This is a genomic window from Pseudoalteromonas luteoviolacea H33-S, from assembly GCF_001625695.1.
Lineage (GTDB): Bacteria > Pseudomonadota > Gammaproteobacteria > Enterobacterales > Alteromonadaceae > Pseudoalteromonas > Pseudoalteromonas luteoviolacea_B.
Window position 1 is genome coordinate 1 of record NZ_AUXY01000103.1, and the last position, 50,835, is coordinate 50,835.

Consider the following 50,835-nt stretch of genomic DNA (forward strand, 5'->3'; position numbering starts at 1 on the left):
GTGAGCAATTTTAGCTGGTGCTGATTAATACTTTTACGTAAGGTGAAATGAGCAGTTGTAGCTAGTGCAGGTTATTTATTGTTAGTTGCAAGCTCAGCATGGATCCGGGAGCTAACTCGGGGCGAAGAGTTTTAAAGACATTTATCTCAATGAGTTGAACAATTTATCTATACGAGTAAAATCATATTTGAATCAGATGTTTGCGAATTCTTTCTAAATATCTTTCACAAATAATTTTAAAGCAAATATTTGCAAAAATATCAAAAAACGAAACGGAGTTTATCGATTGTGACCAATTTTTATCAGGACAGCAATTTTAGATTTTTACAAATTCACGATCCGATTTTTTATCAGTTAGCCCATAATGCTGAAGTTGTTTTTGCAACTGATCCAAATACCACATTAATAAAACTACGTCAGTTTGGAGAAGCAATTGCACAAGAAATTGCAGCAGGTGCAGGCATCAGCTTTGATGAACAAACAACACAAAAAGATCTGATTTTTAGAATTTATCGCGACTTAAATTTTGATCCATTGATCAAAGATATTTTTCACCACCTTCGCATTGAAGGTAACAAAGCGGCTCACCGTTTTAAAACAAAACATAAAGAAGCAATGGATGGTTTGCGTGTTGCCCGTCAACTCGCAATTTGGTTCCATAAATCATCAAGTATCTGCTCAGCTAATTTTGAGCCAGGCCCGTTTATTCCTCCTCAAGATCCAAGTAAGCAGCACAGAGCACTACAAAAACAAATTCAGCAACTTCAAGCTGAGCTGACAAATACCCATCAGCAACTTGAGTCAAACCAGCAGCTCACACAATTACTGCAACAAGAAAAAGAAGAATATGCAGTACTCGCTGAGCAAATGGATAAAGAAGCACGACAATATAAATCTTTGTTTGAAAATCAGGACCAAGAGTTAGAAAAGCAGAGAATACAGTTCACAGAAAAACTGACAACCGCTCAAAAACAAGCACACTCTCAAGACGAAGAAGAAAAGAAAGCGACGGCTAAGAAACAAAAAATTTATGCCAAGCAACTTCGTGAAGCGAGTAAAACACTTTATTTAAATGAAGAAGTAACACGCATTGTTATTGACCAACATTTAAATGAAGCTGGGTGGATCACAGATACAGAAACGTTGACCTACAAAAATGGTACTCGCCCAGAAAAAGGCAAAGATATTGCTATAGCAGAATGGCCAACAGAGCATGACGGAAAAAAAGGTTATGCCGACTATGTATTGTTCAGAGGGTTAACTCCTATCGCGGTTGTTGAAGCAAAAAAAGAAAACACCAATGTCGCTGGTAAGCTGCAACAGGCTGAACGCTACGCCAAGGGGTTTAAACAACAGACGTCATTCCTCTTTGCATGGGAACTAGAAGGGAGAACCATAGCATGGCCTGTAGGTGAGCAAGATCATTACCATGTACCTTTTGTTTACTCTTCAAATGGCAGGCCTTTTGTAAAGCAGCTTGCAGAGCAGTCTGGGATCTGGTTTCGCGATGTTAGAGACCACAGTAATATCGCTAGACCACTGGCAAATTTTCATAGCCCTCAAGGCCTTGAAGATAAGCTCACTCGAAGTAAATTAGAGGCACAGCAAAAACTACAAAAAGAGGGCTTTGGTTATTTAAAGCTGCGTGACTATCAAGAAAATGCCATAAAAGGCGTTGAGTCTGCATTGGAGCAAGATGCCAAACAGTGTCTGCTCGCAATGGCAACCGGTACAGGTAAAACCAGAACCATCATTGGTTTGATGTATCGATTTTTAAAAGCAGAACGCTTTAAACGTATTTTATTTTTAGTTGATAGAACATCACTCGGTACGCAAGCAATTGACAGTTTTAATGAAGCGCCATTAGAAGAAAGCAAGCCGCTTTCTAAAATTTACAATATTGCAGAGCTCGGTGATATGGCTTCAGAAGCGGAAACCCGCATTCAAGTGGCAACGGTGCAAGCCATGGTAAAGCGTTTGTTTATGTCTGACACGCCACCACCTATTGATGAGTTCGATTGTATTATTGTTGACGAAGCCCACCGCGGTTATACACTTGACCAAGAAATGACTGAAGGCGAACTAGAAACGCGAGACGCAACCCAATACCTATCAAGTTACCGTCGTGTACTAGATTATTTCGATGCAGTGCGTATTGGCTTAACGGCAACACCAGCCAAACACACAACCGAAATCTTCGGTAAACCGGTTTATACCTATTCGTACAGAGAAGCGGTAGCAGAAGATTGGCTGATAGATCATGAGCCACCAATCCGATATCAAACCAAACTTTCACAAGCTGGTATTAATTTCGCCAAAGGCGAGAAAGTGAGTGCAGTTAACACGGGCACGGGCGAAGTCGAAACAGCAGAGCTAGAAGACGAAGTAAACTTTAAAATCGAAGCATTTAACAAACGCGTGATCAACGAAAACTTTAACCGAGTGATCTGCGAGGAACTGGTAAAAGAGCTAGACCCATTTGGTGAAGAAAAAACCATGATCTTCTGTGTCACCGACAGGCATGCCGATATGGTAAAGCGCTTACTCGATGAATCTTTTAGGGCGATATATAATGGTGATTACAACCAAGCAGCAGTGCTGAAAATTACCGGTCAAACCGATAACGTTGAAAAGGCCATTAGCCGCTTTAAAAACGAAGACTACCCTAATATAGCTATCACTGTAGACTTATTAACCACAGGTATAGACGTACCAAGAATTTGTAATCTCGTGTTTATGCGCCGTGTTCGCTCACGTATTTTGTATGAGCAAATGGTAGGGCGAGCTACGCGTCGCTGCGATGAGATAGGTAAAACTGTATTCCGGATATACGACCCAGTTGATCTATATGCGTCACTTGAAGACGTATCAACCATGAAGCCACTGGTTAAAAACCCAAATATTACGATTGATCAGTTAGTTGAAGAGCTCACCGACGAAGATAAGTTGACCAAAGCACTCGACACACAAGGCGAGAGCAAAGAATCATCCCACGCGGATGATCTACTCGACCAACTGAGTCAAAAGGTGATGCGAATTTTACGTAAAGCCGACAAAAAAGCCCAATCAAGCCAAGATATAAAAGAGAAACTGGAAGAGCTTACTCAATTGTGGGGAACAGAGCCTAAAAAACTGCCGCAACATTTACGTGATTTAGGCCCTAAACAGGCAGTAGAGTTCATTAAAAAAAGCGGCGGCTTATTACCTCAACTTACAGCAGTTAATCATCTGCTTGGTTCTGAGCGTTATCCACTCATCTCAACTCATGAAGATACATTGGAACTTCGTGAGCAAAGCTATGGAAAATATAATCGCCCAGAAGATTACTTAGGTAGTTTCGAGAATTTCATAAAGCATCAAATCAATGAGTCTGCTGCGCTTTCTACAGTGGTTAATAAACCTAAAGACCTAACGCGTGAGCAGCTTAAAGAAGTTCGACTAATGCTAGATGCAGCAGGCTTTGGAGAAAAAACCATTGAAACTGCATGGAAGAACAAAACCAACCAAGATATTGCCGCATCAATAGTCGGTTACATTCGTCAAGCTGCCATTGGCGAAGCATTAATGCCGTTTGAAGAGCGTGTAAAATTGGCAATGCAAAAAATGTTTCAATTACATAACTGGAAACCTGCACAGCGTAAGTGGTTAGAGCGTCTTGGTAAACAGCTTACGCACGAAGTCGTGGTCGATAAACAATTTATCAACCAGCGTTTTGCGTCTCACGGTGGTACAAAAATGTTAAATAAGGTTTTAGATGACCAACTTGATGCCGTGTTAGAAGAAGTGAATGACGCCTTGTGGGTAGAGCAGGCTTAACTAATTTTAACCTGATAAAGCCGGCAAACACCTTATGTTGTCGGCTTTCTAAACAAAAGCATAAATAATGCAGTAAAAACCTCAGTATTTGTAGATCCTCGTTTTTTTTATACATATCATGAGCGCCATACAAGACGAATTAAATCTGGGCTTAACAGCATGGTATACACAGCGAGTGGTCTAAATTGCTGCAAAAAGAAACAAGCCGAGATAAGGGCAATAAATGAATAACAACGACATTGTACAAAAACTCTGGAACTTATGTGACGTATTACGTGACGACGGTATTAATTATTCAGACTATGTTTCTGAGCTGGTATTGCTGCTATTTATTAAAATGGTGCACGAGAATAACGCAGCCGGCATTTTAAACCGTCATCCATTGCCAGAAGGCTGCCGATGGCAAGATTTAAGCAATAAAGATGGACTGGTATTGCTAAACGACTACAAAGCTATATTGTTGGCGCTATCAACGGGTAAACGCACCGTAGCAGATCCTGAAAACCCAGGACAAACCATGGAGGTGATTATTCATGAAGATCCGCTTATTCAAGCCATCTATGCCGATGCACAAACGCGTTTACGCGAGCCGCGCCACTTAAAACAGCTTATTGAAGCCATAGACAAAATCGACTGGTTTAGTGCCACCAAAGACGGCCTAGGCGACTTATACGAAGGATTATTAGAGAAAAACGCGAACGAGACAAAGTCTGGCGCAGGGCAATACTTTACACCCCGTGTACTTATCGACTCTATGGTACGTTGCATTAAACCGCAAGCGGGGGAGGTTATTCAAGACCCAGCCGCAGGTACTGCAGGTTTCTTGATTGCTGCTGATAACTACATTAAAGCGCAAACCGATGACTTGTTTGACTTAAACGAGCAACAGCAACAGTTCCAAAAAACCAAAGCCTATATGGGGGTAGAGTTAGTACCCAATACCCGTCGTTTATCACTTATGAACTGCTTGCTGCACAATATTGAAGGAGACGGCGAAGGCGCGGTGCATTTAGGTAATGCACTTGGCCAAGTGGGGGCTAGTCTAGCAAAATCAGACGTTATTTTAGCAAACCCACCATTTGGTACGTCAAAAGGCGGTGAAGCGTCAATTACCCGTGACGATTTAACCTATCGCACCAGTAACAAACAATTGGCGTTTCTACAGCATATTTACCGTAACTTAAAGCCAGGTGGCCGTGCTGCTGTGGTATTACCTGATAATGTGTTGTTTGAAGCGGGTATAGGCACCGATATTCGCCGTGATTTAATGGAAAAATGTAACCTGCATACTATTTTACGTTTGCCAACAGGCATCTTCTACGCGCAAGGGGTAAAAACCAACGTGCTGTTTTTCACCAAAGGCGCGGCAGACGATCAAACCCAAAAAGAAGGTTGTACCAAAAATGTGTGGGTATATGACCTAAGAACCAATATGCCTTCATTTGGCAAGCGCACTCCGTTTGGCGAAAGCCATCTTCAACCATTTGAAGCTGTCTATGGCGAAGATGCTAACGGCACGTCACCGCGCACAGAAGGTGAGTACAGCTTTGGTGCAGAGGAAATCGCAGTAGATAAAAGCGCCGAAGAAAATAAAGGGATGGATGCAAGCGAGAGAGCGCATGGAAACAAGGAAGCGCAGCAAAAGTTAGCACATTCACGTTGGCGTTGTTTTACTCGAGAATGGATAGCCGATACTAAAGGTGACTCACTCGATATCAGTTGGCTAAAAGACAAAGACAGTGTTGATGCCGCAGATCTTCCAGCACCAGGAGTTTTGGCGAAAGAGGCTAAAGATGGATTGACCAGTGCGCTGGTGGAGTTAGATGAGTTGATTTCTGAGTTGGCCGAGGTCTAATGATGGATAATACCTTGATACCAACTGAATGGGTTATTTGCAAAATATCAGAAATTGCTACTGTTAATCCCAAGAAAATAGAAGCAGATCCTGACGTTACATCTGGTTTTGTTCCTATGTCACATGCCCCAACTGATTATGCCGGACGACTGCAATTTGACGAGAAACCATGGGGTGAAATTAAGAAATCGTATACGAATTTCCAAAATGGAGATGTAATATTTGCAAAAGTTACTCCATGCTTTGAAAATGGAAAAGCTGCTGTTGTAGAGGACTTACCTAACGGTATCGGAGCTGGTAGTTCGGAGTTTTATGTATTGCGAGCAGATGCACCTTATGTTTCTGAGAAATTAATCTATGCACTAATTAAAACGCATGGATTCGCTACCGAAGGTGCTCAAAACATGACTGGAGCCGTAGGTCTTCGCCGAGTACCCAGAAAATTTGTTGAGGACTACGCGTTTCCACTCCCTCCTCTCGCCGAACAAAAAGTCATTGCTGAAAAGCTGGATAAGTTACTAGCGAAAGTCGATAGCATCAAAGCCCGCCTCGACGCTGTCCCCGACACCTTAAAACGCTTCCGCCAATCAGTCCTTGCTGCCGCCGTAAGCGGTAAATTGACAAAGGAGTGGCGTGGTAATTCAAAAAACATTTCTAGTAATTACATTGAGTGGGGGTGGACAGAAATCCCAGATGGTTGGAGAGTTGAAGCATATTGTGAACTTGTCGAGAGTCGCTTAGGTAAAATGCTTGATAAGTCTAAAAATACTGGCTTACCTACTACTTACTTAGGAAACATTAACGTGCGTTGGTTTGAGTTTAATCTAGATAACGTACAAGAAATCTTAGTATCTGAGTCTGAGCGCTCTGAATTGTCATTGCAGCATGATGACGTCCTTATCTGTGAAGGAGGAGAACCTGGACGCTGTGCAATTTGGAAGCAGGAAACAAATGAGCCAATAGTTTTTCAAAAGGCACTTCATAGAGCAAGAGTTGGAGGGAAGATTTCACCTACATGGCTCGTGTATAACTTAAAGAATGATGCTGACAATTTAATGTTATCCCAATTGTTCACTGGGACAACTATCAAACATTTAACAGGTAAGGCGTTAAAAAAATATCCAATCAGAGTTCCTTCTTTGGAAGAACAAACCGAAATCGTCCGCCGCGTAGAAAAGCTCTTCGCTTACGCCGACAAAGTCGAAGCTGAAGTCAACGCCGCCCAAGATCGAGTCAACAAACTCACTCAATCGATCCTCGCCAAAGCTTTCCGTGGTGAGCTCACCGCCAAATGGCGCGAGCTAAACCCTGAGATCATCAGTGGCGAAAACTCAGCAGAAGCCTTGCTCGAAAAGATAAAAGCTGAGCGAGAAAAGCTAAAACCTAAAAAGAAAGCACGAGCAAGGAAAAAAGCATGACAGATATTTTAAGTATATATTTTTAATAAACGTTATAGTTATACAAGCTGAAAGCAGCAGTAAATATTCCAGTATGTAACAGGGAAAATTTGCTCGACCAGACAGAGGCCTTTTTGAACACTGAGAATACAGTGGGGTGATGGGTAAAGCCTTGGGATTGCGCGCCAAACCGACCAAGTGGCGTGTTGTTCCGTACTAAGTTTGCCAGTTTAAATCACAACTCTACAGGGGTTTTAGACGTATTAGCTAACTGTTGGGACACTCCCACCTGTCGTTACCCGCAAAAAACGATACGTGGTTATGGCAGGAGGGAGTGAGTTTTTACAATAGACAGAATACTGGTGATATGAAGACAATGTCAGCAATTGGGTTGTTAAACTTGGGCATAACCTAAACATGGTGCTGCTTCAGACTCAGCATGCAGTGATGTTAGAGGATTCGATACGCGCCTTGTGCCCATGTTGTTTGATTCAGGCATTGGTATATACATAGATTCAAATAAATACAAAACACAAATTGGGCAAAAATAAGCAGCTGTTTTCACTGCTATTTTTATTGTGTTGGTGATCCTTCCTAGCTTGTTGCGCTAGCACTTGGTTCGCCTAGTAGAAGGCCATACGATGTTAACTGACAGTGCGTGTTTATTTTTTGATATGAGCATAAAACAACTACGAGAAAACCTTGCAACTATGTATCTTACCATTGGCACAAAATGGTATGCTTAAAGCCATAAGTTTATCCATATAATCAAATGGTTGAATAGTGAGAAATGTGATGCTCACCCAACAAAACACCTCTATATTGTGCCCGACAAATGATTTGGAGGCACATAGTATTATCGAGCTAGCAAAGTTACATGGCTTTACTATTTTCGAAGGCCCCAGCTTTTGGGGGGCCACGCTTGCAGATGCATTAGCTGAAATCGATTTAAATACGTGTAAGCCTAACTTGTTGGCCATCGAGCTCCCCGATTTAGATGGGGAAGCGCAGCAATATTTGGACCAAACAGGTATTGTGCTGCATACCTTAGATCATCATCAATATCCACAAAGTGATGCGCGGCATACTCTGTCTGCCATTGAGCAGTTTGCCGCTTTGTTTTCATTGCTCTTATCGGATTATGAGCAGTTGGTTGCGGCGAATGACAAAGGGTTTATCCCCGGATTGTTGGCAGCAGGAGCGAGTTACCAACAAATGCGACAAATTCGTGATGATGAAGCGCGTGTAAGAGGCGTTGCGCAAGAAAGAGCGCAGGCTTTTACGTGGCTTAACACTGCTTTGAGCTCTGCAACATCCATTGATGACGTCGTGTATTTAGCGTGTCCAGCAGATTACGTCAGAGTGATGAGTGAAGTTGCACAGTTTCCGACACAAGCCGCTTATGAACAAGCGCTCAGTTCTGGTACTGAGCTCAAATTGCGCCAGGTTGTGATTCAATATCAAAAACAAAACACAACGACGCAAATAGAGGTGCTGGCAAATAAAAACAGAAACGCATTCAGTGAATTAGTCGCCAATTGGCCTTATTCATCGCTGCAAAGCTGGTTCGGCGGCCAGGCCCCAAACTATTTTTTTGGCGCCTCAGCAAAAAAAGACGCTACGGCGTGCTCGCATCAGTTTGATGAACTTTACGATCAAATAAAACACATTTTAAAATAAGAATTATCAAGCGCATGGAAGTAAACTCAATTTTAAATCATAACGAGTACTTTGTAGACCTAGAAGACGTCGCAGTGGTGACGCGTTATAACCCTCTACCAAAAAATCATTCGATTTTGCAACATATTGAAACTCAGTCACAGTTGCAAAATGCACTCTGTCAGAAACCTTTGTTTTGGGCACAGATGAGTGTACATGATGCCGGTTTTACCATTGTAGAAGCTGTTTATTTTTGTCGTGATAAACGTAAAGCTGCTCAACTAACGCAGTTTGTAGAGCAGTATCCTCAATATACCGTTGAAAACGTAGAAGTTGCTGGCCAGATATTTCAGGCATTACTTATGCCCAAAGGCACTGTCACAAAGCAATCTGTCAGTGAATTTTTTAATGTGTTTTTTGAATTTTCGAGACCGCTACATAAATATCGTGCCACTTTTTATTACCCGTTTGATTTGGAAGGGGATACGGTTTTAAAGCACAAGCTTGATGCAAAGCTCAGTGATGATAACAAGCGCAAAGTATCGCTTAGCCGAGGAGATTTAAATATATCAGCGCCTCGGTATACATTTCATAGCATCGGGACAGATCAAGATAAATGGAGTCAGGAAGACAATACAGAGGTTCAAACATTTCTTTATTATAACCCTGAAGCGCAAGCGTGCTTTTTTGGTGAAAAGCCCGACTCAAATAATAGCGTTAATACGTTTGAAGAATACCGACTTAAGCTTGATAACTGTTTTTTGGGCATTGATACGCCAGAAAAAAAACAAGCTAGATTGCAACGCCAACAAAGTAGAGCAAAGCAAAATGCGATGTACGAGCATGACGACGTCGCACCTGAACAGGTACAAGCTTTGACACAGAATGATCACTCACCATGTGCGCGAATATTCGAGCTCGCATTGGTGCGCCACCCAATTTCTCGCGGCAGCTTTTTAATGGCAATTAACGCAGAATATTCGCCGCCTCAAGACGTTTTCAAACATGCTGTGTCAGTTTTGCGCACAATACAAAAACAACAAAAGCAATGCTTATATAAAGGCACGATTACTGATGATATATGGTGGTGGTGTATTTTGCTGGCGCCTTATGATGAGTCGCTAAAAACGAGCTTAAAGCAAATGCAGCTCGGTCGTTGGCTAAACTTTAGTAATAAAGCGCGTATCTTATACCCGACGTTTGTTGAGCAAAAAGAAGAAGAAAAAATAGATTGCTTAGTGTTATTTTTAAACAATGTCGAACATTTAACCTATGATTGCTCAAAACCAAAAGGGCTGACCAGCTTAAATCAACAGCAGGATAATCGACAACCTATTTCACGTTACGTGATGCGCCTTTTGTCTTTGTTTTTTACTCAGCAAAATACCCCAAAAGAGCAAGATAATATCATTAAAAAGCTAGACCCACTGAGTCATAATCAGCATGACTCTCGTCTTTATTTAAATGCGACGTATGGGTTATGTGGTGGTTATCCACAATCTCAGCTTGGCGAAGAGGTACTGGCACAAATCACGAGTTTAGCAACCATGGTCGATGTGCAAAAGAATCGCTTTGATTTTTATCCGACTGGCTACGCGTACAATAAAGAGTTTGTCACAAACTTAATAGACTCACAGGCTTATCGACGCTGGAAAGGCATCGGTTCTGAAACCGGTTTTAATGAGAGTGGGACAGTGACAGTGGGGTTTGGGGCTTATGCGTCAGATCATATTTTTCCGCATTGGCATACAATTTATCGACACTTTTTTAATTACGCACTTTTGACTCGCGAAGCTTTGACGTGTTTTAAACGAGCAATGAATCAGGCAACAGATAAATTAGCAGGCGAAAATACCAGTACCAAGCCGGAGAACAATTATCGTGAGATACGTCGTAACTTTGTTTTATTTATGAATCGGTACTGGTTTAAACATTTAAGCCATGAACAGCAAGGTTTGGAAATCTTTTCAAAACTCTATACGGCAAAATCACTTGATATGCATTTTAATCTTGTCAAAGAGCAAGTCTCTTTTGCTGATGATTATATGGAGAGTTGGCGTAACATATATTTTGTTAATAAAGCAGACCATACAGGTCAAGTGGCGACGTTGTTGGCGCTACTCGCTATTGCATCCGCATGGCCAAGTGACTTGCCTGTATTTAGCTCGGATATTTTCAGCCGCTTTTTGCTGGTCGTTCTGATAGGCTTTTTTATTTTGCTTGGAGTGAAAACCAAATTGTTTTCGGCAATTTATGGCTTGCTCGATTTTGCAAGTTTACCAAGGTCGTTGTATCAGTACGCGTATCATAAAATATCTTCTATGCCTTTCATTCGACACTTTTTTAGCAAAGGCGAAAAAGAATTGGTTCAGCATTATGAAACACATTGGGATGACAGATTAGCGCAAGCCATTAAGCAAACCCATCCGTCCCAAGGCATGTCGACTTTAGCGTCAAAGCCGCTACTCAAATACGCGTTGATCAGAGTTCAAGCTATTCATATGAATGTTCATCAAAATATGACTGCTCGTCATGCAGTTTTGAGTCTTGCATCAAAGCTCAGTGAGTTAGAAGCGCTCTCGCTTGAGCATACACAGGGCATTTACCGCGTTGACAATAACTTGGTGCACGAGCTGGCTGAGCGTATTGAGCGGGCGCTGCAACATGAGTATAAAGGCATTCAATTTGTAGTTAATCACATTGAGGGGGTAACTAATGATAACTTTATTGAGTCAAAGCAGGCCTTGCTCAAGGCGGGGCAGAGTCGGGGGGAGCTGTTAAGTATTGAAATGTGTACCCACTCAAATGAGTCGGTGAATCTCGATGGCACGCGAGGATATTGCCAACAGCAAGCCTTTTATGAGGCCGAATTAAGCGATTATGCGAAACTTGCCAAGCTTAATAACCCTAAGTTTGTTAAGCGTTATTATGCAAATGGCTTTGATCAAATCAGTAATGACCAAGGTTTTGTAAACCTAGATAGCAAACTGGCTTACCTTTACTTTTCTGGCAATCAATTGTCTAAAATTAAGCAGGAATATGTACAAACAGCGGATGATCTGTTGCACTTTGAAAAGCATATTCGTCAACTCAAGGGTGAGTTGTTACATAAGTTGCTGTCGTATTTAGAAAGCAATGAAGACGCTGTTTTTACAGACATGATTAAGGATCATAAGGGAAATAAGGCTATTTTACGTATTAAGCTTGAAACCTTACTGTGGGGCAATGAGCAAACGTTGTTTGTACTTCCGGCCTCTCAAGGTTTTAAAGTGTTGGCTAAATTAATGGCGTGGACTAAAGGCTGGTCTATTAGTAAAAAAAGCACTGAAGCAAATGGCTCGCCGGTGACAACCACTTACCCGCTAACTCAGGTCTTTTCTTTGGTATTCTGTCACCACGATGCACCAGCAAGCTTAATACAGCAACATGCAATCAACCTAACTAAAAGCGTTAATTATGATGGTACAAATAATGGCTATAGAGTGGCTGTGTTAGAGCAAGGTGATTTGGCGTGTTTAGAGGCGCATGACAATATTACTTGTTATTTCGGTGATAAGGCGGCGTATATGAAGAGTATCGTTCCAGCAAGTTTGAAAATGATGGACCTATGTAATTTAGGGAGTGAGTTGCGTCATTTTGTTGTTAAAGACACGATTGAAAATCTTGCTTCTAATCATGAAAGTATGGCTGCTTTACTCGTGGCTGAGCAGCAATTTGCATTTACTGCTGGTATCGATAGCACTCAGTTACACGCATTTATGTCATTGGCCAGTAAGGTGTTGATGGGAGATGAAATCGCTTTTGAATCGAGTTTGTCTCAGCGCCAAAGTATGTGGTTATTGCTCGTTGAATTTTGGGATTACATTAGACTTGAATATCAGCATGAAACACTAAGTTCAGCATCAACAACACAGATTCATAGCGTGAGCCATTAACGTCTGAGTTATTTAACCGTGTTGTGTAATAACAGCACGGTCATTGCGATGTATGGACCTTTGACACACTCTAACAGCAAGATAAAAAAGTAGCGCTCACCATCAAGGGATTAAGGCCTAGTTATTTTTTTTCCCCACCCGATAAACATAAAGGTACTTATAATCATCATACAGACCCAAAGGTACTTTGCTGAATCATGTTGGTGTTCTTTTTTATGCATATAAGATTCAAATCGATATAGAACAGTCCCGTTATTTTCCATGTAAGTAATTTGGTTCCAACCTTGTGTAATTTTTAGGTTCAATCTGTCGCCAACCCGAATGTAATCTTTGAGTTTTGTACAAGTATTTGAAGGTATAACTTCGTGTAGCGAGATCCTGAGCTTACGAGGTGCACCTTGAAGTAATAGGTTGATAGTACCTGCTGAACCATAACGTGAGCTTCCCTTTTTAGGGTTACTGCAGGTAAGTTCTGTGACGGTGCTTGATATACGGTGATATTTTTGTTGAAGAACAGATTTTCTCTCAAAGCTATCAAGCGAAAAGGTAAACTTAAATAAAGCGAACATAAATAAACTGGCTGCAAAGATGAGCTTGGCTCGCCTCACAATAATGTGAGCGTTACCATTAATCTTGTCTTCTAATGATGGTCTTGCCAAAAATGCTTCCAGATTTATTTAATAAAAGGCAGAAAATAAGAACTACGAATTTTTGCATTTATTAATGTAAATGTGAAGATGAAATGAGAAAAGGCAATAAAACAATTTGGTACGACCGAGTGGATTCGAACCACCGACCCCTACCATGTCAAGGTAGTGCTCTAACCAACTGAGCTACGGTCGTACTATAGATATGAGTTACTTAACAAGGTTAAGTTGGTACGACCGAGTGGATTCGAACCACCGACCCCCACCATGTCAAGGTGGTGCTCTAACCAACTGAGCTACGGTCGTACTATAGAGATTGACTTAATTTAGTTAAAGTTGGTACGACCGAGTGGATTCGAACCACCGACCCCTACCATGTCAAGGTAGTGCTCTAACCAACTGAGCTACGGTCGTATCATATAAGTGTTTTAAAACTTAACTAAATTAAGTTGGTACGACCGAGTGGATTCGAACCACCGACCCCCACCATGTCAAGGTGGTGCTCTAACCAACTGAGCTACGGTCGTACAATGTGCCATGTTTCTTGGCAACGGCGGCTAATATATAGTGCTCTGCGAAATGGATCAAGTATCTTTGCTAAATTTTTGTTTGTCTGCGGTTTTTTCGATCACAACGGACTAACTTTGCACACTTTGTAGAAGTTTTGCCACCAAAAAACGTGCTCCTTCGCTGATTGCTTTAACTCAACCAATAAAGGGGTGATGACATTAGGGTAGTCTTGTTGGCCAAATTTATGTGAGAAAGTCTCAAAGTGGGGCTCCACATCATGCAAACGTTTCACCAGTTGTGATTGATACGCTTGAATATCCTGAATGTAGAACTTTTGAAATACATTGTTGAGTACTTGAGCGCGCTTTTTGTTTTTCCCAGCAGGACAGACTTTATTCTCTAAATCTAACGAGTTGAGCCACGTGGTGGTTGCCTGATTCCAAGCAATTTGGGATCGGGTACTGGTGATCAGGCTTTGCACATAATTATTGTTATTCAGCTTCTCTAGGGCGTCTGTCAGCATCTCGCCATCGGCTTTGTTTGGTTCACTTAAGCTATCTATTAAGCTGCTTAGCGTATTTAGCGCTTCCAAGGCATGAATTTCCCCTTGGCTAGTCTCACGCTGCACTTCACTGAAGGTCAGTGTATAAAACTGATTCAATTCTTTTTCATGGGAAAACACGTAAGCCAGCATAGGGTAGAGCTGCCCAAGCTTCTCCTGTCTTGCAAGGTTTAAGGCTTGTTGCACATCTTGTGGTGTTCTGTCGTCGTCAATACATGCTTGCGCATAGCGTATAAAGTTAAGGTTGTATTTGAATTGTTCGCTTGGCTTAGCGAGCTTGCCTAATTGATTGTTATGATTGGCAATGTGTGTAGAAACCCGGCAGTGGCCGAGTCCGGCAAGATCTATAACGGAGATGGAGTAGCTGGCTTTTGGTTTGTCGAAGGCTGAGTATGACAGCACACTCAGCGATCCGATAGATAACCCGTCGGTATTGAACACCTTGCCAAGGCGTTTTGTATACGTTTGGTTTGTGTCACTGGGTGCTGGTGTGCACCCAAACAAAACCGTGCTAAGTGCTAAGAGCAGCAGTTTGCATTTCAACGAGTTTTCTCCTCACAAAATATATCAGTAGCACAGCAGCCACTGTGAGACCAACAATGATACCAACCCAAAAGCCAGTCGGTCCCATGGCTGGTACTATTAGGTCTGTTTTTGCTAATACGTATCCAAGCGTAAAGCCGATTACCCAGTATGAGATAAAGGTTACCCCAGTAATAGGTTTGGTGTATCTTAGGCCACGTAAAACGCCATTTGCAGAGACTTGCAGTGCATCAGGTAACTGATAAACACAGGCGAGTATAATTATACTCGATGCGAGCATGGCAACTTCTTTTTCTTGTGTGTAAAGCCAACTGATGTCATGTCTGATCAGATAGGTGCCTAAAGCGACAATGGCTGCAACACCAACGGCCAGTATAAAGCTGGTGTAGGTTGCGTTGACCAATCGTTCAATGTTGTTTTGTCCGCTGATATTGCCAATCCTAATACCGATAGCCATCGATAAACTAAGCGGCAACATAAACAAGATCATGGTTACACTCGCAGCAACCTGATGCCCAGATACGGCAACGGCACCTAAATCAGCAATAAACAATGGGATACACGCAAATAGTGTCACTTCAAAAAAAGTAGCAAATGAGATAGGCAATCCGAGTTTGGCGATCTGCAATATGGTTTCTTTGTGCGGCTTCATAAAATCACTGATCAGCCATTTGCCTTTTAACTCTTTGCTTTTCAGGCTGTAGCAAATTTGTGCAATGGCCATGGTCCAAATAACAATGCTGGTGGCAACACCACATCCGGCACCGCCTAAGGCAGGCATGCCTAACTTGCCATAAATAAAGATGTAGTTGGCGATAACATTTATCCCCAAACCGAGTAAGCCGATATAAAAAGCAACTTTAGTATTGCCCATACCCTCGGTGACATTTCGGTACACAGAGAAGACTAAAAACGCAACGAGACCATATTTAACATAATCGATATAATCTTGTGCCATTTGGGCAATTTCAGGGCTTGCACCGGTACTGGCAAATAAATAGGGGGTGAAATAACTGGCAATAAACCCTAATGAAGATAGCATCAATGCCAAGTATAAACCTTGTTGAAAATATCGTTTTATACTGTCTTCATCATTGGCGCCGACGCTATGGGCAACCATACTGGTAAGCGCTAATAAAATAGCCTGTAAAGAAAACATCAAGGGGTTGAGTGCGCCAGTTGCAATTGAGAGCGCAGCCAAGTCGTTTGGACTCACTTGTCCTGCCATCATGGTATCGACAACAGACATCATCACGAGAGTCACTTGGGCTAATAGAACGGGTGTGGCAAGTCTAATTAACTTTTTGGCTTCCCAGAGTTCAAACTTCATCTTAAAACTCAGTATTTCTAAAAAAAGGCATTCTATTGAAGTTTGTCATTTTTATCTACGAAATAAGTGTGTAAATATGTTTCGACGGAGCAGGGCATCAGGTAGAATGGCGGCATAATTTTTACCTCGGAAAAAACATGTTTACTGGAATTGTTCAAACTCAAGCGTCTGTGGTTAGCGCATCATTAAATGATGGCGTTATGCGTTTAGTCTTATCTGTTGGCAACGAGCATTTACAGCAACTTACCATTGGTGCCAGTATCGCAGTGAATGGCTGCTGTCTAACCGTCGTGCAATTTGAGGCTAGTCAGTCTGATGTGGTTGGTCAAGTTAGCTTTGACGTCATTGATGAGTCATTAAAGTTAACCAACTTAGGCTTACTTAAATGTGGTGATAAAGTAAATTTTGAACGCTCTGTCACTTTTGGCACAGAGCTAGGTGGGCATATAGTCTCTGGGCATATCCATGATATGGCGATTGTAGATAGCGTGATTAAAACAGCGGACAATGTAAAAATAAAATTGCTGTTAGATGCTAACTGGTCAAAATATGTTTTTTATAAAGGTTTTATATCTGTTAATGGCGCGAGCTTAACTGTCGGCGAAGTGGACGAGCAAGGCTTTTGGTTACATTTAATTCCTGAAACGCTTTCGATCACCAATATCGGCAAGATTCAATCAGGTGATAAGCTCAACATTGAGGTCGATCAGCAAACCTACACTATCGTCAACACGGTTGAGCATTATTTGCGTAAAAACACCTTAAGCCCAATGGGCTAAAAAATTTGCTCGTCGTCACTGTCAATTCGTAATTCCAATTTGTTGATTGCTTCGTCTATGTGCATGTTCAAATGAATTGGATTGCAACATGCGGCGCAATCTTCATAAAAATCTTGGTCGCCCTCACTGATATCTAAATCAACAAAAATATGATGACCACAGTGGGGGCAGCTGATCCTTTGGTTATACAGCTGCTTCATAATATGGCTCCAACAACCGCCTTGAATTCCATTATTAACTATAGCAGTTTTTGCAATTATTACCGCGCGATGACAGCTATTTTAAGATGAGCTCAATTTGCTGTTTGGATTGGGTGAGGTAGTCACCAGCAAAGACATTTGCATGGCAAAGCAAGCTATATAATTGATAAATCGGCTTTCTCTGTTGGTAGCCTTTGTCTATCGGGTATGCTTCTTCATATCCTCTATAAAACGCGTCGGGCAGTTGTGCAAATAGCTCACTATTTGCAATATCTACCTCTCTATCGCCGTAGTAACAGGCTGGGCAATATACGCTTGGTTTATCGTTGGAAAAAGCAATGTTACCGCGCCAGAAAAATCCATGTAACAATGAGGGTTGAACAGGGTGATTTACTAGCGGCTTGATGTACTCGATAAAATAATCTATCTCTACGAGCTCTATGCCTTTTTCATGTAGTAATTGCAATTGCCAAGCGATCCGCTCTTCGGCAAAAAACACAGACCACTTTTTATGCCATTGATTAGGCTGGGCTAAGCCTAAAATATAGTTATCTTGCTCAAAGCCAAACATTTCCTGTTCGTGCCTGCTGTGCATTTTGGCAAGCGTTTGACCGCATAAATACCAGTCCTCTTTATCTGGTTGAGAAGGCAGCCATTCATAAACGCTGAAGCAATATTCAAGGCTTGACCCTATGGTGATGGGATCGGCGACCAAAAAATCACTGTCTCTGGTGAGTAATGCATGATTATCGGCTTCACACTCATAGCGTTCTAACGCACTGATATGGTCCACTTTTACTAAAAAGCGGTGCCTGTCGTTTTCAATTTGGTAGTTTTTCGACTTGTGGTTGCTGGGTAGCTGTGTTTTGCGAGTAAATTCAAAATTGTCGTGAATCGCTTCACTAATGTACTGGTTTACTAGGTTCCACATAGTCAGCCCGGTGGGGTGTGAGCACTTTATCTAACTATGATCGATTTTTGCTATAACACAAATACTTGAGTGCAAATTTAAATCGAATAGAATAGCCACAGTTTTGAAATGTTTTGGATGTTCACATTGAATAAAAGTGTTATCACAAACCTGATTGCGGCTGCATTGGTCGCGTTTGGTTATGCTTTAGATCACGATTTAGTTTTTACCATGGGCTTGTTTGCCCTCTCTGGTGCCGTCACCAATTGGCTTGCGGTTCATATGTTATTTGAAAAAGTACCCGGTCTATATGGTTCTGGTGTTATAACAATAAAATTTAAAGAGTTTAAAATTGCCATTAAAGAGCTCATATTAGATGAGTTTTTCAATCAAGATAAGCTCAAAAGCTTCGCCGAAAAAAATCAAATCGACATAGACTTAAACCCAGTCATTGAGCATGCAGACTTATCGATTGCTTTTAATAAGTTGGTGCAAGTTATCGAAGGCTCACAGTTTGGTGCAATGCTAGCCATGGTGGGTGGCAAAGAGGCCATCGAGCCAATGCGCGATACTTTTACTGAAAAAATGAAAGAAGCCTTGCGTGAAATGAGTGAACAGCCAGAGTTCAAAGATAAAATCTCTGGGGTGTTAACCAATGGGCAGTCTTTAGACTCGATCCGCACAGCCATTGAACATGCCGTTGATGAAAGGCTAAATGAGTTAACCCCTGTAATGGTGAAAAACATAGTTCAAAACATGATCCACACACATCTGGGCTGGTTGGTTGTGTGGGGCGGTGTATTTGGCGGTGCTTTTGGTTTATTAGCAAGCGTTTTATAACTCAGTCAATACGGTGTGCATTACTTGTATTTAATGCACACCATCTGCTCACCCATTATTTAGAGCCCGATAAAACAACGGGCATTGTGGGTTCTACTTTTGCAATGTCTTTAATCGAAGTTTTGGTTTCTAAGTCAATTTTCATAAACTTGGCATTGCGAATAAGGCTATAAGTTTGCGCGAATTCATCTAAACTCATGTCATTACATTCTAGTTTACTGGTGATACGTGTTTTCGCGGATTGTTGTCCGCGCATTGCTGCCAACATTACATGTGGGCGGTCAGATGCGAATGCCATACAAAGTTCGGTTGCATGACTGTTGTCTGCGGCAACAAATTCAACAGCATGTGCGTTTGACATAGATACTAGCGCAGTTAGTGCAGCAGTTAAAAATACTTTCATCGTTGTTCTCCAAGCAGGTCGTTAAGTGCGATTCCTCTAGAGTATTGGCCTGAACGGCATAAAATGCTGTAAGGGAAGATTGTACGAATGTAAGGAATTATGTATTTGTATTATTGCAACTGTAAGTCCATCTAACTTAAATGAAAAAACACCTCATACTTGTTTCATAACCGCCGAAAAAAATTACAAATAAAATTTGGTTAACAGTTCAATATCGATATGTTTTAACGCTTTTAGCGACTTTTCCTATTTTTATTAAAACCTATTTCAAAAGTATGTATAAGTGTGTCCAAGTGTGTATGTTATTTGCTCATAAAACAGAAAGGGCGTGCCTGTTTGTTATACAATATTGCAATTTCTCACGTAATTTATCGTAATTTATGGCATTTTGAGGTTTTTACATCGAAATTTTTGTGAAATTTCGCTACAGTCTCTTTGATAACTACAGTCACAAAAACTACAGAGACGAAAATATGAATATGTTCAAACCCTCTGTGATCGTGCTTGCTCTAAGCACCGCTCTTTTAGGATGCCAGCAAGACACTGGTCCTCAAAAAGATAAAGTCACAATCGAGAAAAATCCATATCCAAGCACTTACCAGCCTCATTCAACGACAAGTACATTAATTACTAATGCGACAGTGTTAACGGGCACGGGTGAAAGAATCAACGACGCTGATGTTTACATTGTTGATGGTAAAATTAGCCAAGTAGGCAAAGACTTATCAGTGAATGCTGATACAACAATTGACGCTGCTGGCAAATGGGTAACACCTGGTATTATCGATAATCATTCACACTTGGGTGCTTATCCAAACCCTGGTGTTGAGTCTCACCAAGATGGTAATGAAATGATCCACCCTAATACTGCACAAGTATGGGTTGAGCATTCAGTATGGCCTCAAGATCCTGGTTTTAACCGTGCACGTGAAGGCGGCATTACGTCATTACAAATTTTACCAGGCTCTGCAAACTTATTTGGTGGACGAGCAGTAACGCTTAAAAACGTACCATCAGAAACTATGCAAGGCATGAAGTTCCCTGAAGCCCCATACGGTCTGAAAATGGCGTGTGGTGAAAACCCTAAACGCGTATACGGCGGTCAAGGTGTTGCACCAAAAACACGTATGGGTAACATGGCAGGCTACCGTGAAGCTTGGATTGAAGCGACAGAATATAAGCGTGCTTGGGAACAGTACGATGCAGAATATGCTGCGGGCTTAAACCCAGATGCACCACATCGTGATATTAAGCTGGATACGCTACGCGGCGTACTTGACGGCGAAATCTTAATTCATAACCACTGTTACAAAGCTGAAGAAATGGCCATGATGATTGACCTTTCTAAAGAGTTTAGTTATCACGCAGGTACGTTCCACCACGGTATTGAAGCATACAAAATTGCAGACTTACTAGGTGAGAATGGTAACTGTGCTGCACTTTGGCCAGATTGGTGGGGCTTTAAGATGGAAGCATATGACATGTCACTTGAAAATGTCGCCATTGTTGATGCAGCCAAAAACTCTTGTGCAGTTATCCACTCTGACTCTGATACAACCATTCAGCGTTTGAATCATGAAGCTGCAAAAGTGATGTATTCAGCAAATGAAGTTGGTTTTGATATCAAAGAAGAGCATGCAATTAAGTGGATCACTTACAACGCTGCAAAATCACTGGGCATTGAAGATTTGACAGGTTCAATTGCAACTGGCAAACAAGCGGATGTTGTTATTTGGGACCAAAGTCCATTTAGCGTGTATTCAAAAGCTGAAAAAGTATTTATTGATGGCGCAAAAGTATATGACCGCCATGATAGTAAGTACCAAGCAGTTAGTGATTTTATGTTAGGTCAGCGCTAGGGGAGCCACAATGAACAAGTTTAAATTATCTATTCTAACTGGTGCATTACTGAGCTCATCAGCGGTATTTGCGCAAGTAACAGCGATTACAAATGCGACTGTACACACGCAAACACAGCAAGGTGTACTAGAAAACGCAACAGTACTGATTGAAAATGGCAAAATTACAGCCCTAAATCCGAAGTCATTTAACGCTGATGTGACTGTTGATGCACAAGGCAAAGTGTTGACACCAGGCCTTATCGGTACGATGAACCACTTAGGTTTGGTTGAAGTCGGTGCGGTTTCACGTTCTGTTGATGCGTACGACAAATCAGGTTTAGAGTTTGATCCAAGCACGGCGTTTAATCCGCGCTCTAGCTTGATCCCTTACGCAAGAAAAGGCGGCGTGACGCAAAACTTGAGCATTCCATCATTACCTTGGGGTGAAAGTGGTGTGTTTATGGGTCTTGGCTTTGTTGCTGATCTATCAGGTGAGTTTGGTAGTGTTACAGACCGTAAAACTGCGCTTATCGTAGACTTAGGTGCAGCAAGTGGTGATGGCTCTCGTGCAGCAGCTGTTCAAGCGTTTGCTAAAAAGCTATCTGAGCAAAAGAAAAAGCTAACAGCGAAAAAAGACAAAAAAGCAGATAAAGATCCTTCATCTGAAGAAAAACTATTGATTGACGTATTAAATGGCAAGCTGCCAGTCGTCGCGTCAGCATCACGTGCTTCACAACTACTTGAGCTAATTAAACTAAAAGAAGAGTTTGGGCTAAACCTTGTCATTTACGGTGCAGATGATGCTGTATTGGTAAAAGAAGAGTTGGCGAAAGCAAAAGTACCAGTGATCGTGAGCGCGGTATCTAACCTACCAACTGGTTTTGATGCACTACATGCACATTTAGGTAATGCGGGTACACTTGAAAAAGCAGGTGTTAAAGTCATTTTAAATGTTGCAGGTGACGGCAGTCACAATGTTTATCAGATGCGCTTCAATGCTGGTATTGCAGTAGCAAATGGTATGTCACATGACGGTGCTTTAAAAGCGATGACAGTAAATGTTGCTGATACGTTTGGTATCGAAGGCGGTAAGATTGCTAAAGGTGAACGTGCTGACGTTGTACTTTGGACAGCTGATCCGTTCGAGTTCAATACGCGTGTTGACACTATTTGGATTAATGGTGAGCAAGTAACTACAGAGTCTCGTCATGACAAATTGACAGATCGTTACACCAAAGATTCATCGATGCCACGTGGCTATACAAAGTAAATTTGTAAATAATGAATAGAGGCGCCTATTGGCGCCTTTTTTATTGGCGCGTCATTGAGCGATTGCTTTCACTTTTACATGCTGTCAGATGAAATGCGAATCTACATTTGGTTTTATAGCATTTGGACAAGTAGTGGGGCTGAAATAGAAAAAGAAGTGCGAGGCACTTCTTTTGAGGTTTTAGAAGTATGGATTACTTATATACAGTGTAATCTACTTCAAGGTTGATATCGTTTTCACCTGAAACAACCCACACTTGTGTGCGTTGAATTTGACCTACAGGGCTGTGGCACGTAACAACTTGTCTGAACGCTGGGCCAGAGTAATCGTATACTGCGTTTTCAAGGCCATAATGGTTAGTGTGGAATAGCGGCGTGCTATCGTAACCATTGAATACACGTGAAGTGAAGCCGTCATTCATGGTTGCTGTACAGTAAGTATCTTCATTTTTGTTATCAATGTGCAGTGATGATGTATAGCTTACTTGCTCGTACCAACCGCGACCGCCACAGTGTGAGCTTGCACCTGTACAGTCAGGCATTTTATATTCGCCAACACCAACTAAGTTAGTATCCCATGTAATCACAGGTAATGCTGAGAATTTGTGATATACCTTGAACTGCTCACCTTCGATGTTTTGACAGTTTAATGCAAGTACACGATTACGTTTTACTTGCTCATCAGAGAAGCCACCATTGAAGTGAACTGTATCAACACGCGCAGCACCTGGACCTGCAGTACCGAACTGCACAGAGCCGTATGTTTGACCTGTTACTTCGTCAAAAATTGTACCTGTCGTACATTCTGAACCAGACTCTCTGAAATAAATCCACGCTTCATAGCTACGTGCACTTAAAGAGTCAGTGACGATACGGTCAACAGCGCCATTTGCGTATACTGTTGTTCTGTTATAACCATCTAAGTCTTGCACAACTGTTTGAGCAAATGCAGAAGTAGCTAGTAAGCCAGATGTAAGCGCTGCGAGTAATTTAAGTTTCATTGGTAACTCCATTATATTTTACAGGATGTATTTTTCCTGATTGGTTGCCTGACGCAGATGTATTCCCTAATTGGATTTGTTCATCTTGAATATAAATTTATTCATGCGTCGAATTCTTTGTTATCAGCAAAAGTTGATATCTACAGCATTTAAAATGCTGTCATTTGCCAACGTCAGATTGAGAAAGAAGCTAGCTATTAGCTGGGCTCTAAAATCTTGGCTTCTTAACTTCAACCGTTGCTGATTGCTAAATAAGCTAGCGACTAAATTTTGGTGTGTAAACCCCTTGGGAACAGGTGTCATCTGATGATTATTTTCATATGTGAAATTTGAAACTCACGAAATTTTTATCTATAAATTATTTATTATAATGTATTTTATATTCCAATAATGTGGTTTTTGACTATTATGAAAGTGTTTTTGTTGGGTGTAACCAATTAAAAGATATAGGTATAAATGTATTCCCGCTTCTTAGGCATCTAGAGTTGAAGTGCGCTGAATTTTATTCAAACTAATGTGGCGTGTTTAATAATTGTGCTATTGCAAAAAAGCGGTTTATGAATATGGAATTTTTTGCTTGTTAAAATGTGCTGATTGATGCGAAAAATTAACTTATAAAAATTTAAAAAATAAATTTAAATTTGATCTACGTCTACTTTTAACGTCAACAGACTTTAAAAAACAGGGTTGTTATCGTAATTTTAGCCGGATCAGCTGACGAATATATAGCGAGGCTTAAAGCTTTTCAGAGCAACGGGTTTAGATCTGCTAGAAATAAATTTAAGGGTGATTCTATTATGTGCACCTAGTGTATTTTGCTAATGTTAATGACACGCATTTAAATTATTAGTAAAGTGAACTATGTGAGTCACAATAGGAAATGAGCTGTTTCAGGTGCTTAATTTGAAAACCTGTCACTAGACGCTACATTAAACACAGGTTAGTGGGTGACTTTTAGAAGTAAAGAATGTTGAGGTTTTAAAGTGTGTTGGTAGATGTTTTACAAATTGGTTATTTATCAAGTGTTGTTATTGTTTTTTTGATTACGGTTTCTTTGATATCGATACAGCAAGGTTTACCTAAGTTTCAACGGCTTGAGCTTGCATTGTGTTGGCTTATGGTTTTATCACCTGCAGTGGAGTTTATGAGTTTGCAGGAGTTTGAGATCCCCTGGTTTGCAATCGCATTTATCCACGCATCCCCATTACTACTAGGGCCTTTAATTGAGCGCTACAAGCAAGCTTTAACGAATACATATACAGGTTTTTGGCGAACACTTCCTCACTTTTTACCCTTTGTTTTGTTTTTCTCATATCGATTAGTCGATGACGTTGGAGTAACACCTGCAGTAGGAGCCCTGTATCTAACTCAGATCCTTTTTTATCAAGCCAATGTAGTCAGAGCTTGCTTGTCGGATAAATCGTTTTTGCTTTCTCTGAAAGATGCAAAGTATGGGCTTATTCCTCATAGGTTATTGATTGCATTTTATTTTGTCTTCTCATTGGCTGGTATAGTGCAAATGGTTGGGTATTTGTTTAACTTTGAGCAAGTCTGGTTACTACTGCACATGACAAATACGTTCGTGTTTATCTATGTCGTGCTTTTGTGTAGAGGATATATCAATTTATTGCTTAAAAAGTTAGAAAACCTCAATAAGTCCTCTTGCTAGAACAATTAAAGTACTAAAGCTATTCGCCTAAGAAGTCGCCGGCGCTGATATTTAAGCGGAGTAGGCGACTTGTTTTGTAGGTTTGATGAGGCAATTTAAAGTACGTCTTTACATCACATCATTTAAATATACTCACTTAAAATACTATGAGCTAAATGCCGCACGATTTTGTTCGATAAATAGCTTAAGTGTTGTCAGCGGTCTACCAAGTAGTGCCTCACCATCAGGGCTGACAACAGCTGCATGGTTATCAGCGAATAAGTTAAATAGTTCAACTAACCCCTCTGCTTGCCATTGTGGCCAACCAGTATCAAGCAACGAAGTCAAAGTGGTTTGATTATCTGGTGAGATATGAGCGACTTCTGTGTTTAACACTTCACTGAAAGCATTGGCTATATCAACACCACTTAATAGCTCAGGGCCTGTGATATTGTAGGCTTTATTTTTGTGTACGTTTGATGTTAATACATTGGCTGCTATTTCGCCGATGTCAGACACCAGTAGAGGTGCGAATTTACCCTCTCCAGTGCCAAGGTAAAGGGCCCCTTGTTTGATGCCATCGGCCCAACCAAATAAATTATCTTGAAAGAAAATAGTACGTAGATGTGTCCAGTTCAGCCCTGACTCCTCTAAGTACTTTTCTCCAAAGCGGAATTGGCGGCCAAACAAAATGGCTTCATATTCTGCGCCAAATACTGAGTAAAACACAAAGTCCTTAACTGATTGCGACGCTACAGCTGCGTCAATAACCAATTTAGCATGTTGCTCACGTTCAAATACGTTTCCTGTGATGTAAAAGACTTTATCTACGCCTTGCATTGATGCGGCCAGCGTTTTTGGCTGTTCAATATCCATGATGCGAGTTTCAAGGTCAGGAAACTGAGTTCTTAGCGCTTGGGCTTTTTCATTACTTCGTACGCCAGCAATAATGGTGTCTTGTAGGTCCGTTTTTGCGAAAAGGGCTTTGATAGTTGCAATACCGTTTAGACCAGCAGCACCGATGATAAGAATATTAGACATAAGTATTTCTCCAATTTATTTAGTTTTTGCTTTGATGGAGTTATCTTATGTTTAATTTTTTAGATTGAACATTTCTCAAATTAGCGCTATTTATTCGTTTACATGGAATGTTTTGGTTTGTCTAATCGTTTTTTGAAACGCATCACCTGCTTATCGTTTTGTTGGAAGTGGAGAAATGGCTTTGAAAGATGTCACAAAAGCATCGTTTATACAAAGTGCTTGAGAGGAGGTGCCGTTATTGGAAGGGCACTTCTTCAAGAGATTAAAAATCGGTTTATTATCCTGGCTTTCAATAAAAGCTAAATACTGTTGCTATATAAGTGTCGAGAGATCAATTTGATTGAATGAGGTTTACTTGTTCTCCGGTCATATAAAACAAGCCGCAAAACAGGCTATATTTTAAACATGATGTTTACTCAGTTCTTGCTGCGCTTAATCTGATTTTACGAATGACGTGTTCGAAAAATTCAAGAAGTTGGATTAGCTATACTGAGGTAACCTTATTAATACCAAATATTGAAAAGTCGTTTATATCAATAATACGGCTATTTTAACTGCTAAAAGGTAGAAATATGTACGATGATTTGACACTTGAACACTTTATGGAAGGACTTGTAAAGCGTAACCCACATGAACCTGAGTTTCATCAAGCAGTAAAAGAGGTGGCGGAGTCTGTCATTCCGTTCATTAATAAAAACCCTCAATATAAATTGGCGCATATTCTTGAACGAATGACTGAGCCGGACAAAGTGGTTTCATTTAGAGTTTCATGGGAAGACGACGACGGTCATATTCGTATAAATCGAGGTTATCGCGTTCAGTTTAATAACTCAATTGGACCGTACAAAGGGGGATTGCGTTTTGACCCTTCGGTTAATTTGAGCGTTTTAAAGTTTTTAGGGTTTGAGCAAACATTTAAAAACAGCTTAACAACATTGCCAATAGGTGCAGGCAAGGGGGGCTCTGATTTTAACCCTAAAGGGAAGTCAGATCGCGAGATCATGCGTTTTTGCCAATCATTTATGACGCAGCTCTATCAACACATTGGGCCAAATATGGATGTACCTGCTGGTGATATTGGTGTGGGGTCTAGAGAGATCAGTTACTTATTTGGCCAATATAAACGATTAACGCATCAGTTTGAAAGCGTGTTAACTGGTAAGTCGCTTGAATTTGGTGGTAGCTTGATTCGTACTGAAGCGACTGGCTATGGCAGTGCCTACTTTATGCAAGCGATGCTCGCGCATCAAAAAGAAGAGATTGCGGGTAAGGCATGCTTAGTTTCAGGTTCTGGAAATGTTGCATTGCATTGCGCCGAGAAAATCATCCAACTCGGTGGCAAAGTACTGACGCTGTCTGACTCAAGCGGTACTCTATATGTCGCTGAGGGCATAGATCAGGCTAAGTTGGATATAATTAAAGATGTCAAAACAAGGCAACGAAAACGTCTTAGTGTACTGACAGAGCAGTTCACTTGTGAATTCTACAAAGGTAAAAAGCCATGGCATATTCAAGCTGAACTTGCATTCCCATGCGCGACTCAGAATGAACTGACTGTTCAAGATGCTCAAACTTTGGCTGACAACGGCTGTATTGCGGTTTCGGAAGGGGCGAATATGCCATGTACGCCAGAAGCTGTGCAAATATTTGCTGAGCGCGGTGTGTTGTACGCGCCAGGAAAAGCGTCAAACGCGGGTGGGGTTGCAGTATCTGCATTGGAGATGTCGCAAAACAGTATTCGTATGTCTTGGTCTGAGCAGGAGCTAGAGCAAAAGTTACATGACATAATGCAGCAAATTCATGACCAGTGCGTGAAATACGGCAGCAAAAATGGCCAAGTTAACTACGTAGATGGCGCGAATATCGCAGGCTTTATTAAAGTTGCAGATGCTATGCTCGCGTATGGTGTTGTTTAGTTTTGAGTCAAAAAAGTGTGCATTGGTACTCTGACTTAGAGACTAGTAACGTAAACTGGTGGTTTATAGCTCCCTAAATAAGGGAGCTTTTCAGTTTGTGTTTATATCTCTTTTAAAATACAAGGTTTAGTGCCACACTGGCCGTGCGGTTGTGGATTTATTTCAACAAATGCGGCATCAAGTGTGGTGCTTTCGCACAGACCGGTATGTTTTAGTGTTGAATTGACTTGAAGCGTTTTCCATGAGTTTCTATCGACATAATGCAATTCCGAGTCTTTATAGCTTCTATTATACACAAACTGTAAGCCGCTGTAGTACTGGACCAGTGGCTGGCCAGAACAGTCTTGTGATGTGAAATGTAGATCCCTTAGAGAGACGTCATTGGGTCTAAATTGTCTAAAATGGTTACTCTCAGCAGATGGTGCTAGATCCCACACTGGACCTGAATTTATATAACGAAGGCCAATAACGCGCCCAATTTGAGTTACACCATCACCTTTATATAACATGGAAATACCTTTGTAGCTATCTGGTGCCGTTGGTGCAATCGCTAAAGAAATACTTTTAGCTCTCTCTATATCAGCCTCTATCATACAATCCATTGCACTTTTTACGGACACTGGTAGCTTTCCTGCAATTGCAGTAATGAGCAGAGAATACATAGCACGTCCAGATTCAGTGCTTAAAGAGAAGCTATAAAGGGATTTTGTGGTTTGTGCTACACAGCTTGGTAACTGGTGGATTTTTTCACTGCCAATGGAAAAGCGAATATTATTACCGTCTACGTTCAACGACGTAATTTGGGATGAAGAAAGTGCATGAGCACTGAAAAAAGTTAAAGCGAAAGGGGTTATATATTTTATCATGTTCATTAATGTTATTTTTAATATAGTCAATGATGCCATATTTTAAAGTTTATATACAGAAGGGTTTTTAGGGTTTTATTATTTTTATACAGTATAATGATTGCTGATTTTTTTGGTTTTTAAATCGCGTCTAAGAAGGGAGTTATGAAATATATTTATGGAGTTTTATGTGTTTTAGGGGCTGTGTTACCTTATTGTGCGTTTATTCCTTGGCTTGCTGAGAATGGGCCGAGTTTTTTGCTGTTATACTCTCAAATCAGCACAAATCCACTGTCTTCAATGGCATGGTTAGATGTTATTGTTTCAGCCTTTGTATTGGTGGCTTTCATTATTTACGAGGGGAGGCTGTTGAAAATGAAAAAATTGTGGTTGCCTATTGCAAGTACATTTATTGTCGGCGTGTCTCTTGGCTTGCCACTATTTCTATTATTAAGAGAATTTCATTTGCAAAAGTTGAGAGCGCACAGCTAAAACCTGAGGTCCAAGTACAAACTGACTTTAGCCATAAGATATTTTTGTAACCTAGTGAGCGTTGTGACCATGTTCAGAAGTAAAAATATGATCTATATATGAAGAATCACATTCTTTGCAAGGCCATGTATTTTCATTTTATCTCTATAGTGTTAGCTTAATAGTTGCTTTATATACAATGGAATTTCAATAAAGGGATACTGATATGAGAAGAATACTTACCGCTCTGCTTGCTTCATCAATTTGCTTACCTACTTTCGCTAACGAAACTACCCACAAAGACTGGATAGCCAATACAGGCGGTGACGAGTATTATTTTGCAGCCACGGTCAATAATAGTGATCATGTTTTTGGCAAATACTGTTACTTTGATAGCCAGCAATGCCTATACCTTCTTAGCGTTGATATTACATGCGATAAGGGTGAGCGTTATCCAGTACTTGTCAATGCTGAGTCGGGTTCGTTAAACGTCAACCTCGTTTGTGGTGATGAAATTGACGAGCAGAATGTGATGATTTTCGATGACTTTGATGAAATTGAAAGGACTACCAAAGGCAGTAAGCAATTTGGTATTGCGATCCCGATGGAAAGTGGTCAGTTTTTAGTGTCTCGATTCAGTTTATCAGGCGCAAAACGCAGTATAAATATTATGACAAGAAAGGCTGAAAAGCGTTTAGCCGAGCTGAGCTCTGATAGTGAGATGTTGTAAATAAGGTTTTTTAATCCCAAATTCAACATGCAAGTACACCTCCACGGCTTCCATATTAATATTGACACCTTTAATCATATTAGTATGAAGCTGCATTACTTTAAACGGCATCCATGTTAATTAATTTGGATGCCGCCTCTGTATGATGAAAGTTTGAAAATCATACACCCAAGTTTTTCCATCTATTCACATAGTGGGTCAAGTTTTATTCTTTTTTCAGCCTTTTTATTAATATTTACGGTGTTTAAACTTTGTTCGTGTGAGGTTTTTATTTAATATTTGTGGATTTTTAAAATTATAACTGACAGAATATAGCCGAGTTAAAAATAAAAACCTTATAATTGGAAAATAAGAAGTTTATATTAAGGAAAAATATGAAAAAGTTAGTTGTTTTAATCGCGGGTGTTTTATCTGCAGGTTCAGTATTTGCAAATCCATCGGTAACGGAAACCTTTGGTGCCACACAAGACCTATTGGTCAATGAAGATGTGAAAGAACTGCAAATTGTTGATATAAACTCTGACAACAGAAAAGATCTTGTTTGGACAACAAGTAAAGGCGCTGTCAAATATAAGCTTAGGAATAATGACGCAATTGCTTCGCTTGAAACCTTGCCAGGTACGCGTTGGCGTTTGGAATATACAATGAATGGTCAAGTTAAGTTTGTAAGCTTTACTACCGGTGGTGGTATTATTGAAACAGATAATGACAAAGTATATAAAATCAATAAGCTATCCATGGGAGAGGCGGGCGAGCTTTGGTTCTGTACACCGCTTGTAAATGGTCTCGACAGAACAGACTGCGCTTGGCATTACAAAATCACTGATATTTTACCTAACGTCATGATTGGTACAGACCAGCGTACAGGCGCTAAGTGGGTAGCTAACAAAATTGTAGCGGAATAATTGTTCAACATATAAAGGTAGTTTAATTACTTAAATACCTATTTAGCACGGTTTTTACCGTGCTTTTTATTTTACGAACAATTTCACTGACCAAAATCGGTTAACTTAATACCAAATCTATTTATTTCATAAAGAGTTCGACGACTTCTTTTTTAGCTGAGATTCGAGCTCGGATTACAATTTTTTCATTGTCTATATCACTAATATTTGAAAAGTTACTAGGTAGTTTTCCTAATATTTTTAGAGCACCGTTAATTAGATTATATGACCACAGTTCGCGTTTATTATTAGTACCAAAAATCGTGTTTTCTTTAATGATAAATTGCTGCTCATCTGCACCATAGCCGTTTAAAGCTGTTATTTGTTCCGCTTCTATCGCGCCTGACAACCAAAACCTATCCATATGGTCTGTATAAATAAGCTGTCCTTGCTCTGATTTATCGGCCCAATTGACGCGTTTATCCGTTAATAGCTGTGCTTCGTTTGTCTTGAGGTCGTATTCCATTAGCTTTTTTGTGCCTCGTACGTTGGCAAATGCCAGCGCAATATGACCTGTTTTGTCCCAATGTAATAGCTCAATAATGGGGTGTTGGGTGTGATGCTGAGTTTGCTTACCATCAAGTTGCAATTGTATAAGCTGATTATTAACGCTTACGAGTAAATCGGTTCCGGCATGAGACCACTTCATTGCAGATATATCGCTATCTATCGGGAAATTCGATAATTGTATTGTCGTATGTCCGTCATACAGCCAAACTTGGTCTTCTCCTGAGCGGTCTGACGATAAAGACAGTAGACTTCCGCCAGGTTGTAAAATGCCCGTGTTATCAGACATCGTTGAGCGCGCAACTATATAGTCATCTAATTTATTGTGTGCTTTAGACAACTCTGTGAATGGAATTGCAGCAATATCGAAATCAAAAGTCCCTTTTATGACCAGCGCTTTGCTGCCATCCGGGTGAAAACTAGGGGAGAAGGCCGGTTGATCTAGTGGCATACTCACATTGCGCACCGTGCCATCAAAAGAGAGGGTGAAAAACTGTCGCCCTGTACTAAAAATAAGATGATCTTTAATTGGTGAGAAGTTGGCATACACATTAATATGCCGGCGTGCCTCTGGGGTAAATATAATTGGGTTACTTGAAAGTAATTCGCCGCTCGAAGTGAGGGTTTCTATATAATGCTGGCTATCTGCATGGATGCTGATAACCGCAAATAAGTCGTCTTTTGGCGAGTAATCGTAGTAGATAATATTCCCATCGGTGACGTTATGAATAATACGGCTTTCATTTTTATCAGGAGAATAGCTTATTAGCTGCCATTGAGTAGACTCTCGCTGCAACAGGGCGATATTGTTGTTGTTCAACCAATGAGGTGATCTGATCTCTGAGTTTTTGCACTCTAACAAAATGTTCATAGGTTGCGGTGCTTTTAGTGCTTCAGCAAACTCCATACTCATTAGCTGATAGCACTTTTTTTGTACCACGGGTTTCTCACAGTTCATGGTGCGAATAAACACGAGCTCTTTGCCATCTGGTGAAAAACTATGGCTTCCATAACTGTCTATATGCTCTGTCAGTTTGTGCTCTTGCTTGGTTGTTAAGTTTTTAGCCCAAATATTATTAACGCATTCTTCCTCTGAAAATCGATGAAACATAATATAGTTGCCATCTGGCGAGTAGATACTTGCAAATTCTTTACCGTCAGAGGCTGTTAGAGCCCGAATTTCACCTACGGAAAATAGTTGAGGTTCATCTTGTGTTGCAAAGTGAACTCCAACGAAGCTGCATAGTATGATAAGGATAAAAAGTAGTAGTCTCTTTTTGTTCAAATATACGACAGCGTTAGGAGAGGCATGCTCGTGGTTAGCAGGCGCGACATGATGCTTTGAGGAGTCCGTGTCTACTTGAACAGGAACTTGCTCTGAATCACTGAGCCATTTAACCTGACACTCTAAACTATAACCTTGTTTTGAATGTGTCTTGATATAGATTTGTTCTTTGCCATCATCACCTAGGGCTTTGCGAAGTTGTGCAATGCAGCGTTGCAAACTATTAGGTGAAACCACGGTTTCAGGCCAAACTTTTGATAGCAGAACCTCCTGGCTGACCACTTCGCCTTGTTTCTGCGCCAAGTAAGTCAGTACGGATAACGCTTTAGGCGCGACAACTTGCGGCTGTTGATTTTGTGTGATCTGATTTCTGGATAAGTCGACATAAAATTCACCAACCCAATATTGCTTTGTCATAGAGCCTCTATTTCACTTGTTTTGTTTTTATTATTGAATGAAACGCCATCAGAATACCGATGTTAGATATAAAATTCAAACAGGTAACTATCTGATTGATATATTTAAAATTTCTAGAAGAACCGTAATCAGTGTGTGTTTACTGGTCATTTCTTCAGTTTAAGCACTTAAATCGACTGAAAAGCCAAACGAGGAGGCGCAGGGTTTTTATTGTTGGTTTTATGAGATATTAGGGTACTTAAGAATGTGTTGCGTATCTAAAAAACACCGCACTCTGCCTGTTAAATACAGTGTGAGTGTATATTCTGAAGAAGTGTTAGTTAAAACACTTAGGAAATATGGATATGTGACACTTAGTGCGTTGTTATACCTATTTTCCTAAGTTATGAGTTTTATAATATCCAGTTTAATTCTAAGGTTCTGATTTTATTTTTTAAAAAAAATCATTGGGCTGTGATATTGTCTAAAATGTTATTAAGCAATTAGATAAGATAGTTGCTGAGATATTTAATCTTGTTTTGCCATTTGTTTTAATGCGTTTATAAAAGGAAAGGGTTTATGCTAAGAGTCGGTTTTGGCGTGGTTTTATTTTGTTGGGGAATGATGGCCTATGCAAACACCAGTCATCCTTTAGCTGCTTGTATGTCTTTACATGAAATTGCGGCTTCAACATTGGAGCAAAAATCACTGGGCCAGCCTAAGCAAGTGCTCTTGGCAAGATTGTCACCAAAACAAGTTTTAGCACAATCAGAAATGACCAATCCCGCAGACATTATTGCCTTTAATATGCATGAAATAATCGACGAAGTATATGACTTTCCGCCACTCCCTATGAATATATACGGACAGTATGTTGTGGAGAAGTGCATTAGGCGAGTTGATAACTTGCCGATAGCATCTTATGAATTGATACATCCAAAGTTACAGCAATGTATGAAGAGTGTCTCTCGTCGAGCAATAGCTGATTGTGTCACTGATGTGCTTGTTAATACTCAACAGCACCAATAAATTTAATCCGCTTAATTAAGAACCTTCAACACCTTTTTATATTGAAAATATTGGGCCTATTGGTTTTGAGCTTAAAAAGTAAAATCGCGCACTTGTGTGTTGTCTATTGCGCGATTAATTTTATACTATTTAACTTTTACTTCTATTTATGCACAGTGAATAGGGTGTGTAGTAGGGCAAGCGCAGCCAGTTTCATAAGGCAAATTTGATGGGCAAGTGCCATCATTATATGTATTTGGTGCACAACCAATTGTTCTCCAAAAGCCACCTGCGATAATGGGTGTTTGCACATTCGCAAGTTCTTTTTGTTGACTAAGGTTTTTCAATTTTTTCTTATTTATTTCATGAACTTTCCTTATTTTAGTTTTTAGTGATGTACATTAAATCTTTTGTTTAATTTTTTACGCCATGGTGCTTTAGAAAAGAGCTTGTAAAACCCCAGAAAATCAACATTAAGTTAACCGTTGCGTTATCTTTTAGCAGGGCTATTTTGATATAAATAAGAGGGTGAACGAAAGTTTAAGGTCACTTTTTTGAATCTGTAATTAAAATAAATCGAGCTGTTGTTTCTTTATCTCAAAAGTATCACTACCCATATTAATCTTGATATTCTCTATATAGAAACTTTATCGCTTAATTAAATACTAAAGAAATTATCAGAAATGCCGATAGTCTTTTAGCGAGTGAGCATAAGGAGATCACAATGCACATCAAATCCGCTCTAAATATAAATTTGGCTGACTCGAAGTCGTTGGCAACAAATACTCGAATTGAAAAGTCTGAGAAGCTGGAACAAGAGCAAATTGCAAAAGTTTACGCGCCGCGTTATCCAGAGCCGCAACCTGAGTTATATGACCCTTACATGCGCGCGAAAAAGCACAAAGTACACATTATTAATATGTCCAACCCTGATGCTAATAACGTACCTCAATACCGCTATGGTGATCTCACTGAATTAGAAGATATTGACGCTTACTTGACCCATGAAGATAGACTGAGTACCGAGCAAAAGGACTTGCTTCGAACACATATTCCCTCGAAAGAGCTTCTTTCACTTATGGATAAAATGGATGATGAAACACTTGAGCAATTTGTGGGCGTTTTAGCTAAGTCGTTTCGATTGGACGCATTTATGGGGGCTGGGATCAATAAAGAAAAATCTCAGGAACTGATATCGTTACTTAACTCAATGACGGAAGAAGAGATCCAAGATACAGTCAGTACACTTGCTGCGCTTTCTGAGCAGGAAGAAGAAAATATTAAAATGTTTGTCTTTTTAGATGACGAGTTTGACCACAGCAACACTTTGTTTAGACCATTCTCAGAAGTTGCCGATTACAAGCAGCTCGCGATGGAAAGTCTACACTTTTCAAAACTCACACACCAGTATGTGGATTTATTGTCTAAAAACCGATATTCACAAGGCGAAATGACCTCTATTAACCAGCATTTAAAAGAAAGTACTCGGGAGCAAAGTAAAGGGATTCTTGATATGGCAAGCCATGTCAAAAATAATGATAGGACATCATTTGTTGCGATGCTGGATGAGGCTGATAAGAGCAGTGAAAACAATATTTTTTCTTATGTCAGTAAGCTTGTTGACCTAGAGGAATATACCAGTGGGTATGAGAGCTCGCATGGCGGTCATGTTTTATTTACAGACAAGATGGAAACCGAATCAGAGCGAAGAGAAGTATACAGTAATTTGATAGATGCTTATGAGAAGCAAGGTGTTGGCTGGATGCAGGATGTCATTGAGCATATTCATGAAACACCTCCTCAGATACAGTCTGATATTTGGAAACAAATCAATGACACAATTGAAGATAATCCGGCTTTGTTTGAAAAGTCGGACTCTGTGGAGACGTGGATGAAAATAAACTTATCTTCGATTCAAAGGGAATTTGAAAATCAGCAGATAGACCAAATTTATGATGCCGCTGAAAATCTAGATGTACCAATTGATGTTGGCAGGTTGAGCTGGGTTTATCATGAAACTTTACGTGTTAATAAATAACACGTTCTTGGCTAGACACAGGAGTATACCTTGCATTGGATACTCCAACTAACTAACTATTAGTGAATTTTAATGGCGTTTATATTGCTAGAGTTTAATAATGTACACTTCATTATTTTTGCCTGTACCGGCATACAGTGTACGTTCATCTGCTGACAAGCTTAAAACCGAAACACCACTTATTTTATTATTTTTGAACTGCTTAATATGTCTCTTTAAAGACAATTTCCCACTTGATGGAGACAGTCCATAGACTAAAATGCCTTCGCCGGCTTCACCTGCAGCAAACAGCATATTCTGCTTGCTTGAAAATGCGATACAGCATGCACCGCTTAAGCTTGTTGGTGCTGGACTTGAGAGGGTTTGGTGGTGCACAAATGTATCTGAGTTGTTTTTCTTGAATACGTTAATGTTATTGCTTTTGGATGCGGCAACGAATAAAAATTGATTATTAGGACTGATTAATATTTGCTGTGGGTTTTGCATCGCATCAATGTTGTTTGTGCCGTGAGCTAGTGTTTGAGCTAACCCATATTTGCCATCTGTGTCCTTTTTCAATACTGACACTTTACTTTCTTCAAAGCCATTTACGTACAGCCAATTTGCGTCGCCAGACTGACTTATGGAAGTTGGCCTTCCCCAATTTATTTTCGGCAGTAGCAGGCCATGAGGGGAGAGCACTCCTGCGCGATCAATGTTAAAAACTGATACTGCATTACTTAGGTAGCTAGCAACATACAAGGTATTATTTTGCTCAGAAAAGTGCGTGCTCCATGCACCGAGTAAGCTTAGCGTATCTTTATGTTTTACTTTTTCATAATCAGAAAAAGCTTGCTTAATATTAATATCATTGCTCAACGTTTGCACATGCTCAAAGTATCCACTTTTATTACGTTTAAATGATGTGAGCGATCCACTGTAAAACGAGGAAACGATGGCAACGTCATTTTGTTCTATGTATGTTACATCTGATGCACCTTCGAGTGCTAAGGTCGGATATTTCGAACTAGAGAAACTCTGTAAATAACTGAATTGACTGTCACGATTTTCTCCAAAAACAGACAGCGAATTACTGTCTCCGCTGGCGATCAACAGTGTGCGGTTGTTCGTTAAGGTGATATCACGAGGGTTTGCAATTTCTTGATTCAAGTTCTCTGAATGTCGGAGGATCTGTATTGCTTCGAGCTCACTCGATTTTTTATTCTGTGGGAGCGCTTCAGTCTGGCCTGATATAGTTATAATTAGAAGAGGCGCTAAAATTCGATAATACATAAAATCTCTTAATGGTATGGAGTAGTATGATTGAAAATCGATTTCATATAATCATGGATAGAGGTTTTAATCAACTGACTCATTTTTTACATTTTTATGATTAGTCATCCCTATTAAACTTGCTATTATATATTCTAAAGGCTTTTGACTTTTCAAGTTAGAATATTAGTCGACTAAAAACTAAAGGAGTAGTGAATGGAGTTTAATTCTTTATATGTCTTTATCATCGCTTGCTTGGCGATTAACCTGATCCCAGGTCCAGATGTGATCTATATTGTCTCAAACACTATGAAGGGCAAAGTCATAGATGGTTTTAAAGCAGCAGCTGGATTAGGCTTTGGCTATGCGTTTCATACAGCAGCGGCTTGTTTGGGCTTGTCGGCAATTATTTTAAGCTCGGCTGTATTGTTCAACCTAATAAAGATTTTAGGTGCTGTGTACTTATGCTATTTAGGTGTGAAAGCTTTAATTTCAATGTACCAAGGTAAATCTAGTATAAACTTGGAGACAAAGAACGAGCGCGAGAGCAATGTTTTGCTGCAAGGATTCATTGTCAGTGTCTTAAACCCCAAAGTTGCTTTGTTTTTCTTATCCTTTTTACCACAATTCATAAATCCAAATAGCGAAACGGCAACCCAAAACTTACTTATCTATGGTCTGATATTCAGTGGTTTAGCGACTTTTTGCAATATTATTTATGCCCTGGCCGGGAGTTGGGTGTTTGGTCGACAGAGCAGCAAGCGTTACACGCGGGTACTTGAGGGCGTTTCTGGGGTAATTTTAATTGGTCTGGCAGGGAAAATTGCCATTGATGGCAAGTAAGCCCGTCGCACTTAATATGAGTCAGAAAAACTTATTCATAATGGAAGTTGATGATGAAAAGTAAGGTATTAAATATTTATAGGTGTCTGCTACTAGCTAGTTCGTTATTTTTACTTCTACCAAGCTTGGTTCCAGGCGCCATGTCTGTCCTCGCATTTTATGCCTCATTGATTGTACTCCTGCTGTCTATCATGACAGTTCAAGGTCATGTTTACTGGTGTTTTAAGCTAGTTAGCATCACTGTAGGTTTAGGCATGTTGCTAGTGAACGATTACCTTAGGTTGTTTGCTGGGCTACCATCTGAATCCTTGTCCGGTAAGTTAGTGATGTACTCTGTTTTTATTACTATCGTTCTTTTTGGCATTAAGCGAGTTAGGGGCATGCGCGCAAATAGCGCGCAATGATGTATAAGCGCCAGCAATTAAGCTGGCTCCTTTTTGTTATAAAGGCTGATTTAGAACAGAGGCGATAATGGCGATACCTTCGATGAAGTTACCTACACGTAAATTTTCATTCGGGCTGTGTTGGTTGTTATCAGCATTTACGCTAGGCACAATGGCCGCAGGGATTTTTAAAGTATCTATAATAGGTGCGATTGGGATTGATCCTCCTCCTGAACGAAGCACAATGGGTCTTTCTCCATAGAACTTGGTCAATCCCTGTATGGCCATCTTACCGGCAAGGGAGTTTGGTTCACTGCGGAATGCGCCGTAGACAGGCTTTGATTTCATTGTCACAATGTATGGATGTGCCATGCGCTCTTTGTGTGTAGGTACACGGTCAATGACGTAGTAACCTAAAGATTCAATATGGTTTCTAATGAGCGAGATTAAGCGCTGTGGGTTGGACTCTTTTACAAGTCGGATATCAATCTCTGCGATTGCTTTATCGGGAACTATGGTTCTAGCCTGTTGCTCTACCCAGCCACTCTGTAGTCCTCGAATATTCAAAGAAGGGAACTGAATAGACTCTTGTAGCGTATTTCCAACCTTATCGTGAACAGAGAACCCTAGTTTTTGTTTTAATTGCTGTTCATCGTCAGGCACTTTACTTAATAACTCTCTTAGATCAGCACTGATAGTACTCCCTTCGTAGAAGTTGGGTATGAGCACGCGTCCGTCTTGTGATTTCATAGAACCTAAAATTTGCGATAGATGGAGTGCAGGGTTTGGCGCATAATTGCCATAATGCCCACTGTGTTGTGGTTTGTAAGGTCCGTATGTTGTCAGTTGAACTGTTGCGATCCCTCGAGCACCGAGTGTGACAGTGGGCTGATTCGAGTAATGTGGCGGTCCATCAAATATCAACAACATATCCGCTTTTAGCTTTTGTTTATGGCGAATGATAGCAGCTGGCAAATTGGGGGAGCCAATCTCTTCTTCCGTATCCATGATAACTTTTAGGTTGTAATTTAAAGGGCCTTGCTGTTGTATCAAATCTAATGCAACTAAAAATTGTGCAATAGGGCCTTTAGAGTCGGCTGCTGATCGAGCGAAGATCCTCAAATCAGGGTCCATACTCTGAGTTAGGTATGACCAAGGTACAACTTGCCAGCGACCGTCATTCTGCTGTTTTTTTAGTACAGCTTGATATGGATTTGGTTGCTGCCATGCTTTTGGGTCGACCGGTTGACCGTCAGCTTGTAAGTAAACTAAAACGGTTTTCTTTGCGTTTGGGTTGATGCGCTCTGCGTATACAAGTGGGCTGCCTGACATGTCCAAGGTGTGAGATTCAAACCCACGTTGATTGAATGCATGGATCAGCCATGAAGAGAGCTTTTTTATGTCTTCTTGGTTGTGTGTGTCATTTGGCAAACTGAGTAAGTTTTTATATAGCTGAACTGCCTGCGGTGTTTGTTTTATTACTTGTTGGTATAAAGCCTTGTCATATACAACACCAGAAGCATATGCAGTTATTGGTAATAGGCTAGATAAAGTTGATGCCCATAAAAATATCGTATTTATTACTTTTTTCATCCTTAATGTCTCTTTTTTGTTTTACTATAAAGTCCACAGTTAGTTATTAATTGTAATGCTGACTGTGTCAATGAAAATAAAATAGATTTTGTCTAGCTTAGAGCTCGGATGATTCATAAAAATAATAAGGAACAATCATGAATATAGCCAAAGGCTTTATATGTTTCATGGCTTTATACTCTGGAGCGGTATTTGCCAGTTGCAAGAATAATCATGAGCAAGTGAATGTAAATGGCACTTGCACAAAGATACAAACATATAAAAGTGATAAATTGACCAAATCACCGATTCTTTTAGTTTCTTTACATGGAGATTCACCGTTTTCTGGCCCAAGCTATCAATACTTTTTTGCCTCAATACTTGCTAAAAAAGTAGACAACCTGGTTGCCGTGGGCCTTTTAAGGCCAGGCTATACAGATGCCATGAACCAAACGTCTGATGGAGAGCGAGGCCAAACAAATGGTGAGAATTATAGTGACGATCGAGTAGAGCAAATTGCACAAGCAATCAGTGCATTAAAAGCTCGGCATAATGCAGATAAATTAATTGTTGCTGGTCATTCAGGTGGCGGCGCAATTACCGCAAAAATTGTCGCCCAATTCCCTAGGTTAATTGACCATGCCTATATCGTGTCTTGTCCGTGTGACATTAATGAATGGAGAAAATACATATCTGACACGCGTGGCTGGCGTCAATTTAAGGGAGATATTGATGTCACATCTCCGGTTGAATTGGCAAAACACATACCAAAATCTACCAAAATAACATTGCTGGTTGGACAGCAAGATGATATTACCAAGCCTCAGTTAACACTTGATTATAAAAACGCGTTAGATAAGCATCATATTGACAATGAATTAGAAGTGATTGCTGGTGGACATGACATTTTTTTATTCCCAGAAGTAACGTCACACTTAACGAACACTATTCAAAGTTATAACCAATAACAAAGTGGGCGTTTAACGGCCTTCATAACTTGAAGGCCATATTTTTTTGCAGACACTTTTTACAAACAGCAGTACATATAAAATCAGTGTGTGTAAACAGAATTAAAACCGAAGGCGCGAGTTTGAACTTGAAGTGAACAGTCATAAAAACGCGAAAAATAGTCACTATCGACGGTCTTAAACCTTTCTGTAAAGATGCCAGTTAAAATAGACAAGCCTACCTAAAACTGACATCAGGTGCTGAGCAGTTTTATAATTGAACTGAGGTAGGACTCGATAACAGCTAACTAAACAGCAGTTACACAAAACTGATTTCTAGGTTTAACAAAACTTCGGGTGTGTGAGGCACTCCGGCTCTAACACTGAATACGGAGGGCGGAACTTCACAGGATCTTGGTTTTCTATATTTACACCGCCAGCAATATGTGGTGTTGCATCATTTATAATTGCCTTGTTGTTAGATAGGCTTTTAATGCTCTTTTTAATTAACTTCATTTTTTATCCTTAAATATGTTGGTTGTATTAAACTTTAACTTTCAGATTTCAACCATTATTTTTTCTAAAGATTTAGACTCAAAATTAACTAAACCTATTGGCTGAGTTGACTATTATATATTCAAATTTAATTTTAACTCTTATCTTTTCAACACTTTAAAGTGAATGAATTCTGAGCTTTTAATGACAGAATCCTCACAAAAAAATTACCGCATAGAGCGGCTGCTTTTCATGGTGCACTTTTAGGTATTAGGGCTGTGCAGGGGAATCGGAATTTAATTTTTATAATTACAGCGATATGTGTGTAGTTTGACGTTTATTGATAGGTATAGGGAGCATGCAGCTTGAAAGCTGGTGTACGCACAGCATGAACGTTGCGACATGTGTATTTTAGTCGATGGTGAGTTTGGATTCGATGTTGTTTTTAATCATCAATGTCAATGGCTTGTCTTAAAATAGACAAGCCATTGAAGCAGATTGACGGATGTAATAGATCAGAGGCATTAAATGATTACGTAATTGTGTGACTGCGTTTTAATTCGTTGATGATGGCATTCGCAAGAGGAGAGGCCGAATTGTTTTTGGCGGTGATCAATGAAACCGGAATGGTATACGCATATTTTTGCGGTAATATGGCTTTTAAAATGCCTTTATCAACCCAGTAACTGGCGTAGTGCTCGGGTAAGTAACCAATAAATGCACCAGATAAAATTAAATGTGCAATCCCCTCATCATGATAAGCAATGGCAGTATTCATATAATTTAGCCCATCATTTCTGACCTCTTTATCTCGCATATAGTTACTTGAGACAACTTCTGCACTTTTAAGCAGTTTATTGACCTGCGATGGCTTGCAGTCAAATAGAGGGTTATCTTTGGCACAATATAGAAAGTTTTTTTCATCATAAAGGGGAATATACTCAAGGCCACGCAAATGATGCCGGCTGACGCCTAATCCTACGAGAGAACGCCCGTTAATCACCGAGGTCTCAACCTCTTTTGCTTCACATACATTGATATCAAATTGAATATTGTCGCTTTGTGTTTTCAATGACGCGATGGCATTTGCTATTCCACACCGGGGATCGCTGGCCATGGTGTCGATTACTGCAATGGTTACACGCCCAGATAATTCATTCTTAGAGCTCGCAACCGTTGTTGCAAATGCCTCACACTGTTGTAAAAGTTCAAGAGAGGCTTGGTATGTAATACGACCGGGCTCTGTGAGTTCAAAGCCGCCTCGACCGCGTTTGCACAGCTTTATCCCAAGCCTTACTTCTAAGTCCGATAAGTGTGAACTAATGGTAGAGCGGCCAATGTTTAAGCGAGATTCTGCGGCGGATAGGCCTCCAGATTCGACTATGGCCACAAAAATCCTCAATAGTCGTAGGTCAACGTCATGAACTTGCATAGGTTTTCTCCTAAAAGCAGCGCACTAACTGGCTAAAAAGTGGTTGGAATTTAAAACTGGCGTTATTTTAGTGGAAAGTTTGCCAAGGTAACACCATTAAGTTTGATAAAATCGGAATGAATTACGATTATCTATAATTTATAAAACATCATTACAGCGTTAAAATTGCGCCATCAAGCACATAGTTGCTTAGGAAAAGCATATATTTAGGAGAATAAGATGACGTTTAGATATGGTGTAGATCGTCTGAACCTTGATATTGTAAACGGCATAGCCGATGGCAGTATTGAAGCAGAGCTTTGTCAGGAAGCATTAGATAAAATTAACAAAAGCCGCCAACGAGTAGACAAGATGGCAGCGTCTGATAAAGCAGTATATGGTATCAATACTGGTTTTGGTCCGCTGTGCGACACGCAAGTTTCCCCTGAAGAGACCAAACTTCTGCAAAAGAACCTACTAATAACGCATGCCGTTGGTGTGGGTAACCCAATTGCGAAGCCTATCTCTAAGCTAATGCTTATCACTAAAGTACACGCACTTAGCCAAGGCTTTTCAGGCATTCGCCTAGAAGTGGTTGAGCGTATGCTTAAGTTTATTGAACTAGACATTATCCCAGTTGTGCCAGAGCAAGGCTCTGTAGGCGCATCAGGTGATCTTGCGCCGCTTTCTCACTTATTCTTACCTTTATTAGGTGAAGGTGAGTTCTGGGTAGGTGATGAGATCCAACCAGCAGCTAAAGTACTTGCAGATAACAATTTAGAAGCTATGGATCTTGACTCAAAAGAAGGACTTGCGCTTATCAATGGTACACAGTTCATCTTATCTCATGCCATTACTGGTTTGACTAAAATGCGTTACTTATTAGACCTTGCTGATGTAGCCGGTGCGATGAGTATTGAAGGCATGCAGGGCAGTGAGCAGCCATTCCGTGAAGAGCTACATGCTATCCGTGCATTTGAAGGTAACATTGCAGTTGCAAAACGCATGCGCCGTTTATTCAAAGATTCACAGAATATGGCTGATCACGAAGAGTGTGATCGCGTTCAAGACCCATATTCACTTAGATGTATCCCGCAGGTGCACGGCGCATCGCGCAACGCATTTAACCATTTAAAAGAGCTTGCTGAGACAGAAATGAACTCAGTGACAGACAACCCAATTGTTATCAGTGAAGAAGAAGCCATCTCTGGTGGTAGCTTCCACGGCCAGCCTTTAGCAATGGTACTTGATTACGCGTCAATTGCAGCCGCTGAGCTTGGTAACATCTCTGATCGTCGTTGTTATTTATTACTTGAAGGCTTACACGGACTGCCTCGACTTCTAACCACATCAGGTGGTCTAAACTCAGGTATGATGATCCCTCAGTATACGACTGCGGCCTTGGTAACAGAAAACAAATCTCTGTGTTTCCCACCGTCTGCTGACAGTGTACCGACATCGATGGGTCAAGAAGACCACGTATCAATGGGCAGTATTTCAGGTCGTAAGTTCAACCAAATCTTAGGGAACCTTGAAAAGATTTTTGCAATTGAGTTGATGTATGCAGCGCAAGCGGTTGATTTTAGACGTCCGAATACATGTTCAGATATTATTGAACAGAATCACGCCTTGATCCGTACAAAGGTCGCGAAACTTGAAGAAGACAGACTACTTAAGCCAGACATCGATGCCATGGTTGAGTTTGTTAAGTCACAAGCATTTACGGTTACAGTGAACTAAGGAAATCCGACATGAATTTTCAAGAACAAATAAAGCAGGGTATCCCTAGCGTATTGCCTGAAGCAAAGCCATATCCGGCAGGGGCAAACCGTGCGCCAAAGCGTAAAGACATTTTAAGCCCAGAAGAAAAGCAGCTAGCAGTTAGAAACGCGCTGCGTTACTTCCCAAAAGAGTGGCACAATGAACTCGCTACTGAATTTGCACTAGAGCTAAAAGATTTCGGTCGTATTTATATGTACCGCTTTAAGCCTAATTATGAGCTTAAGGCGCGTTCAATTTCAGACTATCCAGCTAAATGCGAGCAAGCTGCGGCAATCATGTTGATGATTGACAACAACTTAGATCCGGCAGTTGCACAGCATCCAGAAGAGCTTATCACTTATGGTGGTAACGGTGCAGTATTCCAAAACTGGGCACAATACTTACTTGCGATGAAGTACTTAAGTGAAATGGAAGAAGACCAAACACTTCACATGTACTCTGGCCACCCGATGGGATTATTCCCGTCATCAAAAGATGCACCACGCGTTGTCGTAACAAACGGTATGATGATCCCGAACTACTCTCAGCCAGATGATTGGGAAAAGTTCAACGCACTGGGTGTAACACAGTACGGCCAGATGACAGCGGGTTCTTTCATGTACATTGGTCCTCAGGGCATTGTACACGGTACAACTATTACGGTAATGAATGCATTCCGTAAAGTACTTGAAAAGGGCGATAGTCCAAAAGGCAAGATCTTCTTAACCGCAGGTCTTGGCGGCATGAGTGGTGCACAGCCTAAAGCAGGTAATATCGCTAACTGTATTACTGTATGTGCAGAGGTAAACCCGAAAGCAGCGATTAAACGTCACGAGCAAGGTTGGGTGGATGAATTAGTCGACAATATGCCTGATTTGGTTGCACGTGTTAAAAAAGCACAAGCAGGCGAAGAGGTGGTGTCTATTGCATTCATCGGTAACATCGTTGATGTATGGGAGTCATTCCTAGCAGAAGATATTTTTGTACACCTTGGTTCTGACCAAACATCTCTTCATAACCCTTGGTCAGGCGGCTACTACCCAGTTGGGATCAGCTATGAAGAGTCAAACCGCTTAATTCGTGAAGAACCAGAAGTATTCAAAGAAAAAGTACAAGCGACACTTAAGCGCCACGCAGACGCTGTTAACAAGCATACTGCTAAAGGCACTTACTTCTTCGATTACGGTAACGCGTTCTTACTTGAGTCTTCGCGCGCTGGTGGCGATGTGATGGCCGCAAACGGTATCGACTTTAAATATCCGTCTTATGTTCAGGATATTTTAGGCCCAATGTGTTTTGACTATGGCTTTGGTCCATTCCGTTGGGTGTGTACATCAGGTAAACCTGAAGATTTAGACAAGACTGACGCAATTGCTGCAAAAGTGCTCGAAGAGATCATGGCTGAATCTCCAGAAGAAATTCAGCAGCAGATGCAAGACAACATTACTTGGATCAAAGACGCAAAAGAAAACAAGCTGGTTGTTGGCTCGCAAGCACGTATTCTTTATGCGGATGCCGAAGGCCGTATCAAGATTGCCAAAGCATTTAATGACGCTATTGAGCGTGGTGAAATTGGTCCAGTTGTGCTTGGTCGTGACCATCACGATGTATCTGGCACTGATTCACCATTCCGTGAAACATCTAACATCTATGATGGCAGCCGTTTTACAGCTGATATGGCGATCCACAACGTTATCGGCGATGGTTTCCGTGGCGCTACTTGGGTTTCAATTCACAATGGCGGCGGTGTTGGCTGGGGTGAAGTTATCAATGGTGGCTTTGGTATGTTGTTAGATGGGTCAAGCGATGCTGAACGTCGACTAGAATCTATGCTGCTATTTGATGTCAACAATGGTATTGCACGTCGTAGCTGGGCGCGTAACGAAGAAGCTAATTTTGCAATTAAACGTGAAATGGCCAGAACGCCGAAATTGAAAGTAACACTTTCGAACAACGTGGATGATGATATTTTAGATAATTTATCTCTATAACCGCATTTTAATATAGAGCTTAAGGCAATCTTAAGCTCTATATTTTTGCTCAAAAACCCCCCGCCCAGACAAAATATACATTTCTATATCCTCAGCTACATCTTCTTCGATAACTTAGGTGCGTGTGAAAGCTCACTTATTGCTCGATCAAATCTAATCATTAAGTATTTAAATAAGAAAATACTCTAGTGAGTTTTATCTAATAATAACGTACTGGTTTTGTAACGAAATGAGAAAATTTATTCCCATTTTATGCTGATGTGTTAAATCCGCTCAAAATAAAGACATTATTTAATTAGTAAATTCAAAAAAATGGCATAATAATGAAATATAAATCCATGTTTTTGATCAAAAAAGTATAAAATTTCACATAAATAAGGTTTTTAAGGATGAAAAAACCTGATATCGTGTCTGTGTTGAATGTAACTAACCAAAGGAAATTATAATGTTACTTAAATTAAGCAAAAAGAAAGTAAAAAACCTAAGCGCGTCTAAAAAGTCGCTTAATAATCAACAGACACCTCAGGTTGGTGGTGGACAAACTTTTGAAACAATCGGTTGCTTACCAACCGTGAAGTGCCAGGTTTCTTGGCAGTGTTATTCAGACGACTGCTAACGAAAAAAACAAGCATTGCTTGTGTTTGTAAATATCCTTAACCCTTGTCGTAGGTCTTAATTGACCTACTTTCAGTTTTAAAACTACGCTTTTCATTTCTTAGATATAAACTTCATATATATTTTAATTGGTCTTTGTTAAACAAGGTTTCAATCTAGATTTGTTATTGCCTGTGCTGAGTAAAGCTCGACAAGTCCAATGAGTGAGTTTATGAATACCAAGGCGTACGCGCGGTTTAAAAGTAAAATAAAGGAATAAACATGGCACTAAGTCAGATTAAAAATGTGGTTTTTGATATAGGCAACGTTGTTGTTCGTTGGTCTCCTGCGGAAATTATTAGACTGACGTTCCCTGATTCACAATCTCAGGAGCAATTAGTACAGTCCGTGTTTGGCTCTAACATATGGCTAGATATCAATAAAGGCATGCTGGGTGAGTACGAGACTAAGCAAAAGTACCAACAAGCACTTGGATTTAGCGCACAAGATACAGAGCGCCTATTTTACTACATCAAGCAAACGCAAATTCTACTCTATCAAGCAACAGATCTTATTTTACAGGTTAAGCAAGCGGGATATGGCGTATATGCACTGACAGATAATGTGCACGAAACGGTAGAATTTTTAAAGCGAACCTATGATTTTTGGGGCCTTTTTGATGGTGAGATAATCTCTGCTGATTTAGGTGTTTTAAAACCGCAACCAGAGATTTATCACGCGCTGTTAGAGCAATATAAATTGGCCTCAAATGAAACAGTGTTCCTCGATGATATGCCACATAACGTTGCTGGCGCAAAGGCGGTGGGTATGGAGGCGATACAATTTGAGAGTGTAGAGCAAGCCCGAAAAGCCTTATATGCTTTGGGGTTAGTATTTTAGAATCGTTTTTACGTCGATTTGCAGCTACTTTTGCATATTATAGCGATATATAAATGTCGATATTAAAATGCATTTAACTTTTATTTAATCCAGTCGATATAATAAAAGAAATGGTTGTAAGGAAAACGACATGAAAATAAATTCAGGTGTTGGAGCGTTAATAAACGCACGTAATACTGCTATCGATAAAACGCTCCAAAACACTTCCCAAAGCCCAGAAAAAATTACAGAGCAAGACCAACAGATTATACTCAAGAATTCAACGCCGATTAATTCTGAGGCAGAAGCGCTACGAGGTAAATCAGACAATGGCAAACTTGTGACTCTGATCTACACGCGAAGTGGTCGGTTAGATCTGCCCAAAAGATATGAGGAGCATCGAGAGCTGCTTGAGAGAGTCATAAACTCGGCAAGTAAACTGTATTTGCATGATACGCCAGCAGCGGCTGATAGAATGGCGGAGCAGTATGAGTCGATTTTGGCGTCTTTACGCGAGGAGATCCCTCAGCTTGATCACCTAAGTTGGGGTTTTTCTATAGATACATCAGGGAAACTCATTGCAACAGGCCACCTAAATCAAACGCAAAAAGAGATTGTAGAAGAGGCGTTGAACAGTAATGAGAAATTGGTGAATGCGGCGCAAGATTTTAAATACCATTTCTTAGAAGGGCTACAAATAGAAAGAGGAAGCGTGGGTACTAGTCAGTATTGGGGAAAATATGATGTTAATGAAGAAAACTTTGCTGACATTATCGATTTTAAAGAAATGTTTGAACAAAGCTGGAGCTCAGCGGAACAGATAGAGTCCTATGGCTACCTGATAAATAAGTGGGAGTGGACTGCGAACATTGCCGATCAATTACAGGCAAGGGCAGAGCCGAAATTTGCCAAATGATATATCTACAGTAAAAACACAAACAAAGTAGCTCAAGTAGCTCATAACATAATGAGTTTTCCACTGTTTTAACATAATAAATACCAGCTTGATTTTAGCTAAGGTTTTACTGGTATTCCTTAGCATTGTTATATGCGCATGGAGCATAAATAAAAAGGGAGGTTTCATAGCAAATTCAACTTTAACTTATTTTTATGTGCATCTGAATAGTATTCGGAATTTGTCACATATCACTGTTATACGACAATTGTCGTACTTTAACGATTTGTAACTTGGTGACATCTGATTAACTTATTGTTATGGTTGAAGGTATTAAAGTGCGTATCTGAAAAGCTGTTGTTATGCGGCAGATATGATGCTGTTGTTATGCGACAGATATGATGCTGTTGTTATGCGACATTTGTCGTAGATAAAAATGTTAACCATCTACTCGACTTCAGTAGCAATTATAAGGAATGAAAGTGAAACAAAACCCTTTCTCATTTTACGATTTTTTAGGCTATATGCTCCCTGGAGCCGTGTTGTTATACATAGTAACATTCGTATTCGGAGTAGATGATCTAGTCACTAGATTGAGTTTAGAAGACACCAGTAACTCTACTGCAAGTCAATTGCTGAGTTTTATACCTGCGGTTATTTGTTCGTATTTACTCGGCCATGTGTTGGCTATAGGCTCGTCTGCATTAATTGAAGCATTTACAAACTATGCTAATGGCTACCCGTCCGAGTTCCTTTTTGATGTTAAGCCGGCAGCTTACCTATCAAGTGATACATGTGGTGGGCAACTTGGTCGTATAGTTTTGTGGCTTCTTATTTTACCGATTTCAGTCTTCAAGTTAGTCTTGAAAGACACTCTAAAAATCAAAATGTTTAATCAAGCTAAGTCACTTCCAAAGCCGCTCCGAGAGGCTACTTTTAAGAAATGTACAGCTATCCTAAGCGAAGATATCAAAGTGGACACTTCACAAATGAAGTTAGAAAACGGGATCGATGGGGATTATTTGAGGCTTCTTTATCACTTTGTCTTTGAAAATTCGGAAAGGCATTCGGGAAAACTACAAAACTACGTGGCACTATACGGGCTAACGCGTAATGTCTCGTTTGTTTTTATTGTGCTTTTTTGGGGCGCAGTCTATTCATACTTTTTTGCAAGCCAACTCAATATTGGGTTAGTGCATATTGGTTCATTTGCTACGCTAGCTTATGTTTTTTATATCGGCTTTGTTAAGTTCTATCGTAGGTATAGCTTAGAGGCTGTAATGGCAGCGAGTGTGTTCAGTAAAAAAGATGGTTAACAAGGCATTTAAGAGTGATTCACAACGCTTGGCGGTTTCGCTTCGCTCAAGTATAGCCAAGCGTTGCTCACACCTTAATGCGGCGTTGGTATGACTCCCTCTGTCAAGTTATACACACTGATCCTTGCCTAACTTTAAGCCATAATTTCCTAACTCGAATTAGAAAGAGTT

The 50,835-nt window shown here is 40.4% G+C and carries 39 protein-coding genes and 4 tRNA genes; 25 read left to right on the top strand and 18 right to left on the bottom strand.

The features are described 5' to 3' along the window. Positions 1 to 288 precede the first annotated feature (288 nt). The 5 genes from hsdR (at position 289) to N477_RS20760 (ending at position 12,662) form a co-directional block, all read left to right on the top strand. On the top strand, positions 289 to 3,816 hold the full coding sequence (hsdR, locus tag N477_RS20740; protein ID WP_063361168.1) for a type I restriction-modification system endonuclease: 3,528 nt from the start codon (positions 289 to 291) through the stop codon (positions 3,814 to 3,816). A 223-nt stretch (positions 3,817 to 4,039) separates the two neighbouring features. Further along, entirely contained in the window at positions 4,040 to 5,671 is a 1,632-nt protein-coding gene (locus tag N477_RS20745; protein ID WP_063361169.1) for an N-6 DNA methylase, read from the top strand. Continuing rightward, entirely contained in the window at positions 5,671 to 7,089 is a 1,419-nt protein-coding gene (locus N477_RS20750; protein WP_196760671.1) for a restriction endonuclease subunit S, read from the top strand. The genes N477_RS20745 and N477_RS20750 overlap by 1 nt, the downstream gene beginning before the upstream one ends. A gap of 762 nt (positions 7,090 to 7,851) precedes the next feature. Next, a complete protein-coding gene (locus N477_RS20755; protein ID WP_196760672.1) occupies positions 7,852 to 8,748 on the top strand; it encodes a hypothetical protein in 897 nt (298 codons plus the stop codon). Positions 8,749 to 8,762: 14 nt separating this feature from the next. After that, on the top strand, positions 8,763 to 12,662 hold the full coding sequence (locus tag N477_RS20760; RefSeq protein ID WP_063361171.1) for a hypothetical protein: 3,900 nt from the start codon (positions 8,763 to 8,765) through the stop codon (positions 12,660 to 12,662). A gap of 110 nt (positions 12,663 to 12,772) precedes the next feature. On the opposite strand, the gene N477_RS20765 is transcribed toward N477_RS20760, so the two are convergent. The 7 genes from N477_RS20765 to N477_RS20795 all read right to left on the bottom strand — a co-directional run bounded on the left by N477_RS20765 (position 12,773) and on the right by N477_RS20795 (position 16,254). Beyond that, entirely contained in the window at positions 12,773 to 13,321 is a 549-nt protein-coding gene (locus tag N477_RS20765; RefSeq protein WP_063361172.1) for a hypothetical protein, read from the bottom strand. A 107-nt stretch (positions 13,322 to 13,428) separates the two neighbouring features. Beyond that, positions 13,429 to 13,505, bottom strand: a tRNA-Val gene (locus tag N477_RS20770). A gap of 33 nt (positions 13,506 to 13,538) precedes the next feature. Next, positions 13,539 to 13,615 (bottom strand) — tRNA-Val (locus tag N477_RS20775). Positions 13,616 to 13,646: 31 nt separating this feature from the next. Beyond that, positions 13,647 to 13,723: transfer RNA gene (locus N477_RS20780), tRNA-Val, on the bottom strand. 36 nt (positions 13,724 to 13,759) lie between these two features. Continuing rightward, positions 13,760 to 13,836, bottom strand: a tRNA-Val gene (locus N477_RS20785). 101 nt (positions 13,837 to 13,937) lie between these two features. Beyond that, positions 13,938 to 14,924: a DUF3080 family protein gene (locus tag N477_RS20790; protein ID WP_063361173.1), complete on the bottom strand. Its 987-nt coding sequence runs from the start codon at positions 14,922 to 14,924 to the stop codon at positions 13,938 to 13,940. Then, a complete protein-coding gene (locus N477_RS20795; RefSeq protein WP_063361174.1) occupies positions 14,893 to 16,254 on the bottom strand; it encodes an MATE family efflux transporter in 1,362 nt (453 codons plus the stop codon). Before N477_RS20795 ends, N477_RS20790 begins: the two co-directional genes overlap by 32 nt. Before the next feature lie 137 nt (positions 16,255 to 16,391). On the opposite strand from N477_RS20795, the gene N477_RS20800 reads away from it, so the two are divergent. After that, the gene (locus N477_RS20800) at positions 16,392 to 17,033 is read left to right on the top strand and encodes a riboflavin synthase (protein ID WP_063361175.1); all 642 of its coding nucleotides are present in this window, start codon (positions 16,392 to 16,394) and stop codon (positions 17,031 to 17,033) included. On the opposite strand, the gene N477_RS20805 is transcribed toward N477_RS20800, so the two are convergent. Continuing rightward, positions 17,030 to 17,233 (bottom strand): CPXCG motif-containing cysteine-rich protein, encoded by a 204-nt coding sequence (locus N477_RS20805; RefSeq protein WP_023399951.1) that lies wholly within the window; start codon positions 17,231 to 17,233, stop codon positions 17,030 to 17,032. The two genes, N477_RS20800 and N477_RS20805, sit on opposite strands and share 4 nt — an antisense overlap. Positions 17,234 to 17,309: 76 nt before the next feature. Continuing rightward, positions 17,310 to 18,164, bottom strand: coding sequence for a fructosamine kinase family protein (locus N477_RS20810; RefSeq protein ID WP_063361176.1), 855 nt, complete (start codon positions 18,162 to 18,164; stop codon positions 17,310 to 17,312). A gap of 126 nt (positions 18,165 to 18,290) precedes the next feature. Here N477_RS20810 and N477_RS20815 point away from each other — a divergent pair, with 126 nt between their 5' ends. Next, positions 18,291 to 18,983, top strand: coding sequence for a hypothetical protein (locus N477_RS20815; RefSeq protein ID WP_063361204.1), 693 nt, complete (start codon positions 18,291 to 18,293; stop codon positions 18,981 to 18,983). Between the two features lie 55 nt (positions 18,984 to 19,038). On the opposite strand, the gene N477_RS20820 is transcribed toward N477_RS20815, so the two are convergent. Then, positions 19,039 to 19,386 (bottom strand): DUF3718 domain-containing protein, encoded by a 348-nt coding sequence (locus N477_RS20820; RefSeq protein WP_063361177.1) that lies wholly within the window; start codon positions 19,384 to 19,386, stop codon positions 19,039 to 19,041. A 473-nt stretch (positions 19,387 to 19,859) separates the two neighbouring features. On the opposite strand from N477_RS20820, the gene N477_RS20825 reads away from it, so the two are divergent. Together N477_RS20825 and N477_RS20830 are read left to right on the top strand one after the other, a co-directional pair. Further along, the gene (locus tag N477_RS20825) at positions 19,860 to 21,245 is read left to right on the top strand and encodes an amidohydrolase (protein WP_063361178.1); all 1,386 of its coding nucleotides are present in this window, start codon (positions 19,860 to 19,862) and stop codon (positions 21,243 to 21,245) included. A gap of 10 nt (positions 21,246 to 21,255) precedes the next feature. Beyond that, complete coding sequence (locus tag N477_RS20830; protein ID WP_063361179.1) at positions 21,256 to 22,497, top strand: amidohydrolase family protein; 1,242 nt, start codon at positions 21,256 to 21,258, stop codon at positions 22,495 to 22,497. A 193-nt stretch (positions 22,498 to 22,690) separates the two neighbouring features. Here N477_RS20830 and N477_RS20835 read toward each other — a convergent pair whose 3' ends face one another. Further along, positions 22,691 to 23,497: a hypothetical protein gene (locus N477_RS20835; protein WP_063361180.1), complete on the bottom strand. Its 807-nt coding sequence runs from the start codon at positions 23,495 to 23,497 to the stop codon at positions 22,691 to 22,693. Between the two features lie 985 nt (positions 23,498 to 24,482). Between N477_RS20835 and N477_RS20840 the strand changes: the two genes are divergently transcribed. Then, positions 24,483 to 25,166 carry a hypothetical protein gene (locus tag N477_RS20840; protein WP_063361181.1) on the top strand — a complete coding sequence of 228 codons (684 nt, stop codon included), beginning with the start codon at positions 24,483 to 24,485 and terminating at the stop codon, positions 25,164 to 25,166. 144 nt (positions 25,167 to 25,310) lie between these two features. Here the strand turns inward: N477_RS20840 and N477_RS20845 are convergent, their stop codons facing one another. Further along, positions 25,311 to 26,186: an SDR family oxidoreductase gene (locus N477_RS20845; protein ID WP_063361182.1), complete on the bottom strand. Its 876-nt coding sequence runs from the start codon at positions 26,184 to 26,186 to the stop codon at positions 25,311 to 25,313. A 572-nt stretch (positions 26,187 to 26,758) separates the two neighbouring features. Here N477_RS20845 and gdhA point away from each other — a divergent pair. After that, positions 26,759 to 28,102 carry an NADP-specific glutamate dehydrogenase gene (gdhA, locus tag N477_RS20850; protein ID WP_063361183.1) on the top strand — a complete coding sequence of 448 codons (1,344 nt, stop codon included), beginning with the start codon at positions 26,759 to 26,761 and terminating at the stop codon, positions 28,100 to 28,102. Between the two features lie 101 nt (positions 28,103 to 28,203). Here the strand turns inward: gdhA and N477_RS20855 are convergent, their stop codons facing one another. Further along, positions 28,204 to 28,974, bottom strand: coding sequence for a hypothetical protein (locus N477_RS20855; RefSeq protein ID WP_063361184.1), 771 nt, complete (start codon positions 28,972 to 28,974; stop codon positions 28,204 to 28,206). 138 nt (positions 28,975 to 29,112) lie between these two features. On the opposite strand from N477_RS20855, the gene N477_RS20860 reads away from it, so the two are divergent. The 3 genes from N477_RS20860 (at position 29,113) to N477_RS20870 (ending at position 31,053) form a co-directional block, all read left to right on the top strand. Beyond that, complete coding sequence (locus tag N477_RS20860; RefSeq protein ID WP_063361185.1) at positions 29,113 to 29,439, top strand: DUF2834 domain-containing protein; 327 nt, start codon at positions 29,113 to 29,115, stop codon at positions 29,437 to 29,439. Between the two features lie 205 nt (positions 29,440 to 29,644). Then, the gene (locus tag N477_RS20865; protein ID WP_063361186.1) at positions 29,645 to 30,148 is read left to right on the top strand and encodes a hypothetical protein; all 504 of its coding nucleotides are present in this window, start codon (positions 29,645 to 29,647) and stop codon (positions 30,146 to 30,148) included. 374 nt (positions 30,149 to 30,522) lie between these two features. After that, positions 30,523 to 31,053, top strand: coding sequence for a hypothetical protein (locus tag N477_RS20870; RefSeq protein WP_063361187.1), 531 nt, complete (start codon positions 30,523 to 30,525; stop codon positions 31,051 to 31,053). Between the two features lie 121 nt (positions 31,054 to 31,174). Here the strand turns inward: N477_RS20870 and N477_RS20875 are convergent, their stop codons facing one another. Further along, positions 31,175 to 33,301 (bottom strand): winged helix-turn-helix domain-containing protein, encoded by a 2,127-nt coding sequence (locus N477_RS20875; protein WP_063361188.1) that lies wholly within the window; start codon positions 33,299 to 33,301, stop codon positions 31,175 to 31,177. A gap of 558 nt (positions 33,302 to 33,859) precedes the next feature. Here N477_RS20875 and N477_RS20880 point away from each other — a divergent pair. Both N477_RS20880 and N477_RS20890 read left to right on the top strand, forming a co-directional pair. Then, positions 33,860 to 34,309, top strand: a complete 450-nt coding sequence (locus tag N477_RS20880; RefSeq protein ID WP_063361189.1) for a hypothetical protein — start codon at positions 33,860 to 33,862, stop codon at positions 34,307 to 34,309. 703 nt (positions 34,310 to 35,012) lie between these two features. Further along, the gene (locus tag N477_RS20890) at positions 35,013 to 36,326 is read left to right on the top strand and encodes a hypothetical protein (RefSeq protein ID WP_063361191.1); all 1,314 of its coding nucleotides are present in this window, start codon (positions 35,013 to 35,015) and stop codon (positions 36,324 to 36,326) included. 87 nt (positions 36,327 to 36,413) lie between these two features. On the opposite strand, the gene N477_RS20895 is transcribed toward N477_RS20890, so the two are convergent. Next, positions 36,414 to 37,598, bottom strand: a complete 1,185-nt coding sequence (locus N477_RS20895) for a beta-propeller fold lactonase family protein (RefSeq protein WP_063361192.1) — start codon at positions 37,596 to 37,598, stop codon at positions 36,414 to 36,416. A 195-nt stretch (positions 37,599 to 37,793) separates the two neighbouring features. Here N477_RS20895 and N477_RS20900 point away from each other — a divergent pair, with 195 nt between their 5' ends. Together N477_RS20900 and N477_RS20905 are read left to right on the top strand one after the other, a co-directional pair. Continuing rightward, the gene (locus tag N477_RS20900) at positions 37,794 to 38,420 is read left to right on the top strand and encodes a LysE family translocator (RefSeq protein ID WP_063361193.1); all 627 of its coding nucleotides are present in this window, start codon (positions 37,794 to 37,796) and stop codon (positions 38,418 to 38,420) included. A gap of 50 nt (positions 38,421 to 38,470) precedes the next feature. Further along, on the top strand, positions 38,471 to 38,824 hold the full coding sequence (locus N477_RS20905; protein ID WP_155731979.1) for a hypothetical protein: 354 nt from the start codon (positions 38,471 to 38,473) through the stop codon (positions 38,822 to 38,824). A 36-nt stretch (positions 38,825 to 38,860) separates the two neighbouring features. Here the strand turns inward: N477_RS20905 and N477_RS20910 are convergent, their stop codons facing one another. Next, positions 38,861 to 40,396, bottom strand: a complete 1,536-nt coding sequence (locus tag N477_RS20910) for a M20/M25/M40 family metallo-hydrolase (protein ID WP_063361195.1) — start codon at positions 40,394 to 40,396, stop codon at positions 38,861 to 38,863. A gap of 137 nt (positions 40,397 to 40,533) precedes the next feature. Between N477_RS20910 and N477_RS20915 the strand changes: the two genes are divergently transcribed. Further along, on the top strand, positions 40,534 to 41,343 hold the full coding sequence (locus N477_RS20915) for an alpha/beta hydrolase family protein (RefSeq protein ID WP_063361196.1): 810 nt from the start codon (positions 40,534 to 40,536) through the stop codon (positions 41,341 to 41,343). Between the two features lie 321 nt (positions 41,344 to 41,664). Here the strand turns inward: N477_RS20915 and N477_RS26170 are convergent, their stop codons facing one another. Beyond that, positions 41,665 to 41,838, bottom strand: a complete 174-nt coding sequence (locus tag N477_RS26170) for a hypothetical protein (RefSeq protein ID WP_155731980.1) — start codon at positions 41,836 to 41,838, stop codon at positions 41,665 to 41,667. 511 nt (positions 41,839 to 42,349) lie between these two features. Beyond that, positions 42,350 to 43,249 (bottom strand): LysR family transcriptional regulator, encoded by a 900-nt coding sequence (locus N477_RS20920; protein ID WP_063361197.1) that lies wholly within the window; start codon positions 43,247 to 43,249, stop codon positions 42,350 to 42,352. A 219-nt stretch (positions 43,250 to 43,468) separates the two neighbouring features. Between N477_RS20920 and hutH the strand changes: the two genes are divergently transcribed. From hutH to N477_RS20945, 6 genes are all read left to right on the top strand, one after another. Then, positions 43,469 to 44,968, top strand: a complete 1,500-nt coding sequence (gene hutH, locus N477_RS20925; protein ID WP_063361198.1) for a histidine ammonia-lyase — start codon at positions 43,469 to 43,471, stop codon at positions 44,966 to 44,968. A gap of 11 nt (positions 44,969 to 44,979) precedes the next feature. After that, a complete protein-coding gene (locus N477_RS20930) occupies positions 44,980 to 46,980 on the top strand; it encodes a urocanate hydratase (RefSeq protein ID WP_063361199.1) in 2,001 nt (666 codons plus the stop codon). Between the two features lie 445 nt (positions 46,981 to 47,425). Next, entirely contained in the window at positions 47,426 to 47,596 is a 171-nt protein-coding gene (locus tag N477_RS26175; protein ID WP_155731981.1) for a hypothetical protein, read from the top strand. A 260-nt stretch (positions 47,597 to 47,856) separates the two neighbouring features. Next, positions 47,857 to 48,474, top strand: coding sequence for an HAD family hydrolase (locus N477_RS20935; RefSeq protein ID WP_063361200.1), 618 nt, complete (start codon positions 47,857 to 47,859; stop codon positions 48,472 to 48,474). A gap of 130 nt (positions 48,475 to 48,604) precedes the next feature. Then, positions 48,605 to 49,369 carry a hypothetical protein gene (locus N477_RS20940; protein ID WP_063361201.1) on the top strand — a complete coding sequence of 255 codons (765 nt, stop codon included), beginning with the start codon at positions 48,605 to 48,607 and terminating at the stop codon, positions 49,367 to 49,369. A 461-nt stretch (positions 49,370 to 49,830) separates the two neighbouring features. Further along, positions 49,831 to 50,664 (top strand): hypothetical protein, encoded by an 834-nt coding sequence (locus N477_RS20945; RefSeq protein ID WP_063361202.1) that lies wholly within the window; start codon positions 49,831 to 49,833, stop codon positions 50,662 to 50,664. The last annotated feature ends 171 nt before the right edge of the window (positions 50,665 to 50,835 follow it).

Bases quoted from the DNA above. Each gene is read 5' to 3' on its own strand.
- N477_RS20910 (WP_063361195.1), bottom strand. From the start codon at position 40,396: ATGAAAAAAGTAATAAATACGATATTTTTATGGGCATCAACTTTATCT.
- N477_RS20845 (WP_063361182.1), bottom strand. From the start codon at position 26,186: ATGTCTAATATTCTTATCATCGGTGCTGCTGGTCTAAACGGTATTGCA.
- N477_RS20875 (WP_063361188.1), bottom strand. From the start codon at position 33,301: ATGACAAAGCAATATTGGGTTGGTGAATTTTATGTCGACTTATCCAGA.
- N477_RS20795 (WP_063361174.1), bottom strand. From the start codon at position 16,254: ATGAAGTTTGAACTCTGGGAAGCCAAAAAGTTAATTAGACTTGCCACA.
- N477_RS20930 (WP_063361199.1), top strand. From the start codon at position 44,980: ATGAATTTTCAAGAACAAATAAAGCAGGGTATCCCTAGCGTATTGCCT.
- N477_RS20835 (WP_063361180.1), bottom strand. From the start codon at position 23,497: ATGAAACTTAAATTACTCGCAGCGCTTACATCTGGCTTACTAGCTACT.
- N477_RS20745 (WP_063361169.1), top strand. From the start codon at position 4,040: ATGAATAACAACGACATTGTACAAAAACTCTGGAACTTATGTGACGTA.
- N477_RS20865 (WP_063361186.1), top strand. From the start codon at position 29,645: ATGAGAAGAATACTTACCGCTCTGCTTGCTTCATCAATTTGCTTACCT.
- N477_RS20935 (WP_063361200.1), top strand. From the start codon at position 47,857: ATGGCACTAAGTCAGATTAAAAATGTGGTTTTTGATATAGGCAACGTT.
- gdhA (WP_063361183.1), top strand. From the start codon at position 26,759: ATGTACGATGATTTGACACTTGAACACTTTATGGAAGGACTTGTAAAG.
- N477_RS20855 (WP_063361184.1), bottom strand. From the start codon at position 28,974: ATGAACATGATAAAATATATAACCCCTTTCGCTTTAACTTTTTTCAGT.
- N477_RS20825 (WP_063361178.1), top strand. From the start codon at position 19,860: ATGAATATGTTCAAACCCTCTGTGATCGTGCTTGCTCTAAGCACCGCT.
- N477_RS26170 (WP_155731980.1), bottom strand. From the start codon at position 41,838: ATGAAGTTAATTAAAAAGAGCATTAAAAGCCTATCTAACAACAAGGCA.
- N477_RS20895 (WP_063361192.1), bottom strand. From the start codon at position 37,598: ATGTATTATCGAATTTTAGCGCCTCTTCTAATTATAACTATATCAGGC.
- N477_RS26175 (WP_155731981.1), top strand. From the start codon at position 47,426: ATGTTACTTAAATTAAGCAAAAAGAAAGTAAAAAACCTAAGCGCGTCT.
- N477_RS20890 (WP_063361191.1), top strand. From the start codon at position 35,013: ATGCACATCAAATCCGCTCTAAATATAAATTTGGCTGACTCGAAGTCG.
- N477_RS20760 (WP_063361171.1), top strand. From the start codon at position 8,763: ATGGAAGTAAACTCAATTTTAAATCATAACGAGTACTTTGTAGACCTA.
- N477_RS20880 (WP_063361189.1), top strand. From the start codon at position 33,860: ATGCTAAGAGTCGGTTTTGGCGTGGTTTTATTTTGTTGGGGAATGATG.
- N477_RS20830 (WP_063361179.1), top strand. From the start codon at position 21,256: ATGAACAAGTTTAAATTATCTATTCTAACTGGTGCATTACTGAGCTCA.
- N477_RS20900 (WP_063361193.1), top strand. From the start codon at position 37,794: ATGGAGTTTAATTCTTTATATGTCTTTATCATCGCTTGCTTGGCGATT.
- N477_RS20940 (WP_063361201.1), top strand. From the start codon at position 48,605: ATGAAAATAAATTCAGGTGTTGGAGCGTTAATAAACGCACGTAATACT.
- N477_RS20905 (WP_155731979.1), top strand. From the start codon at position 38,471: ATGATGAAAAGTAAGGTATTAAATATTTATAGGTGTCTGCTACTAGCT.
- N477_RS20860 (WP_063361185.1), top strand. From the start codon at position 29,113: ATGAAATATATTTATGGAGTTTTATGTGTTTTAGGGGCTGTGTTACCT.
- N477_RS20920 (WP_063361197.1), bottom strand. From the start codon at position 43,249: ATGCAAGTTCATGACGTTGACCTACGACTATTGAGGATTTTTGTGGCC.
- N477_RS20800 (WP_063361175.1), top strand. From the start codon at position 16,392: ATGTTTACTGGAATTGTTCAAACTCAAGCGTCTGTGGTTAGCGCATCA.
- N477_RS20915 (WP_063361196.1), top strand. From the start codon at position 40,534: ATGAATATAGCCAAAGGCTTTATATGTTTCATGGCTTTATACTCTGGA.
- N477_RS20870 (WP_063361187.1), top strand. From the start codon at position 30,523: ATGAAAAAGTTAGTTGTTTTAATCGCGGGTGTTTTATCTGCAGGTTCA.
- N477_RS20820 (WP_063361177.1), bottom strand. From the start codon at position 19,386: ATGAAAGTATTTTTAACTGCTGCACTAACTGCGCTAGTATCTATGTCA.
- N477_RS20750 (WP_196760671.1), top strand. From the start codon at position 5,671: ATGATGGATAATACCTTGATACCAACTGAATGGGTTATTTGCAAAATA.
- N477_RS20805 (WP_023399951.1), bottom strand. From the start codon at position 17,233: ATGAAGCAGCTGTATAACCAAAGGATCAGCTGCCCCCACTGTGGTCAT.
- N477_RS20810 (WP_063361176.1), bottom strand. From the start codon at position 18,164: ATGTGGAACCTAGTAAACCAGTACATTAGTGAAGCGATTCACGACAAT.
- hutH (WP_063361198.1), top strand. From the start codon at position 43,469: ATGACGTTTAGATATGGTGTAGATCGTCTGAACCTTGATATTGTAAAC.